At 70.2% G+C, this 57,671-nt stretch carries 46 protein-coding genes (2 of these 46 running past the window's edge); 31 read left to right on the top strand and 15 right to left on the bottom strand.

The genetic code is table 11. The features are described 5' to 3' along the window. From OG729_RS10815 to OG729_RS10775, 9 genes are all read left to right on the top strand, one after another. Positions 1–586, top strand: the 3' portion of a protein-coding gene (locus OG729_RS10815) for an EamA family transporter (protein WP_405811102.1). The gene continues 296 nt to the left of window position 1, outside the view; only the last 586 of its 882 coding nucleotides appear in the window; its start codon lies off the left edge, out of view; it ends in the stop codon at positions 584–586. Positions 587–800: 214 nt separating this feature from the next. After that, positions 801–2,246: an aldehyde dehydrogenase family protein gene (locus OG729_RS10810; protein WP_405805756.1), complete on the top strand. Its 1,446-nt coding sequence runs from the start codon at positions 801–803 to the stop codon at positions 2,244–2,246. A gap of 213 nt (positions 2,247–2,459) precedes the next feature. After that, positions 2,460–4,406, top strand: coding sequence for an acyl-CoA dehydrogenase family protein (locus tag OG729_RS10805; protein ID WP_405805755.1), 1,947 nt, complete (start codon positions 2,460–2,462; stop codon positions 4,404–4,406). Positions 4,407–4,544: 138 nt separating this feature from the next. Further along, positions 4,545–5,795, top strand: a complete 1,251-nt coding sequence (dxr, locus tag OG729_RS10800; RefSeq protein WP_405805754.1) for a 1-deoxy-D-xylulose-5-phosphate reductoisomerase — start codon at positions 4,545–4,547, stop codon at positions 5,793–5,795. Further along, a complete protein-coding gene (locus tag OG729_RS10795) occupies positions 5,792–7,093 on the top strand; it encodes a site-2 protease family protein (RefSeq protein ID WP_360875381.1) in 1,302 nt (433 codons plus the stop codon). Before dxr ends, OG729_RS10795 begins: the two co-directional genes overlap by 4 nt. 163 nt (positions 7,094–7,256) lie before the next feature. Continuing rightward, positions 7,257–8,435, top strand: coding sequence for a flavodoxin-dependent (E)-4-hydroxy-3-methylbut-2-enyl-diphosphate synthase (ispG, locus tag OG729_RS10790; RefSeq protein ID WP_405805752.1), 1,179 nt, complete (start codon positions 7,257–7,259; stop codon positions 8,433–8,435). Between the two features lie 122 nt (positions 8,436–8,557). Further along, complete coding sequence (locus tag OG729_RS10785) at positions 8,558–9,403, top strand: GNAT family N-acetyltransferase (protein WP_405805751.1); 846 nt, start codon at positions 8,558–8,560, stop codon at positions 9,401–9,403. Positions 9,404–9,432: 29 nt separating this feature from the next. Then, positions 9,433–9,999 carry a GNAT family N-acetyltransferase gene (locus OG729_RS10780; protein ID WP_405805749.1) on the top strand — a complete coding sequence of 189 codons (567 nt, stop codon included), beginning with the start codon at positions 9,433–9,435 and terminating at the stop codon, positions 9,997–9,999. Between the two features lie 174 nt (positions 10,000–10,173). Then, entirely contained in the window at positions 10,174–11,871 is a 1,698-nt protein-coding gene (locus tag OG729_RS10775; protein WP_405805748.1) for a proline--tRNA ligase, read from the top strand. A 252-nt stretch (positions 11,872–12,123) separates the two neighbouring features. Here OG729_RS10775 and OG729_RS10770 read toward each other — a convergent pair whose 3' ends face one another. Genes OG729_RS10770 through OG729_RS10760 form a run of 3 tightly spaced genes read right to left on the bottom strand, consistent with a single transcriptional unit; the run spans position 12,124 to position 13,948 of the window. Beyond that, a complete protein-coding gene (locus OG729_RS10770) occupies positions 12,124–12,999 on the bottom strand; it encodes an aminoglycoside phosphotransferase family protein (protein WP_360875391.1) in 876 nt (291 codons plus the stop codon). Positions 13,000–13,016: 17 nt separating this feature from the next. Further along, a complete protein-coding gene (locus OG729_RS10765; RefSeq protein WP_405805747.1) occupies positions 13,017–13,451 on the bottom strand; it encodes a ferritin-like domain-containing protein in 435 nt (144 codons plus the stop codon). Continuing rightward, positions 13,448–13,948, bottom strand: a complete 501-nt coding sequence (locus OG729_RS10760; RefSeq protein WP_360875395.1) for a hypothetical protein — start codon at positions 13,946–13,948, stop codon at positions 13,448–13,450. Before OG729_RS10760 ends, OG729_RS10765 begins: the two co-directional genes overlap by 4 nt. Positions 13,949–14,103: 155 nt before the next feature. Here OG729_RS10760 and rimP point away from each other — a divergent pair, with 155 nt between their 5' ends. The 9 genes from rimP (at position 14,104) to OG729_RS10715 (ending at position 25,856) form a co-directional block, all read left to right on the top strand. After that, the gene (gene rimP, locus OG729_RS10755; protein ID WP_405805745.1) at positions 14,104–14,601 is read left to right on the top strand and encodes a ribosome maturation factor RimP; all 498 of its coding nucleotides are present in this window, start codon (positions 14,104–14,106) and stop codon (positions 14,599–14,601) included. 2 nt (positions 14,602–14,603) lie between these two features. Beyond that, positions 14,604–15,623 carry a transcription termination factor NusA gene (gene nusA / locus OG729_RS10750; protein WP_405805744.1) on the top strand — a complete coding sequence of 340 codons (1,020 nt, stop codon included), beginning with the start codon at positions 14,604–14,606 and terminating at the stop codon, positions 15,621–15,623. 138 nt (positions 15,624–15,761) lie between these two features. Beyond that, entirely contained in the window at positions 15,762–16,040 is a 279-nt protein-coding gene (locus OG729_RS10745) for a YlxR family protein (RefSeq protein WP_360875401.1), read from the top strand. A 148-nt stretch (positions 16,041–16,188) separates the two neighbouring features. Next, entirely contained in the window at positions 16,189–19,302 is a 3,114-nt protein-coding gene (gene infB, locus OG729_RS10740) for a translation initiation factor IF-2 (protein WP_360875404.1), read from the top strand. A gap of 169 nt (positions 19,303–19,471) precedes the next feature. Beyond that, a complete protein-coding gene (locus OG729_RS10735) occupies positions 19,472–19,765 on the top strand; it encodes a DUF503 domain-containing protein (RefSeq protein ID WP_360875406.1) in 294 nt (97 codons plus the stop codon). Positions 19,766–19,797: 32 nt separating this feature from the next. Next, positions 19,798–20,241, top strand: a complete 444-nt coding sequence (gene rbfA, locus OG729_RS10730; protein ID WP_360875409.1) for a 30S ribosome-binding factor RbfA — start codon at positions 19,798–19,800, stop codon at positions 20,239–20,241. Further along, complete coding sequence (truB, locus tag OG729_RS10725) at positions 20,238–21,137, top strand: tRNA pseudouridine(55) synthase TruB (protein ID WP_405805741.1); 900 nt, start codon at positions 20,238–20,240, stop codon at positions 21,135–21,137. Before rbfA ends, truB begins: the two co-directional genes overlap by 4 nt. Before the next feature lie 205 nt (positions 21,138–21,342). After that, positions 21,343–24,870 carry a trypsin-like peptidase domain-containing protein gene (locus tag OG729_RS10720; RefSeq protein ID WP_405805740.1) on the top strand — a complete coding sequence of 1,176 codons (3,528 nt, stop codon included), beginning with the start codon at positions 21,343–21,345 and terminating at the stop codon, positions 24,868–24,870. A 41-nt stretch (positions 24,871–24,911) separates the two neighbouring features. Further along, positions 24,912–25,856, top strand: coding sequence for a bifunctional riboflavin kinase/FAD synthetase (locus OG729_RS10715; RefSeq protein ID WP_360875415.1), 945 nt, complete (start codon positions 24,912–24,914; stop codon positions 25,854–25,856). 289 nt (positions 25,857–26,145) lie between these two features. On the opposite strand, the gene OG729_RS10710 is transcribed toward OG729_RS10715, so the two are convergent. The 8 genes from OG729_RS10710 to eccE form a co-directional block, all read right to left on the bottom strand. Further along, positions 26,146–27,105 carry an ABC transporter ATP-binding protein gene (locus OG729_RS10710; RefSeq protein ID WP_360875417.1) on the bottom strand — a complete coding sequence of 320 codons (960 nt, stop codon included), beginning with the start codon at positions 27,103–27,105 and terminating at the stop codon, positions 26,146–26,148. A 100-nt stretch (positions 27,106–27,205) separates the two neighbouring features. Continuing rightward, on the bottom strand, positions 27,206–28,183 hold the full coding sequence (locus OG729_RS10705) for an ABC transporter ATP-binding protein (protein ID WP_360875419.1): 978 nt from the start codon (positions 28,181–28,183) through the stop codon (positions 27,206–27,208). Next, positions 28,180–29,067 carry an ABC transporter permease gene (locus OG729_RS10700; protein ID WP_360875421.1) on the bottom strand — a complete coding sequence of 296 codons (888 nt, stop codon included), beginning with the start codon at positions 29,065–29,067 and terminating at the stop codon, positions 28,180–28,182. The genes OG729_RS10705 and OG729_RS10700 overlap by 4 nt, the downstream gene beginning before the upstream one ends. After that, a complete protein-coding gene (locus OG729_RS10695; RefSeq protein WP_405805739.1) occupies positions 29,064–30,113 on the bottom strand; it encodes an ABC transporter permease in 1,050 nt (349 codons plus the stop codon). Before OG729_RS10695 ends, OG729_RS10700 begins: the two co-directional genes overlap by 4 nt. Before the next feature lie 3 nt (positions 30,114–30,116). Continuing rightward, entirely contained in the window at positions 30,117–31,928 is a 1,812-nt protein-coding gene (locus OG729_RS10690) for an ABC transporter substrate-binding protein (RefSeq protein WP_405805738.1), read from the bottom strand. A 181-nt stretch (positions 31,929–32,109) separates the two neighbouring features. After that, positions 32,110–35,175: an SCO5717 family growth-regulating ATPase gene (locus tag OG729_RS10685; RefSeq protein ID WP_405805737.1), complete on the bottom strand. Its 3,066-nt coding sequence runs from the start codon at positions 35,173–35,175 to the stop codon at positions 32,110–32,112. 290 nt (positions 35,176–35,465) lie between these two features. After that, entirely contained in the window at positions 35,466–36,185 is a 720-nt protein-coding gene (locus OG729_RS10680) for a hypothetical protein (protein WP_360875430.1), read from the bottom strand. After that, the gene (gene eccE / locus OG729_RS10675; RefSeq protein ID WP_405805734.1) at positions 36,185–37,480 is read right to left on the bottom strand and encodes a type VII secretion protein EccE; all 1,296 of its coding nucleotides are present in this window, start codon (positions 37,478–37,480) and stop codon (positions 36,185–36,187) included. Before eccE ends, OG729_RS10680 begins: the two co-directional genes overlap by 1 nt. Positions 37,481–37,702: 222 nt before the next feature. Between eccE and eccB the strand changes: the two genes are divergently transcribed. The 4 genes from eccB to OG729_RS10655 all read left to right on the top strand — a co-directional run bounded on the left by eccB (position 37,703) and on the right by OG729_RS10655 (position 41,330). Continuing rightward, a complete protein-coding gene (gene eccB, locus OG729_RS10670) occupies positions 37,703–39,244 on the top strand; it encodes a type VII secretion protein EccB (RefSeq protein WP_405805733.1) in 1,542 nt (513 codons plus the stop codon). A 15-nt stretch (positions 39,245–39,259) separates the two neighbouring features. Further along, positions 39,260–40,507 (top strand): type VII secretion-associated serine protease mycosin, encoded by a 1,248-nt coding sequence (gene mycP, locus OG729_RS10665; RefSeq protein WP_405805731.1) that lies wholly within the window; start codon positions 39,260–39,262, stop codon positions 40,505–40,507. A gap of 104 nt (positions 40,508–40,611) precedes the next feature. Then, positions 40,612–40,995 carry a WXG100 family type VII secretion target gene (locus OG729_RS10660; RefSeq protein WP_360875438.1) on the top strand — a complete coding sequence of 128 codons (384 nt, stop codon included), beginning with the start codon at positions 40,612–40,614 and terminating at the stop codon, positions 40,993–40,995. Positions 40,996–41,036: 41 nt separating this feature from the next. Further along, positions 41,037–41,330, top strand: a complete 294-nt coding sequence (locus OG729_RS10655; protein ID WP_360875440.1) for a WXG100 family type VII secretion target — start codon at positions 41,037–41,039, stop codon at positions 41,328–41,330. A gap of 69 nt (positions 41,331–41,399) precedes the next feature. Here the strand turns inward: OG729_RS10655 and OG729_RS10650 are convergent, their stop codons facing one another. Beyond that, the gene (locus OG729_RS10650; RefSeq protein WP_405805730.1) at positions 41,400–41,645 is read right to left on the bottom strand and encodes a DUF397 domain-containing protein; all 246 of its coding nucleotides are present in this window, start codon (positions 41,643–41,645) and stop codon (positions 41,400–41,402) included. A gap of 67 nt (positions 41,646–41,712) precedes the next feature. Further along, positions 41,713–45,669, bottom strand: coding sequence for a type VII secretion protein EccCa (eccCa, locus tag OG729_RS10645; RefSeq protein ID WP_405805729.1), 3,957 nt, complete (start codon positions 45,667–45,669; stop codon positions 41,713–41,715). Between the two features lie 185 nt (positions 45,670–45,854). On the opposite strand from eccCa, the gene eccD reads away from it, so the two are divergent. From eccD to OG729_RS10615, 6 genes are all read left to right on the top strand, one after another. After that, positions 45,855–47,324 carry a type VII secretion integral membrane protein EccD gene (gene eccD / locus OG729_RS10640; RefSeq protein ID WP_405805728.1) on the top strand — a complete coding sequence of 490 codons (1,470 nt, stop codon included), beginning with the start codon at positions 45,855–45,857 and terminating at the stop codon, positions 47,322–47,324. A 213-nt stretch (positions 47,325–47,537) separates the two neighbouring features. Further along, positions 47,538–47,828 carry a 30S ribosomal protein S15 gene (gene rpsO / locus OG729_RS10635; RefSeq protein WP_215096097.1) on the top strand — a complete coding sequence of 97 codons (291 nt, stop codon included), beginning with the start codon at positions 47,538–47,540 and terminating at the stop codon, positions 47,826–47,828. Between the two features lie 281 nt (positions 47,829–48,109). Then, a complete protein-coding gene (locus tag OG729_RS10630) occupies positions 48,110–50,326 on the top strand; it encodes a polyribonucleotide nucleotidyltransferase (protein ID WP_360885079.1) in 2,217 nt (738 codons plus the stop codon). Continuing rightward, positions 50,323–51,702, top strand: coding sequence for a pitrilysin family protein (locus tag OG729_RS10625; protein WP_360885076.1), 1,380 nt, complete (start codon positions 50,323–50,325; stop codon positions 51,700–51,702). The genes OG729_RS10630 and OG729_RS10625 overlap by 4 nt, the downstream gene beginning before the upstream one ends. A gap of 19 nt (positions 51,703–51,721) precedes the next feature. Then, positions 51,722–52,474, top strand: coding sequence for a 4-hydroxy-tetrahydrodipicolinate reductase (gene dapB, locus OG729_RS10620; RefSeq protein WP_360885073.1), 753 nt, complete (start codon positions 51,722–51,724; stop codon positions 52,472–52,474). Positions 52,475–52,479: 5 nt separating this feature from the next. Then, positions 52,480–52,959 carry a hypothetical protein gene (locus OG729_RS10615; RefSeq protein ID WP_360885070.1) on the top strand — a complete coding sequence of 160 codons (480 nt, stop codon included), beginning with the start codon at positions 52,480–52,482 and terminating at the stop codon, positions 52,957–52,959. 77 nt (positions 52,960–53,036) lie between these two features. Here OG729_RS10615 and OG729_RS10610 read toward each other — a convergent pair whose 3' ends face one another. Continuing rightward, positions 53,037–53,585 (bottom strand): hypothetical protein, encoded by a 549-nt coding sequence (locus tag OG729_RS10610; RefSeq protein ID WP_405805726.1) that lies wholly within the window; start codon positions 53,583–53,585, stop codon positions 53,037–53,039. A gap of 94 nt (positions 53,586–53,679) precedes the next feature. After that, positions 53,680–53,946 carry a hypothetical protein gene (locus OG729_RS10605; RefSeq protein WP_405805724.1) on the bottom strand — a complete coding sequence of 89 codons (267 nt, stop codon included), beginning with the start codon at positions 53,944–53,946 and terminating at the stop codon, positions 53,680–53,682. Between the two features lie 172 nt (positions 53,947–54,118). On the opposite strand from OG729_RS10605, the gene thyX reads away from it, so the two are divergent. The 3 genes from thyX to OG729_RS10590 form a co-directional block, all read left to right on the top strand. Beyond that, complete coding sequence (gene thyX / locus OG729_RS10600; RefSeq protein ID WP_405805723.1) at positions 54,119–54,859, top strand: FAD-dependent thymidylate synthase; 741 nt, start codon at positions 54,119–54,121, stop codon at positions 54,857–54,859. A gap of 228 nt (positions 54,860–55,087) precedes the next feature. Continuing rightward, complete coding sequence (gene dapA / locus OG729_RS10595; RefSeq protein ID WP_405805721.1) at positions 55,088–55,987, top strand: 4-hydroxy-tetrahydrodipicolinate synthase; 900 nt, start codon at positions 55,088–55,090, stop codon at positions 55,985–55,987. A 132-nt stretch (positions 55,988–56,119) separates the two neighbouring features. After that, a protein-coding gene (locus OG729_RS10590; protein ID WP_405805719.1) for a ribonuclease J crosses the window boundary here: on the top strand, positions 56,120–57,671 show its 5' portion. It continues 134 nt past the right edge of the window; the window shows 1,552 of its 1,686 coding nt (coding positions 1–1,552); it begins with the start codon at positions 56,120–56,122; its stop codon lies beyond the right edge, outside the window.

The following is a 57,671-nucleotide window of genomic DNA, read 5'->3' as shown; positions in this document are numbered from 1 at the left end:
GCTGATCGCCGTCGTGCCCACCTGGGTGGTGCTCCTGCGCCGGAGCTTCGGCGAACGGCCCGGCCTCGGCGCGTACTGCGGCGTCCTGCTCGGGCTCGCGGGCCTCGCCGTGCTGACCCTGCCCGGTCTCAGCGGCGACGTACGCCTGTGGGGCGTCCTCACGGTGATCGGCGCGACTCTCATGTGGTCGGTCGGCTCCTTCTCCTCGTCGCGCATCCCGATGCCCGCGAATCCGTTCGCGGCGAGCGCGTACGAGATGGTCGCCGGCGGCATCGGCTGTCTGCTGGTGGGCCTCGGCCGGGGCGAGCAGCACGGCTTCGCCGTCGGCGAGGTCTCGGCCCGCTCCTGGACCGCGCTCGGCTATCTCGTCGTCTTCGGCTCGCTCGTCGCGTTCACGGCGTACGCCTGGCTGCTGCACTCCGCGCCGCTGTCCCTGGTCGCCACCTACGCGTATGTGAACCCGGTCGTCGCGGTCCTGCTCGGCGCGCTGATCCTGGACGAGCAGCTGAGCTGGCCGATCGCCGTCGGAGGCGCGGTGGTGGTGACGGGGGTCTGCCTGATCGTGTCGACGGAACGCCGCCGCTAGGGCCTGTCTTCCGGATCTTGCCGGGCTCGCGTGCCCTGGCACGCGCACTGATCCGGCCTGATCCAAAAGACAAGCCCTGGGCGTCATATCGGCAGCGCACGCCAAAGCGTAGGAGAGCGTCCGCCGACCACTCCACACCGGATAAACGCGCAGACGCCGTCCCGGTCCTACCGTGGGGCAGAGACAACCCCATCTACTTCGGAAGGGCCGGGACATGACTTCCACCCACGCCTTCTGGCTCGCCGGCCGCCAGGCCACCGGCGAGACCGCCTTCGACGTCACCTCCCCCTGGGACGGACGTCTTGTCGGTCAGGTCTCCGTCCCGACCGATGCCCAGGTCGAGGAGGCCGTCGCCGCCGCGCACGCGGTGCGCGACGAGTTCGCGGCCACCCCGGCACACGTACGCGCCGCCGCCCTCGACCATGTGTCGAAGCGGCTCGCCGAGCGCACCGAGGAGATCGCACAGCTGATCTCCGCCGAGAACGGCAAGCCCGTCAAGTGGGCCCGCGGCGAGGTCGGCCGTGCCGTCTCCGTCTTCCGCTTCGCGGCCGAGGAGGCTCGCCGCTTCAACGGCGGCGAGGCCCAGCGCCTGGACACCGACGCCGGCGGCCAGGGCCGCCTCGCGCTCACCCGCCGCTTCCCCAAGGGCGCCGTCCTCGGTATCGCGCCGTTCAACTTCCCGCTGAACCTCTGCGCCCACAAGATCGCCCCGGCGATCGCCGTCGGCGCGCCGATCATCCTCAAGCCCGCCCCGGCGACGCCGCTGTCCGGGCTGATCCTCGGTGAGCTGCTCGCCGAGACCGACCTGCCGGCCGGCTCGTGGTCCGTGCTCCCGGTGCCGAACGACAAGATGCCCGCCCTCGTCCAGGACGAGCGCCTGCCGGTCATCTCCTTCACCGGCTCCGACAAGGTCGGTTACGCGATCATGGACTCGGTGCCGCGCAAGCACTGCACCCTGGAGCTGGGCGGCAACGGCGCGGCCGTCGTCCTCGCCGACTTCGCCTCCGAGACGGACCTGGACTGGGCGGCGACCCGTATCGCCACCTTCTCCAACTACCAGGGCGGCCAGTCCTGCATCTCCGTGCAGCGGGTGATCGCCGACGCCACCGTGTACGACCGGCTGCTGCCGAAGGTCGTCGCGGCCGTCGAGGCCCAGGTCACCGGCGACCCGTCCGACTCCGCAACCGACGTAGGCCCGCTGGTCAGCGAGGACGCCGCCAAGCGCGTGGAGTCCTGGGTCGACGAGGCGGTGCAGGCGGGCGCGAAGCTGCTCGCCGGCGGCAAGCGCGAGGGTGCGTCCTACGCGCCGACCGTCCTCGCGGACGTCCCCGCGGACACGACGATCGCCTGTGAGGAGGTCTTCGGGCCGGTCCTCACGGTCACCAGGGTCGACGGCGAGAGTGAGGCCTTCGCCGCGGTCAACGACTCCAAGTACGGCCTGCAGGCGGGCGTGTTCACGCACAACGTGCAGACCGCCTTCCGCGCCCACCGCGCCCTCGAGGTCGGCGGCGTGATCATCGGCGACGTCCCGTCGTACCGCGCGGACCAGATGCCGTACGGCGGAGCCAAGCAGTCCGGCGTGGGCCGCGAGGGCGTGCGCTACGCGATGGACGACTACACGTACGAGCGGGTGCTGGTCCTGACGGGCGTCGCTCTCTGAGCTCTCCGAGTACGTGACGGACCGGCGGCCGGAGCCCACTGTGCGGGGGCTCCGGCCGTTGCCGTACCTCCGGCGCAGTTCCCTCGACTGCGGTACGCAGACTGGTGGAGAGGGCGGGAATCGGGTACTACGGACGAGTAGCACCGGTCGGTAAGGCGAAGTGCGCCCCGGCCGACGCCCCCGGAAATCCCGACTCGCGGCGAGGTGAGCCTCATGTCCGCACCACTCGACACGACACAGACTCCGAAGGTCAGTGAGCGCGAAGCACGACAGGTCGCCGAGGCCGCGCGAGAACAGGACTGGCGCAAGCCCAGCTTCGCCAAGGAGCTGTTCCTGGGCCGCTTCCGGCTGGACCTGATCCATCCGCATCCGATGCCCGCGGACGAGGACACACGGCGGGGCGAGGCGTTCCTCGCGAAGCTGCGCGACTTCTGCGAGACGAAGATCGACGGAGCGCTGATAGAGCGCGAGGCGCGGATCCCCGACGAGGTGATCAACGGTCTCAGGGAGATCGGCGCGCTCGGCATGAAGATCGACACGAAGTACGGGGGCCTCGGCCTCACCCAGGTGTACTACAACAAGGCGCTGGCCCTGGTCGGCTCGGCGAACCCGGCGATCGGCGCGCTGCTCTCGGCCCATCAGTCGATCGGCGTACCGCAGCCGCTGAAGCTCTTCGGCACCCAGGAGCAGAAGGACACGTTCCTGCCGCGGCTGGCCAGGACGGACATCTCGGCCTTCCTGCTCACCGAGCCGGACGTGGGCTCCGACCCGGCCCGCCTCGCCACCACGGCCGTGCCCGACGGCGACTCGTACGTCCTCGACGGCGTCAAGCTCTGGACGACGAACGGTGTCGTCGCCGACCTGCTCGTGGTGATGGCCCGCGTGCCGAAGTCGGAAGGCCACAGGGGCGGCATCACGGCGTTCGTCGTCGAGGCGGCGGGCGAGGGCATCACCGTCGAGAACCGCAACGCCTTCATGGGCCTGCGCGGCCTGGAGAACGGCGTCACCCGCTTCCACCAGGTGCGCGTCCCCGCCGCGAACCGCATCGGCCCCGAGGGCGCCGGCCTCAAGATCGCGCTGACCACCCTCAACACCGGCCGTCTCTCGCTGCCCGCGATGTGCGTCGGCGCCGGCAAGTGGTGCCTGAAGATCGCCCGCGAGTGGTCGGCCGTCCGGGAGCAGTGGGGCAAGCCGGTCGCGAAGCACGAGGCCGTCGGCGCCAAGATCTCCTTCATCGCCGCGACCACCTTCGCCCTCGAAGCGGTCGTCGACCTCTCCTCGCAGATGGCCGACGAGGACCGCAACGACATCCGCATCGAAGCGGCGCTCGCCAAGCTCTACGGCTCGGAGATGTCCTGGCTGATGGCCGACGAGCTGGTCCAGATCCGCGGCGGCCGCGGCTTCGAGACGGCGGACTCGCTGGCGGCACGCGGCGAACGGGCCGTGCCGGCCGAGCAGATGCTGCGAGATCTGCGCATCAACCGCATCTTCGAGGGCTCGACCGAGATCATGCACCTGCTGATCGCCCGTGAGGCGGTCGATGCGCACCTCAAGGTGGCGGGCGATCTGATCGACCCGGACAAGTCCCTGGGCGACAAGGCGAAGGCAGGCGCACAGGCCACCGCCTTCTACGCCCGCTGGCTGCCCAAGCTGGTCGCGGGCCCCGGCCAACTCCCGCGTACGTATCGCGAGTTCCACCCGGCAGGCCATGCGGACCTCTCCGGCCATCTGCGCTACGTCGAACGCTCGGCCCGTAAACTGGCGCGCTCCACCTTCTACGCGATGTCGCGCTGGCAGGGCCGGATGGAGACCAAGCAGGGCTTCCTGGGCCGGATCGTCGACATCGGCGCGGAGCTCTTCGCGATGAGCGCTGCCTGCGTCCGCGCGGAACTCCTGCGCAGCACCGATGGCCACGGCCGCGAGGCATACCAACTGGCAGATGTGTTCTGCCGCCAGTCCCGCATCCGCGTCGAAGAGCTCTTCAACCGGCTGTGGTCCAACACCGACGACCTCGACCGCAAGGTGGTGGACGGCGTGCTGTCCGGCACGTACACCTGGCTCGAAGAGGGCATCATCGACCCGAGCGGCGAGGGCCCCTGGATCGCAGACGCAACACCGGGCGCGTCCGACCGCGCCAACGTCCACCGCCCGATCCGCTAGTACCTTCTCGACCGCGCCGGCCTCCCTGCTCCCACTCGGCCCATGAACGCCCAGTGGGAGAGGTTCCGCGCGGGGCGGAAGACCGGCGCGCAGGGACGCACTGTCCGGTCGGACAGGTGGAGCGGCCACAATGGGGGGATGAGCGACAGCCCATCCCCCCTCGCCGACCCGCACCTCGTCTTCGACGCGACCGAAGGCCGCCGGGACGTCGTCGTCCTCGGCTCCACCGGGTCCATCGGCACGCAGGCCATCGACCTGGTCCTGCGCAACCCCGAGCGCTTCCGCGTCACCGCACTCTCCGCCGCCGGCGGACGGGTCGGACTCCTCGCCGAGCAGGCGCGGCAGTTGCGCGTCGACACGGTCGCCGTGGCCCGCGAGGACGTCGTGCCCGCGCTGCGCGAGGCGCTGGCGGAGCAGTACGGCACCGAGCCCCTGCCCGAGATCCTGACAGGACCCGACGCCGCCACCCAGCTCGCCGCCTCCCCCTGTCACACCGTGCTCAACGGCATCACAGGCTCCATCGGCCTCGCCCCCACCCTCGCCGCGCTCGAAGCCGGCCGCACGCTCGCCCTCGCCAACAAGGAGTCGCTCATCGTCGGCGGGCCGCTGGTCAAGGCCCTTGCCAAGCCCGGCCAGATCATCCCCGTCGACTCCGAGCACGCGGCCCTCTTCCAGGCGCTGGCCGCCGGAACGCGGGCCGACGTACGCAAGCTCGTCGTCACCGCCTCCGGCGGCCCCTTCCGCGGGCGTACGAAGGCCGAGCTCGCCGATGTCACCCCCGAGGCCGCCCTGGCGCACCCCACCTGGGCGATGGGCCCGGTGATCACGGTGAACAGCGCCACACTTGTCAACAAGGGTCTTGAGGTCATCGAGGCGCATCTCCTCTACGACATCCCCTTCGAACGCATTGAGGTCGTCGTCCACCCTCAGTCGTATGTCCACTCCATGGTGGAGTTCTCCGACGGCTCGACCCTCGCGCAGGCCACCCCGCCCGATATGCGCGGCCCGATCGCCCTCGGCATCGGCTGGCCCCAGCGGGTGCCGGACGCCGCGCCTGCCTTCGACTGGACCGAGGCATCGACGTGGGAGTTCTTCCCGCTCGACACCGAGGCCTTTCCCTCGGTGGGACTCGCCCGGCACGTGGGCGAGCTCGGCGGTACGGCCCCGGCGGTGTTCAATGCCGCGAACGAGGAGTGCGTGGACGCATTTCTCGCGGGACGGCTGCCGTTCAACGGAATCATGGATACGGTCACCGAAGTCGTCGCCGAGCACGGTGCGCCCGCCAAGGGAACCTCGCTCACGGTGGCGGACGTCCTGGAAGCGGAGACCTGGGCCCGGGCGCGGGCTCGGGAACTGGCAGTGAAGGCAACAGCGGAGGCTCGCGCATGACGATTCTGTTGACGGTCCTCGGCATTCTGCTGTTTGCGGTAGGACTGCTGATCTCGATCGCCTGGCACGAGCTCGGTCATCTGTCCACGGCCAAGCTCTTCGGCATCCGCGTGCCCCAGTACATGGTCGGCTTCGGTCCGACCATCTGGTCCCGCAACAAGGGCGAGACGGAGTACGGCATCAAGGCCGTCCCCATGGGCGGCTACATCCGCATGATCGGGATGTTCCCGCCGGGGGAGGACGGGCGGATCGAGGCACGCTCGACATCGCCCTGGCGCGGGATGATAGAGGACGCCCGCACGGCCGCGTTCGAGGAGCTCAAGCCGGGCGACGAGAACCGTCTCTTCTACACGCGCAAGCCCTGGAAGCGCGTGATCGTCATGTTCGCCGGGCCGTTCATGAATCTGGTCCTCGCCGTCGCGATCTTCCTCGGTGTGGCGATGACCTTCGGCTTCTCGACCCAGACCACGGAGGTCGCCGGCGTTCAGAAGTGCGTCATCTCGCAGAGCGAGAACCGTGACACCTGTGCCAAGGGCGACCCCGTCTCGCCCGCCCAGGCCGCGGGCCTGCAGAAGGGCGACAAGATCGTCGCCTTCAACGGGCAGCCCGTCGCCGACTGGACCACGCTCTCCAACCACATCCGCGAGACGATCGGCCCGGCCACCATCACGGTCGAGCGCGACGGCAAGCAGCAGGTCCTGCAGGCCACCCTCGCCAAGAACATGGTCGCCAAGAAGAACGCCGACGGCGAGGTCGTCCCCGACAAGTACGTTCCGGCCGGCTATCTCGGCTTCGCCGCGAAGTCCGAGATCCTGCCGCTCTCCTTCACCGACTCCGTCGACCGCATGGGCGACATGATCGAGAACGGCGTCGAGTCGATCGTCGCGCTGCCGTCCAAGATCCCCGACCTGTGGAACGCGGCCTTCAGCGACGGCGAGCGCAAGGACGACTCCCCGGTGGGCGTCGTCGGCGCCGCCCGGATCAGCGGCGAGGTGATGAACCTCGACGCCCCCGCGCAGAACCTCATCGCCATGTTCATGATGCTGCTCGCGGGCTTCAACCTCTCGCTGTTCCTCTTCAACATGCTGCCGCTGCTGCCGCTGGACGGCGGGCACATCGCGGGCGCGCTGTGGGAGTCCCTGCGCCGCACCGTTGCCAAGGTGTTCCGTCGCCCCGACCCGGGTCCGTTCGACGTGGCCAAGCTGATGCCGGTCGCGTACGTCGTGGCGGGGATCTTCATCTGCTTCACCCTGCTCGTGCTGGTCGCCGACATCGTCAATCCGGTCAAAATCAGCTAAGGGCATCCCTTTTGTGGCGGTCGGATACTCTTTGTATCCGGCCGCTCACCTTTGGGTGGACTTTCCGGCGCGATGTGCTGGGCCGAACCTCTGTGCCGTAATCTCGGTGGCTGGAGCCCGCCGATCTCGGGACCACGATCCACACCTTGGGGTTGCACAGCAGATGACTGCAATTTCTCTCGGAATGCCGTCCGTTCCGACCCAGCTCGCCGACCGGAGGGTCAGCCGCAAGATCCAGGTAGGTTCCGTGGCCGTCGGCGGGGACGCGCCGGTGTCGGTGCAGTCGATGACGACGACGCGTACCTCGGACATCGGGGCGACGCTGCAGCAGATCGCCGAGCTGACCGCTTCGGGCTGCCAGATCGTACGAGTGGCCTGTCCGACCCAGGACGACGCGGACGCGCTGGCCACGATCGCGAGGAAGTCGCAGATCCCGGTGATCGCGGACATTCACTTCCAGCCGAAATACGTCTTCGCGGCGATCGACGCGGGCTGCGCGGCGGTGCGCGTGAACCCGGGCAACATCAAGCAGTTCGACGACAAGGTGAAAGAGATCGCCCGCGCCGCTGGCGAGACGGGCACCCCGATCCGGATCGGGGTGAACGCCGGTTCGCTGGACGCCCGGCTGCTGCAGAAGTACGGCAAGGCGACGCCGGAGGCGCTGGTCGAGTCCGCGCTGTGGGAGGCGTCCCTCTTCGAGGAGCACGGTTTCCGCGACATCAAGATCTCGGTCAAGCACAACGACCCGGTCGTGATGGTCAACGCCTACCGCCAGCTCGCCGCCCAGTGCGACTACCCCCTCCACCTCGGCGTCACCGAGGCGGGACCCGCCTTCCAGGGCACGATCAAGTCGGCCGTCGCCTTCGGCGCCCTGCTCAGCGAGGGCATCGGCGACACCATCCGCGTCTCGCTGTCCGCCCCGCCGGCGGAGGAGGTCAAGGTCGGCATCCAGATCCTGGAGTCGCTGAACCTGCGCCAGCGCCGTCTGGAGATCGTCTCCTGCCCCTCCTGCGGCCGCGCCCAGGTCGATGTGTACAAGCTCGCCGACCAGGTCAGCGCCGGTCTCGAAGGCATGGAGGTGCCGCTGCGCGTCGCCGTCATGGGCTGTGTCGTCAACGGCCCCGGCGAGGCCCGCGAGGCCGACCTCGGCGTGGCCTCCGGAAACGGCAAGGGCCAGATCTTCGTCAAGGGTGAGGTCATCAAGACCGTGCCCGAGTCGAAGATCGTCGAGACCCTCATCGAAGAGGCGTTGAAAATCGCCGAGCAGATGGAGAAGGACGGCGTCCCTTCCGGCGTGCCCGTGGTCGACGCCGTGGGCGAGCCCGAGGTCTCCGTCGGCTGACGACTGTTGTGCCGGCCCCGCTCGCGCCCCTGCGCGTTGCGGGGCCTTGCGCTGGGCTCGGCAGCGCCTGGACCTGCCGGGTACAGTGCGGAGATCAGCAGACCGTATGGTGAGGCCCCCTCGTGTTGACGCAGACCACCACCCGGGTCCTCGACCCCAGTGACCTCGGCGCAGCGCTCGCCATCCTCGAGAGCGAGCCCGTTGTGAACGCCTTCGTGGCCTCGCGAGTCCAGGTCGCCGGGCTCGACCCGTGGCGCCTCGGCGGTGAGATGTGGGGCTGGTACGCGGACGGGCGGCTCCGTTCGCTCTGCTACTCCGGTGCCAATCTCGTCCCCATCTGCGCCACCCCCGAGGCCGTGCGTGCCTTCGCCGACCGTGCGCGCAGAACCGGCCGCCGCTGCTCCTCCATCGTCGGCCCGGCCGGGCCCACCGCCGAGCTGTGGCGGCTGCTCGAGCCGACCTGGGGCCCCGCCAGGGACGTACGCGCACAACAGCCGCTGATGGTCACCGAGCAGCTTCCCGACGACATCGAGGCCGATCCGCACGTCCGTCGCATCCGTAAGGAGGAGATGGACGTGATCATGCCGGCCTGCGTGGCGATGTTCACCGAGGAGGTCGGTATCTCGCCGATGTCCGGCGACGGCGGACTGCTCTACCAGGCCAGAGTCGCCGAACTCGTCGGAACCGGACGGTCATTCGCCCGCATCGACGACGGGCAGGTCGTCTTCAAGGCCGAGATCGGCGCGGCCACCACGCAGGCCTGTCAGATCCAAGGCGTATGGGTGGCACCGGAGTTCCGCGGCCGCGGGCTCTCCGAGACCGGCATGGCCGCCGTGCTGCGCTATGCCCTGACGGACGTCGCGCCGGTCGTCAGCCTCTACGTCAACGACTACAACACCGCAGCCAGGGCGGCGTACCGGCGGGTGGGCTTCCGCGAGGTCGGGGCCTTCATGAGCGTGCTGTTCTGACTGCGAGTCGTGGGAAGTAGGGTTCGCGCATGGCAGCACTCTCAGGCGGCGGGCCCCGGACTCCCAGCGTTGTGGTCGGACCGATCAATCTCGCCGCGCGGATCGACGAAGCCCTGGCGGTGCAGGCGCTCGCCTTCGGGCTCAGCGACGACGAGGTCGAGGTGCGCCGCCATATCGTCTACCGGCATCTGCTCTACCCCGGGGCCTGGGCACTGGGTGCGCTGACCGAGTCGGGACGCCTCGTCGGATTCGTGTACGGCATGCCGAACGACCGCACGCACTGGTGGTCCACCGTCGTCGAGCCGTATCTGCGCCGCACCGGCACCGACGGCTGGCTCGACGACTCCTTCGTCATCACCGAACTCCATGTCCACCCCGGATTCCAGGGGCAGGGCATCGGCCGCTCGCTGATCACCTCGATCACCGACGGCGCGGAGCAGCCGCGGTCGATCCTCTCGGCGATCGACATCGAGAGCCCGGCGCGCGGCCTGTACCGCGCGCTCGGTTATCAGGACCTCGCGCGGCAGGTGATATTTCCTAGTGCGCCGAGTCCGTATGCGGTGATGGGGGCGCCGCTGCCGCTGGTGCGGCGATGAGTGGGTCCTGCCGGGGGTCCGGGGGTTGTCCCCCGGGGTGTGCAGCCCGAGTGCGCCGAGTCCGCCATGGTGGGAGCGCCGCTGCCACCGGTACGCGGGAACTGATTTCCGCCTGCCCCGGCCGCCCGGATAACCTCCTGAACATCACCCTTTCTTGACGCAGGAGAGTTCCCCATGGCAGCCCAGGTCCAGCGCATGTCCCGTCTGATGGTCAAGACACTGCGCGACGACCCTGCGGACGCCGAGACGCTCAGCCACAAACTGCTCGTCCGCGCCGGCTATGTCCGGCGCAACGCCGCGGGCATCTGGTCCTGGCTGCCGCTCGGCAAGCGGGTCCTGGAGAACGTCACGCGTGTGGTGCGCGAGGAGATGGACGCGATCGGCGCGCAGGAGGTCCTGCTGCCGGCCGTGCTGCCCAAGGAGCCGTACGAGGCGACCGGGCGCTGGGAGGAGTACGGCGCGGAGCTGTTCCGGCTGAAGGACCGCAAGGGCGCCGACTATCTCCTCGGGCCGACGCACGAGGAGATCTTCACCCAGATCGTCAAGGACCAGTGCACGTCCTACAAGGACCTGCCGGTGATCCTCTACCAGATCCAGACGAAGTTCCGCGACGAGGCGCGTCCGCGTTCGGGCATCCTGCGCGGCCGCGAGTTCCAGATGAAGGACTCGTACTCCTTCGACACGAGCGACGAGGGTCTGGCGGAGGCGTACGCGCTGCACCGCGAGGCGTACATCAAGATCTTCGAGCGGCTCGGGCTCGACCACCGCATCGTGTCGGCGGTGTCGGGTGCGATGGGCGGCTCGGCCTCCGAGGAGTTCCTGGCGCCGGCGGCGGCGGGCGAGGACACCTTCGTGTACTGCCCCTCCTGCGACTACGCCGCGAACACGGAGGCCGTGACCTTCGTGGGTGAGCCCGTGGACGGCGCCGCGCACGGCCTTGTCGAGGAGCTGGACACACCCGACACCCCGACGATCGAGGCGCTCGCCCAGCACCTGGGTGTGCCGGCCTCCGCGACCCTGAAGAACCTGCTGGTCAAGGTCGACGGCGAGATTGTCGCGGTCGGCGTGCCGGGCGACCGCGAGGTGGACCTGGGCAAGCTGTCGGACCACCTGGCCCCCGCCGAGGTCGAGCTGGTCACCGCGGAGGACTTCACGGGCCGTCCCGATCTGGTACGTGGCTACGTCGGCCCGCAGGGCCTGGAGAAGGTCCGCTACATCGCGGACCCGCGCGTGGCGCCGGGCACGGCGTGGATCACCGGCGCGAACAAGCCCGACACGCATGCGCGCAATGTCGTCGCGGGCCGTGACTTCGAGGTCGACGAGTACCTCGACGTCGTCGTGGTGGAGGACGGCGACCCGTGCCCGAAGTGCGGTACGGGCCTGAAGCTCGACCGCGCGATCGAGATCGGCCACATCTTCCAGCTGGGCCGCAAGTACGCCGACGCCTTCCAGCTCGACGTACTCGGCCAGAACGGCAAGCCGGTCCGCGTGACGATGGGCTCGTACGGCGTCGGAGTCTCCCGCGCGGTGGCGGCGCTGGCCGAACAGACGGCGGACGAGCAGGGCCTGTGCTGGCCGCGGGAGATCGCCCCGGCGGATGTCCATGTGGTCGCGGCGGGCAAGGCGCTCCAGACGGAACTGGCGCTGGACGTCGCGGACCAGCTCTCCGCGGCGGGCCTGCGGGTGCTGGTGGACGAGCGGGCGGGCGTCTCGCCGGGCGTGAAGTTCACGGACGCGGAACTGATCGGCGTCCCGAAGATCGTGGTGGCGGGCCGCCGGGCGGCGGAGGGCGTGGTGGAACTGAAGGACCGCCGGACTGGGGAGCGGGAGGAGCTCACGGTGGCGGAGGCGGTGTCGAGGCTGCGGGGGTAGCGCCTGCGGCGGGCCTGTTCCGGGGCTCCGCCCCGGACCCGCTCCCTACGCCCTGCGGGCGTGGGGAGACCCCCACGCCTCAAACGCCGGCGGAAATTCAGCCCGTCCGGCGTTTGAGGACACTCCCCCTACGCCCTGCGGGCGTGGGGGGACCCCCAGAAGGGCGTACGGGGGTCTGGGGGCTTGCCCCCAGTTCGGGACGGGGGTACCTCCCACGGCCGCCAGGCCGTAGGGGGAGGGCGGGGTGGGGAACTACAGCCAGCCCGCGAACTCCAGCGTCAGCTCCGCCTCCCGGCGGCGCCCCGCCGCCATCGCTCGCGTGCCCGACTCCACCGCCCGGAACAGCGTCCACCCCCGCAGCCGCTCCCGGTTCACCTCCAGCGAGTCCGCCAGTCTGTTCACCCGGCGCCGTGCCGCCGCCGCGCCCGCGGACGTCGCGATCAGGTCCTCGACCCGGTCACGGACCAGGCGTGCCAGGTCGTAGGCGCGCTCGCCGACCACGGGCTCCGGGCCCACCGCGAGCCATGGGGTGCGGTCGCCCGCGAGGACCTTGCCCTGGCGGAAGTTGCCGTGCAGCAGCAGGAGTTCGGGCGAGAACGACGTGAGCTCGTCGCGCGCGGCGAGCGCCGAGGCGATCAGCGCGGCCGTCCCGGGGTCCGCGAACGCACGCATCGCCTCCGCCTGCCGCGCCGTCCGGTCCGCGACCGTCTCGAAGGCGTGGTCCGTCGGCGGTTCGACCCACAGCCGCCGCACTGTCCCCGCCGCCTCCAGGAGCGCCTTCGCCTCCGGCAGCGACCGCAGTGACACCTCCGGGTGCAGCCGCTCAAGGAGCAGTGCGTCGTCCGCGGCTCCGAGCAGCCGCACCACGCCCCAGCCGTCCCAGTGCTCCAGTGCCGCCCGCTCCAGCGCGGGCGCGGCCGACGGCGGGGCGACCTTCAGCGCCGCCGCCGTGCCGTCCGGCCGCCGTACGAGCAGGACCAGACTGCTCCGCCCGCCCGGCGCCATCACCCGCTCGACGTCCAGCTCCCAGCGGTCCGCCGCCTCCTGGACGGACTTGGACAGCTGCCCGAGCCATTCGTCACTCTCGCCGAGTGCCCCGACAAGCCGCTGCGGCGGTTCGAAAGCCATACGTGCGAAGTTCCCTTTCACTTCCCTGTCGCCCGCTCGGCGAGCCCAGGAAAGGCTACGCCGCTGCCACGCCACCGGACCGCGCGGACGGCCGCCTCGCGCAGCGCGACCGCGGCCTCCCTGCGCAGCGGCCCTTCCGCGGCTCGTACGAGGTCGGAGTAGACGCCCGCTACCCGGTCCTCGAGCACCGCGGCGAGCCGCACGGCGGCCGCCGCGTCCGGGACGGCGAACGGCAGAGCGTACGCCGCAGCCGCAGCGGCCGGCGTACCGCCCAGGTCGCGCGCGGTGCGCTCCAGCGCGTCCCGCCGGGCCCGGTGGGCGGCATACGCGGCCGTGGCCTCGCCCTCGCGGTCGTCGCCGACCCGGGCGCCGACGACCCCGTACCCGTACACCGCCGCATGCTCCGCGGCCAGCGCGGCCTGTACGGCCTCCAGCGCGTCCGGCGTGCTCATCGCGAGCCCCCCTTCGTCAGCAGGTACGCATGCGCCGCACCGGCCGCCGCGATGGAGGCGAGCAGCCGGGCCAGCTCCGGCTCGGCGTCGACGAGCGCGGCCATGTGCGCGTCGGACGTACGGCGTTCCGCGACGGCCAGTGCCTTGACCGCGGCCGGGGCAGCGGCCGGAACCGTCCCGGGAGCGGCCACCCGCGTCGTACCACCGAGCGCGGCCACATGCTCGGACACCGCCTCCCGCAGGGCCGCCAACTGCCCGGCCAGCGACGGGTGTTGGGCGATGACGGCGTCGTACTGGTCACGCAGCGAACCGCTCGCCGCGGCGAGCCGCCTGCGCAGCGCCGACTCCGCACGCGCCGCATCCCGCGCCGTGTCCGGCGCCGAGCCGGGCGTGCGCCGGCGCTCGCGCTCCTCGCCCGAGCAGCCCGTCAGCGCTCCCGCCGCAACCGCGCCCGTCACCATCAGCGCACGCCTGCGTGTCGTTCCCGTGCGCCCCACGACTGTCTCCCTCGGGCCTGCGCTGATCATCGCCGCAGGCGAGCGTACCTGCGGGTCCTGGCCGGGTGGACGGCAACACCCCTCGCGACCGGATACCCTTTGATCTGACACGCGACGATCCCCACAACAGCACACGCGGCCGAGGAGTCACCCGGATGAGCACCACCCAGAGCGAGAGGCTGCGCGGGCTGCTGGAGCCGCTCGTCAGCGCCGCGGACCTGGATCTGGAAGAGATCGAGGTGTCCCGGGCGGGCAGGCGCCGCATGCTGAGGATCACGGTGGACTCCGACCAGGGCGTCGAGCTCGACACATGTGCCGAGCTGAGCCGCGCCATCTCCGAGAAGCTCGACGAGACGGACGCGATGGGCGAGGGCGAGTACGTCCTCGAAGTCAGCTCGCCCGGCGCCGACCGCCCGCTGACCGAGCACCGCCACTACGTGCGTGCCGTCGGCCGGCTGGTGAAGCTGCAGTTGCACGAGGGCGGCGAGCTGGTGGCCCGCATCCTCACCGTGGACGACGAGGGACTCGACCTCGAGGTGCCCGGCGTCAAGGGACGCAAGCCCACAGCCCGCCGGGTCACCTTCACCGAGATCGCCAAGGCTCGCGTGGAGATCGAGTTCAGCCGCAAGGACAAGAAGGAAGAGGAGGCGTAGCCGTGGACATCGACGTAAAGCTCCTGAAGGGCTTGGCACAAGAGAAGGAGATCCCCTTCGACCTGCTGGTCGAGGCGATCGAGTCGGCCCTCCTCATCGCGTACCACCGCACCGAGGGCAGCCGCCGCCACGCCCGTGTCGTGCTCAGCCGGGACACCGGCCATGTGACCGTGTGGGCCAAGGAGGACGCAGCCGATCTCGAGGAGGGGCAGGAGCCGAAGGAATTCGACGACACCCCCTCCGACTTCGGCCGGATCGCCGCCACCACCGCCCGCCAGGTCATCCAGCAGCGGCTGCGTGACGCCGAGAACGATGTCACCTTCGGCGAGTACGCCCGCCGTGAGGGCGATGTCGTCGCAGGCATGGTCCAGCAGGGCAAGGACCCCAAGAACGTCCTGGTCAAGCTGGACGACAAGCTCGAGGCGATCCTGCCGGTGCAGGAGCAGGTGCCGGGCGAGGAGTACACGCACGGCCAGCGCCTTCGTACGTATGTCGTACGCGTGGCCAAGGGCGTGCGCGGGCCGTCCGTCACCCTGTCCCGCACCCACCCCAATCTGGTGAAAAAGCTCTTTGCGCTCGAGGTCCCGGAGATCGCGGACGGCAGCGTCGAGATCGCGGCGATCGCCCGCGAGGCCGGTCACCGCACCAAGATCGCCGTCCGCTCGACCCGCTCGGGCCTCAACGCCAAGGGCGCCTGCATCGGCCCGATGGGCGGCCGTGTGCGCAATGTCATGGCCGAGCTGCACGGCGAGAAGATCGACATCGTGGACTGGTCGGACGACCCGGCCGAGATGGTGGCCAACGCCCTCTCGCCGGCCCGCGTCAGCAAGGTGGAGGTCGTCGACCTCGGCGCCCGCTCCGCCCGGGTGACGGTCCCCGACTACCAGCTGTCGCTGGCGATCGGCAAGGAGGGGCAGAACGCCCGGCTGGCCGCCCGCCTCACCGGCTGGCGCATCGATATCCGCCCCGACACGGAGCAGAGCGCCGAGCAGGGCTCCGAGCAGGGGTCGGACGAGGTCTGAGGAATGTGACCGGACGGGAACCCGTTGTAGTGACGGCGGACCCGTACCGGGAGCGCACAGGCCTCACCTAGATCGAGACAACAGCCGTTCGATTTTTGCCCCAAAGGGGTGAGGTCGGTGCGGGGAGGTAGACTGAACGTGTCTGGCCGGACGCAGACCCGCGTATGCCCTGAGCGAACCTGTGTGGGATGCCGGGAGCGAGCGGCCAAGAGCGATCTGCTGCGGATCGTGGTGAGCGGGGAAGTATGCGTCCCCGATGATCGCGGTACGCTGCCCGGCCGGGGTGCGTATGTGCACCCCGCCTTGGTCTGTCTCGATATGGCAGTCCGCCGCCGGGCGTTCCTCAGGGCCTTCAGGGTCAAGGGGCCGCTCGATACCGCGGATGTACGCCGGTATGTCGAACAGGCAGCACTGTAAGAAGAAGTACGGCACGGGACCCCGTGCGGTCAGGTACCTCGCGAGTTGGAAGTAGGTCGAGATTGCGATGAGCACTCGATGAGTACGCGATGAGTACGCCCATGAAGTAGCGACGGTCCGGCGGTAACCCGGACCTAAAAGGAGCGAAGTGGCTAAGGTCCGGGTATACGAACTCGCCAAGGAGTTCGGCGTGGAGAGCAAGGTCGTCATGGCCAAGCTCCAAGAACTCGGTGAATTCGTCCGTTCGGCGTCCTCGACGATCGAGGCGCCGGTTGTACGTAAGTTGACTGACGCTTTGCAGGGACCCGGCTCCGCCGGCAAGTCCGCTGCCAAGCCCGGCGCGCCTCGCAAGGCCGCGCCCGCCAAGCCTGCCGCGCCCTCACCGGCGTCGTCGGCCCGTCCCGCTGCCCCCAAGCCCGGCGCCCCGGCCCCCAAGCCGGCCGCAGCCGAGGCTCCGGCGAGCAGCGCCCCCTCTGTGTCTCCGGCTCCCGGACCGCGTCCGGGTCCCAAGCCTGCGCCGGCCAAGCCCGCGCCCGCGGCTCCGGTGCCCGCTGCCGAGTTCTCGGCGCCCGCCCCGGCACAGCCCGCTGCGCCGCAGGCCCCGCGTCCCGCGGGTGCCACTCCCGGGCCTCGTCCGGCCGGCGGCTCTGCCCGTCCGGCTCCGGCCGGCGGTCAGCGTGACGGCGGCCGTGACGGTGGCCGTGGCGGCGAGCGTCCGGCGCGTCCCGCCGGTCAGGGCGCCCCGCGCCCCGGCGGTCGTCCGGCCGGTCCCCGTCCGGGCAACAACCCCTTCACCTCGGGTGGCTCCACCGGAATGGCGCGCCCGCAGGCGCCCCGTCCGGGCGGCGCTCCCCGTCCCGGTGGCGGCGCTCCCGGCGCCCCTCGTCCGCAGGGTGGTCCCGGCGGCGCGCCCCGTCCGCAGGGTCAGGGCGGCGCACGTCCGTCCCCCGGCGGCATGCCGCGTCCGCAGGCGCCGCGTTCTGCCGGTGGCCCGGGCGGCTCCCCCGCGGGTAACCGCCCGAACCCGGGCATGATGCCGCAGCGTCCGGCTGCCGGTCCCCGTCCTGGTGGCGGCCCCGGTGGCGGCGGCGGTCGCGGTCCCGGTGGCGGCGGCGGTCGTCCCGGCGGCGCCGGTGCCGGTCGTCCCGGCGGTGGCGGCGGCGGCTTCGCCGGTCGTCCCGGCGGTGGCGGCGGCGGTGGCGGTCGTCCCGGTGGCGGCGGCGGTTTCGCCGGTCGTCCCGGTGGCGGTGGCCCCGGTGGTGGCGGCGGCTTCGGTGGCGGCGGTGGCCGTCCCGGCTTCGGCGGACGTCCGGGTGGCCCCGGTGGCCGTGGTGGCACGCAGGGCGCCTTCGGTCGTCCCGGCGGCCCGGCGCGTCGTGGCCGTAAGTCGAAGCGGCAGAGGCGCCAGGAGTACGAGGCCATGCAGGCCCCGTCGGTCGGCGGTGTGATGCTGCCTCGCGGCAGCGGCGAGACTGTTCGCCTGTCGCGCGGTGCGTCCCTCACCGACTTCGCGGAGAAGATCAACGCCAACCCGGCGTCGCTCGTCGCCGTGATGATGAACCTCGGCGAGATGGTCACGGCCACGCAGTCGGTCTCCGACGAGACGCTGCAGCTGCTGGCCGACGAGATGAACTACACGGTTCAGATCGTCAGCCCGGAGGAGGAGGACCGCGAGCTTCTCGAGTCCTTCGACATCGAGTTCGGCGAGGACGAGGGCGGCGAGGAAATGCTCGTCTCCCGTCCGCCGGTCGTGACCGTCATGGGTCACGTCGACCACGGTAAGACCCGACTGCTCGACGCCATCCGCAAGACGAACGTCATCGCGGGCGAGGCCGGCGGCATTACGCAGCACATCGGTGCGTACCAGGTCGGCACCGAGGTCAACGGTGAAGACCGCAAGATCACCTTCATCGACACCCCGGGTCACGAGGCGTTCACCGCCATGCGTGCCCGTGGTGCCAAGTCCACCGACATCGCGATCCTCGTGGTGGCGGCGAACGACGGTGTGATGCCCCAGACGATCGAAGCGCTGAACCACGCCAAGGCGGCAGGCGTGCCGATCGTGGTCGCGGTCAACAAGATCGACGTCGAGGGCGCGGACCCGACCAAGGTGCGCGGTCAGCTGACCGAGTTCGGTCTGGTGGCCGAGGAGTACGGCGGCGACACCATGTTCGTCGACATCTCCGCCAAGCAGGGTCTGCACATCGACAGCCTGCTGGAGGCCGTGGTCCTGACCGCGGACGCTTCGCTCGACCTCCGGGCGAACGCCGAGATGGACGCGCAGGGTATTGCGATCGAGGCCCACCTCGACCGCGGTCGCGGTGCCGTCGCCACCGTGCTCGTCCAGCGCGGAACGCTGCGGGTCGGCGACACGATGGTCGCCGGTGACGCGTACGGCCGTGTCCGGGCGATGCTCGACGACAACGGCAACAACGTCGAGGAAGCGGGTCCGTCGACCCCCGTCCTGGTCCTGGGTCTCACCAACGTCCCCGGCGCCGGCGACAACTTCCTGGTCGTCGACGAGGACCGTACGGCCCGTCAGATCGCCGAGAAGCGCGCCGCGCGTGAGCGCAATGCCGCCTTCGCCAAGCGCACTCGCCGGGTGTCCCTCGAGGACCTCGACAAGGTGCTCAAGGCCGGTCTTGTGCAGGATCTCAACATCATCATCAAGGGCGACGCGTCCGGTTCGGTGGAGGCTCTCGAGTCCTCGCTGCTCCAGCTCGACGTCGGCGAAGAGGTCGAGATCCGCGTTCTCCACCGTGGTGTGGGTGCGGTCACCGAGTCCGACATCGACCTGGCGATGGGCTCCGACGCCATCGTCATCGGCTTCAACGTCCGTGCGGCCGGCCGTGCCGCGCAGATGGCGGAGCGCGAGGGCGTCGACGTCCGGTACTACTCGGTGATCTACCAGGCCATCGAGGAGATCGAGGCGGCCCTCAAGGGCATGCTCAAGCCGGAGTACGAAGAGGTCGAGCTCGGCACGGCGGAGATCCGCGAGGTCTTCCGCTCGTCCAAGCTGGGCAACATCGCGGGTGTTCTCATCCGCTCCGGCGAGGTCAAGCGCAACACCAAGGCCCGGCTCATCCGCGACGGCAAGGTCATCGCGGAGAGCCTCAACATCGAGGGTCTGCGTCGCTTCAAGGACGACGTCACCGAGATTCGCGAAGGCTTCGAGGGCGGTATCAACCTCGGAAACTTCAACGACATCAAGGTCGACGACGTCATTGCGACGTACGAGATGCGCGAGAAGCCGCGCGGCTGATCAGGCCGGGTTTTCCGGGGGACACCCCCGGAGCCACCTGTCAGGTCGGGGCCGGTCGACGGACATATATCCGTCGATCGGCCCCGGCCGTTGCGTGTACGGTTCTTGTGTCCCTGCCAAGTGGTCGGCGGGGCCACTGACCCCGAACCGGCGGGACATCCGGACATACATGTATGTGGGGACACTGTCCTTCGATCTGCTCCTCGGCGACGTCCGGTCGCTGAAGGAGAAACGCTCCATCGTCCGGCCGATAGTCGCCGAGCTCCAGCGCAAATACGCGGTGAGCGTGGCGGAAGTCGGCGACCAGGACCTCCATCGCAGGGCCGAGATCGGCCTGGCGGTGGTCTCCGGGGACACGGGGCACCTGACAGACGTACTCAACCGGTGCGAGCGCCTGGTCGCCGCCCGGCCCGAGGTGGAACTGCTCTCCGTGAGACGCAGACTCCACAGCGACGAAGACTGAAGCTTGAGCAAGGCAAAGAAGGAGACGGACCAGTGGCCGACAACGCGCGGGCGAAGAAGCTGGCGGACCTCATCCGGGAGGTGGTCGCCGAGAAGCTGCAGCGCGGCATCAAGGACCCGCGCCTGGGCACGCACGTGACCATCACGGACACTCGCGTCACCGGTGACCTGCGGGAGGCCACGGTCTTCTACACGGTCTACGGCGACGACGAGGACCGGGCGAGCGCGGCGGCCGGGCTGCAGAGCGCCAAGGGCGTACTGCGCTCGGCGGTCGGAGCGGCGGCGGGGACGAAGTTCACGCCGACCCTCACCTTTGTGGCGGACGCACTCCCGGAGAACGCCAAGACGATCGAGGACCTCCTCGACAAGGCGCGTGCCTCCGACGCCAAGGTGCGCGAGGCGTCCTCGGGCGCCGCGTACGCCGGCGAGGCCGACCCGTACCGCAAGCCCGAGGACGAGGACGAAGCCTCGGAATGAGCAGCACGGCAAAAACGCCGGACGGCCTTGTCATCGTCGACAAGCCGTCCGGCTTCACTTCGCACGACGTCGTCGCCAAGATGCGCGGGATCGCCAGGACCCGCCGCGTCGGGCATGCGGGGACGCTCGACCCCATGGCCACCGGTGTGCTCGTGCTCGGCGTCGAGAAGGCCACCAAACTTCTCGGGCACCTCGCGCTGACCGAGAAGGAGTACCTCGGCACCATCCGGCTGGGGCAGAACACGGTCACGGATGACGCCGAGGGCGAGATCACCTCGTCGGCGGACGCCTCCGGGATCTCCCGGGACGCGATCGACGCGGGCGTGGCCACGCTGAGCGGCGACATCATGCAGGTACCGTCCAAGGTCAGCGCCATCAAGATCGACGGCAAGCGGTCGTACGCGCGCGTGCGCGGCGGCGAGGAGTTCGACATCCCGGCCCGCCCGGTCACCGTCTCGCAGTTCACGGTCTACGACGTCCGCGAGGGCGTGGCCGAGGACGGCACGCCCGTCGTCGACCTGGTCGTATCGGTGGTCTGCTCCTCCGGTACGTACATCCGCGCCCTGGCCCGTGACCTCGGCGCCCATCTCGGCGTCGGCGGGCATCTCACGGCACTGCGCCGCACCCGCGTGGGTCCTTACGGCCTGGACGCGGCGAAGACGCTGGAGCAGCTCCAGGAGGAGCTCACCGTGATGCCGATCGCGGAGGCGGCGGCCGCCGCGTTCCCGCGCTGGGACGTGGACGAGAGGCGCGCCAGGCTGCTCATCAACGGCGTACGGCTGGACATGCCGCCGTACGACACCGCGCCCGTGGCGGTCTTCGGGCCCGACGGCCGGTTCCTGGCTCTGGTGGAGGAGCACAAGGGCAAGGCCAAGAGCCTCGCCGTCTTCGGCTGAGCGCTCGCCGGGGATATCGATCCCACCGTGGAACGGGCAGGCACGCCTGCCCGTTCCACGATCCCCCTCCCCACAGGGTCTATCCATCGCGGCCCTCTTATTCACCCCACCGGGCAGGCGCTCGGAGTGAACCACGGGTGCACTTGGGGGCGCTTTCGCCACACGTTCTTCACCTGGCGATCATCGCCGTCCTACCGTCGAGATCATGGGACGCGGGGACCTGGCAACGCTGGTACGTATCTGCGATCTGGCCGGGCGGCCGCGCGGTACCGGGTTCGTCGCCGACGAGCTGGGCACGGTCGTAACCAGTCATGAGGCCGTGGACGGGCTGGTCCGGGTGGTGCTGCACGCCCCCGGCGACCGCACCTGTCTTGCCGAGGCCGATGCCATCACCCCGCTGCCGGAGGCGGGTCTGGCACTGGTGCGCACCGAAGGGCTCGGGGTGCGTCCGCTGCCGATCAGCACGCGTGAGCGGGTCGAGCCGGGGACGTATGTACGGATCCCCGCGCGCGGCTGGCGTGAGGCGCGGGTGCTCGGCGCGGCCCAGGTGACCTACACCGCGACCGACCGCTTCCATCTGGTGGGCGACGCCCTGGAGTTGGCTATCGGGACCGACGGGAGCGATGCGCTGCGCCTCGGCGGCGAGGCCGCCGGGGGACCCGTGCTGGACGCCTCGACCGGAGCGGTGCTCGCGGTCCTCGGCACCGCGCTGCTGTCCGGACACCGGGCGGCCGGCTTCGCGCTGCCGCTGCGGCCGACGGGACTGCCGGCGGACGGGCCGCTCGCCGAACTGCTGCGGCGCAACGCCGCGACCGTTCCCGGGCGCGGACACGATCTCAACCTCGCCGCCGTACTGGAGCTCACCGCGACCTCCGTGGGCTCGGCCGGCCGGCCGGGCGTCCGGCACGATCCCGTTGAACGTCCGGACACAGTAAGGGAGTTCGCAGCCTTCAGCGCACTGGTGATGGCTCTCGTCGGCGAACCCGGCACGGGGCGTACGACCGAACTCGCCGCGCTCGCCGCGCGCCGTGCCCGCGGCGCGGAGCCCGCCCCCACCGTGTGGCTGCGCGGCGCCGATCTGCACGCCGACGACGCCTCGGTCGCCGACGCCGTTGCGCGCGCCCTCGGACGGGCCGGACGCATCCTGGCCGCCTCCGGTTCGCGCTGCGACATGGAACTCGTCACCCCCGAGCGGGTGGCGCGGCTGGCGCGTGAGGCGGGGCGGCCGCTGCTGGTGCTGTTGGACGGGCCCGAGGAGATGCCGCCCGCGCTTGCCCACCGGCTGGCGGACTGGACGGCGGGAACGGTGAGCTGGCTGAGCTCATGCGCGGTGCGGATGGTCGTCGGCTGCCGACCCGAGCACTGGGAGCAGGCCGGAGCCCTCTATCCGCCGGACGTACTGCACCGGCCCGCGCAGCCCGCGCACCGGCTCCCGCCTGCGCTCCGGATCGGTCGACTCGGCGTCGGCGAGGCGGAGCGCGCGCGGGAGCGCTACGGGCTCCCGGCCGGGGCGATCGCCACCGCGGACGAACGGCATCCGCTCGCGCTGCGGCTGCTCGCGGAGGTACGGGAGGCGCTGCCCGGCGAGGTGCCTGGGCAGCCGTGCCGCGAGGACGTCTTCACCGCGCATCTGGATCTGCTCTGCCTGCGGATCGCGGTACGCATCGCCGCGGCATCCCGGTCCCACTCGCGCGGGTCCGCCGTGCGCCGACTGGCGGCGAAGGTGGCGGCCCAGGTCCATGAGGCGGCCCGGCGCTGCCTCGGTCCCGGGCAGGGGGAGCTGGACCGCGAGTCCTTCGAAGAGATCTTCCCGTGGCAGCAGGGATGGGCGTCCGCGGTCCTCACCGAGGGCCTGCTGGTCCCGGCGGGGGCGGGCTACCGCTTCGCACACGAGGAGCTTGCGGACTGGGTCCAGGGCGCGCACCTCGACCTCGATGCGGCGCTCCACCGGCTGGTCCACCGCTGGCGGGCGCGGGGGCCGGTGGAGTTGGGGGAGCGGAAACCCTGCTTGCTGCCGGTCCCGCGGCACCGCATCGGTCCTGTGGTCCAGGCACTGCTGCTGCTGGACCGGGTGCGCGGCCCGGCGGCACTGGCGCCCAGGCTGCAGGAACTGGTGGAGGCGCTCGACGGTCTGGAGGGGGCGCGCGGCGAGAGCGGTCTGGAGGGGGCGGACGGCGAGAGCGGCGCGCGGCTCGACGACGCCCGGTGGTGGGGTGCGCAGCTGCTGGGGCAGACGCTGCTGCGGGTGCCCGACGCGGAAGCGTATCTGCCGGTGCTGTGGCTGCTCGCCGAGCGGATCACCCGGCGTTCCGTACGCTCGGGAGGGCCCCAACACCTCGGCGGACTCGGTGAGTTCGGGCCCTGGTTCTGGGAGCGGCTGCGGGTGACGGAGGCCCAGCGGCTCGATCTCCTGCGGCGGCTTGTACCGGCCGACGGCGTACCCGGGGCCGGTACGCGGCCACGCTATCTGGATGCCGTCGCCGCGCGGCTGGCCGCCCGGCCCGCCGTCGTACAGCCCCTGCTGTGCCGCTGGTTCTCGGATGCGACGCCGCTGCCCGCCGACCCCGCCGCCGAGGTGCGGCCCACCGTCGCCGCCGCCGCGCAGGCACTGCTGTACGCCCGCCGCGACCTCGCCATCGACGACCTCACCGAAGCCCTTGTCGCCACCGTCCACCCCCGCGCCGACGAACTGCTCACCGCGCTCGCCGAGGACGAGCCGTCCGCCCTGTGCCGGGCCGTCGACCGCTGGGCCCACGACCCGCGGCCCGAGCGAAGGGCCGCCGCCGCCTCGTACGCACTGGCCGCCGTCGGCCGGGTCGACAGCGACGCCGACCGCGAGCTGCTCAGATACGCCGCGCTGGCGCTGCTCGCCCACACCGACGACACAACGCAGCACGGGTCCGCTCTCGCCCTGCTCGTCCACGACCCCCACACCCGCCCCCGCCATCTCGCCCAGGCGCTGACGGCCTTCGCAGCCGGTGATCCACGGCTGCCCCCGAGTGCGCTGACCGCCGCGCTCACCACGCACCCCGAGCCGGTGCTCGATGCCTTCCGGGAGCGGCTGTACCAGCCGGGCGACGGCGCGGGGGAGGTCCTGCGCGCTCTCGCCGAGGTCTCCACGCCGGCCCTCGCCCGGCGCGTGGCCGCGCTCGTCGGCGAGTACGTCGAGAACCGGCCCGAGGGCGCGGCTCATGCCGCCGCTTACATCGACCGCCGCCTGGAACAGGGCCCGGCTGCCCGAGCCATTCTGTTCCCGCTGGTCACCCGCCTGCTGCGAGGCCGGCCCGAACATGTGCGTGGCGCCCTTGCGCCCGTCCTCGCGGCGCCGGGGAGCCATGCCTCGCGGCCGCTGCGGGCCGAGCTCCTCGAGGTACTGCTGGAGCAGCACGAGCAGAACGAGACCCGCGACCCCGCCGTCCTGGACGCCCTGCTGCGGGCCGCCGCGCTCGGCTGCGCGATGCGTCCCGAGGCCCGCACCCGTGATCTGGTGCACCGCACCGGCCTCCTTCTCGTCCGTACGCCCGAGGGCGCGACCCGCTTCGACCGGTGCCTTGTCGAGCTCGCCCGCGAGGTGCCGGGGTTCGCCCCGCTCGTTACCGGGTGGCTGGCCCGGGCGCCCCAGGAATGGGCCGCGGTCGTCGGTCCCAGCGCGCGCCGGATGGTCGAGACGGTGGGCAGCCCGATGCCGATGCGAACCGACAGCCGCGGGCATGGCAGTCTTAGACCTGCGTAACCGGCAATCACGTACACAGGTTCGGGCGAGGAGCGGTCACAGTGCAGCGCTGGCGTGGCTTGGAGGACATCCCCCAGGACTGGGGGCGCAGCGTCGTCACCATCGGCTCCTACGACGGGGTCCACCGTGGTCACCAGCTGATCATCGGCCGTGCGGTGGAGCGGGCCCGTGAGCTCGGCATCCCCTCCGTCGTCGTCACCTTCGACCCGCACCCGAGCGAGGTCGTGCGCCCCGGCAGCCACCCGCCGCTGCTCGCACCGCACCACCGGCGCGCCGAGCTGATGGCGGAGCTGGGCGTGGACGCGGTGCTCATCCTTCCGTTCACGACCGAGTTCTCGAAGCTGTCGCCCGCGGACTTCATCGTGAAGGTCCTCGTCGACAAGCTGCACGCGAGCGCGGTCATCGAGGGCCCGAATTTCCGCTTCGGCCACAAGGCCGCGGGGAATGTCGCGTTCCTCTCCGAGCTGGGCGAGACGTACGACTACGAGGTCGAGGTCGTCGACCTGTACGTGAGCGGCGCGGCGGGGGGCGGCGAGCCGTTCTCCTCCACCCTGGCCCGCCGGTTGATCGCCGCCGGCGACGTCGAGGGCGCGAACGAGATCCTGGGCCGCCCGCACCGCGTCGAGGGCGTGGTGGTCCGGGGCGCGCAGCGCGGCCGCGAGCTGGGCTACCCGACGGCGAACGTGGAGACGTTGCCGCACACGGCGATCCCGGCGGACGGGGTGTATGCGGGGTGGCTGACGGCGAACGGGGAGAGGATGCCGGCGGCGATCTCGGTGGGGACGAATCCGCAGTTCGACGGCACGGAGCGGACGGTCGAGGCGTATGCGATCGACCGGGTGGGGCTGGATCTGTACGGCCTGCATGTGGCCGTGGACTTCTTGGCGTATGTGCGAGGGCAGGAGAAGTTCGAGTCGATCGAAGTGCTGCTGGATGCGATTGCGGCGGACGTCAAGAAGTGCCGTGAGCTGACGGGCGCGGCGTAGGTTCCTCTCGGGGCGGGTTCCCTGACGGGGGTGCGGGGTGCGGGTTTCGGGCGCGGACGGGTCCGCAGATGCGGGGCTGGGTCCGCTACGGGGCTCGAATTCTGGACTGCTTTCCTCACCGCGCTTCGCGCGAGTTGCGCCGCTTTACGTCCAGAACACGACCCCTGCGCGTCCCCCTGCACCCGAGGGCATGGCACACCCCGCGCCGTGGAGCGGGGCATCGAGGGCCTCAGCCCCCACCGTTCCCGTCAGGGTTTCGGGAAGGGGCGGGGTGGGGGAACAAACCCCTTCACGCCCAGTGGCACGCCACCCCCGTACCCCCCAGCACCCCCAGCTCCCCCGTCCTGCATCTCTCCGCCACCCCCGCCCTCTCCGCCTCGCCCGACGCCAGCACCTGGCAGCGCGCGTGGAAGCGGCAGCCGCCGGGGATGCGGGACGGGTCCGGGGGTTCGCCCGTCAGGACCACCGGCGGGATGTCGGATTCCGGGAGCACGGACAACAGCGCCCGCGTGTACGGGTGTCGGGGCGACGTCAAGACCTCCTCCACCGTGCCCGCCTCCACGATCCGGCCCAGGTACATCACCGCCACCCGGTCCGCGATGTTCCACGCGAGCCCCAGGTCGTGGGTCACCACCAGCGCGGACAGGCCCAGTTCGTCCCGCAGCCGGAGCAGCAGCGCGAGGATCTCGCCGCGTACGGACGCGTCCAGTGAGGCCACCGGCTCGTCCGCGACGATCAGTTCGGGCTCCAGGACCAGCGCGCCGGCGATGACGACGCGCTGGCGCTGGCCGCCGGACAGTTCGTGCGGATAGCGCAGAAAGAAGCGTTCGGGCGGCCGCAGCCCGGCGCGCGACAGCGCCTCGGCGACCGCCTCGCGCTCGTCCCCGGCGTGCCCGTGGATCCGCAGGCCCTCGGCCACCGCGTCGTACACCGTGTGCCGCGGGTTGAGCGAGCCGCTCGGATCCTGGAGCACCAGCTGCACCCGCTTGCGGTATGTCTTCAGCGCGCGGGAGCTGTACGAGAGCGGTACGCCGCCGAAGGTGACCCGGCCGGACGTCGGCGCCACCAGGCCGAGCAACGAGCGAGCCAGCGTGGTCTTGCCGCAGCCGGACTCACCGACCAGGGCGACGATCTCGCCCGCGCCGATGTCGAGATCGACCCCGTCGACGGCCCGGGCGACCGGCCCGCCGCGCCGCCCGGGGAAGGTGACGTGCAGACCGGTGGCGGAGAGCAGGGGAGTGGTGGTCATGGGCGGCTCCTGAACCGGGCTGTGGGACACGGGAGTTCCGGGAAGGCCCGGGACAGGGCGCACGTCACGACCGAATCCGAGCCGCGTGGCAGGGCGCACCTCACCGCAGCCCCTCCGTCGCCGCGCCCACCCGCACGCACGCCGCCAGGTGCCCCTCACCCGCCGTCACCAGCGCCTGGTCCTCATCCGCGCACGCGGCCAGCGCAACCGGGCAGCGCGGGTGGAACGTACAGCCGCTCGGCAGCGCCGACGGGTCGGGCGGGTCGCCCGGCAGGCCGCGGGGTGCGCGGCGGGACGCGGTGTCGCCGATGCGTGGGAAGGCCTCGGACAGCGCGCGCCCGTACGGATGCTCCGCCGCCCCGTACACCGTCTGCGCCGGGCCCTCCTCGACGATCCGGCCCGCGTACATCACCGCGAGACGGTCACAGGTCTCGGCGAGCACCGCCAGATCGTGGCTGATCATCAGCAGGCTGATGTCCTGCACGGCGACCAGCTGTTCGATCAGCCGGAGGATCTGCGCCTGGATCATCACATCCAGCGCGGTCGTCGGCTCGTCCGCGACGATCAGCCGCGGGTCGCACGCCAGCGCCATCGCGATCATCACGCGCTGCCGCTGCCCGCCGGACAGCTCGTGCGGATAGGCGTCCGCGCGGGCGACCGGCAGCCCCACCTGTTCCAGCAGCTCGCGGGCGCGCTGCCGGGCGGCCGCCGGGGTGGTCTTCTGGTGCAGCAGGATCGGCTCGGCGATCTGGTCGCCGATCCGGTGCACCGCGTTGAGGGAGTGCATCGCGCCCTGGAAGACGATCGATGCCCCCGCCCACCGCACGGCCCGCAGCCGCCCCCACTTCATGGTGAGGACATCCTCCCCGTCAATGAGAATCTCGCCGCTCAAGTGCGCTGTGGCGGGCAGCAGCCGGAGCAGCGCCAGGGCCAGCGTCGACTTGCCGCAGCCCGACTCGCCCGCGATGCCCAGCTTCTGCCCGGCGGCCACCCTCAGGTCGACGCCGCGTACGGCCGGTACCGCCCGCGCCCCGGAACCGTATGTGACCCGCAGGTTCTTGACTTCGAGCAAGCTCAACGCGCCACCCCCAGCTTCGGGTTGAGGACAGCCTCGATCGCCCGCCCGCACAGCGTGAACGCGAGCGCCACCACCGCGATGGCGATGCCGGGCGGCGCCAGATACCACCAGTGGCCCGACGACACCGCGCCCGCCTCCCGCGCGTCCTGGAGCATGCCGCCCCACGAGACGACCGTCGGATCGCCGAGGCCGAGGAACGCGAGCGTCGCCTCCGTCAGGATCGCCGTGGAGATGCCGAGCGTGGTCTGCGCGAGGACCAGCGGCATCACATTGGGCAGCACATGGCGGGTCATGATGTGGCGGTGACCGCCGCCGAGTGCCCTGGCGCGCTCGATGTACGGACGTGACTCGACCGCGATCGTCTGCGCCCGCACCAGTCGCGCGGTGGTCGGCCAGCTGGTGACGCCGATCGCCAGGATCACCGTCCACACGCTCCGGGACATCACGGTCGCCAGGACGATCGCCAGCACCAGTGTCGGCATCACCAGGAACCAGTCCGTGATCCGCATGAGGACGGTGGAGAACCAGCCGCCGTAGTGCCCGGCGACGATGCCGACCAGGGTGCCGATGGCCACCGACAGGGCGGCCGCGAGCAGCCCGACGGTGAGCGAGATCCGCGCGCCCCACACCAGCAGTCCGAGCAGCGAGCGCCCGAACTGGTCGGTGCCGAGCGGGAATTCATCGCTCGGCGACTCGAGCGCGGTACCCGGCGCGTTTGTCACGCTCTGCACGTCGCTGCCGACGAGCAGCGGCGCGGCCAGCGCGATCAGGGCGATGAGCGCGAGCGCGCCGAGACCGAGGAAGCCGGCGCGGTGCGTACGGTACGAGCGCCAGAAGCGGGCCACGGAGTCGCGCCGGCGGGTCCACACGAGTGCGCTTGTCATCGGCCCACCCGGGGATCGAGCAGCGGATAGAGCAGGTCGGCGAGGAGGTTCATCATGATCATCGCGCCCGCGAAGACCACGAAAAGACCCTGTACGAGCGGCAGATCGGGCACGCTCAGGGCCTGGTAGAACAGCCCGCCGAGGCCTGGCCAGGAGAACACCGTCTCGACCAGGATCGAACCGGCCGCCACATGGCCGAGGTTGATGAAGACCATGGTGACGGTGGGCAGCAGCGCATTGGGTACGGCATGCCGGCGGCGTACCGCGTCGTCACGCAGCCCCTTGGCCCGTGCCGTCGTCAGATAGTCGCTGCCCATCTCGTCGAGCAGCGAGGAGCGCATCACCAGCAGCGTCTGCGCGTATCCGACCGCGACCAGAGTGAGGACCGGCAGCACCAGGTGATGGGCGACATCGGCGACATACGCGAAGCCGGTCTCGTCGCCCGACTCCATGCCGCCGGTGGGGAAGAGGCCGGGGATCGGCCCGATGCCCACCGAGAAGGTGATGATCAGCAGCAGACCGAGCCAGAAGGACGGCACCGACCAGAGGGTCAGCGCCACACCCGTGCTGAGCCTGTCGCCGAGGCTGCCGTGCCGCCACGCCGAGCGGGTGCCGAGCCAGAGACCGATCGCCGAGTAGATCACCACGGCGACGCCGGTCAGCAGCAGCGTCGCGGGCAGCTTCTCGGCGATCAGTTTTCCGACGGGTGCGTGGAACTGGTACGACGTACCGAGATCGCCGGTCAGCGCCTTGCCGCAGTAGTCCGTGAACTGCTGCCACAGGGGCAGATCGAGGCCGAACTGGCGGCGCAGCACTGCGAGTTGTTGGGCAGACACCTGGCGGCCGTGTGTCATTGTCCGCACCGGATCGCCGGGGATGATCCGGAACAGAAAGAAGCTGGTGACGAGCACGGCGAGCAGCGAGACCGCCGCCCCGCCCAGCTTGCCCGCCACATAGAGGAGATAGGCGCGTGCATTGCCGCTCTTGGCGCGGGCCTCGGGGGCCCGCGCCACAGCGGTGGTGCTCGCCGTGCTGGTGGCGGTCATCGACTACTCACGGTCTTCCGCGGTGGAACGGCGGCGCAGCGCGAAGATGACCCCGAGTCCGGCGGCGACCACGATCGCCGCGCCGGCACCGATGATGAGGCCCGTGGACCAGCCGCTGCCGGAGCCGCCCCCGGCGGCGGGTTCCGCGGACCACCAGCTCCAGTAGCCGTCCTGGCCGTAGATGTTGCCCGCGGCCTCCGGCATCGTCTTGATGGCCTTGATCTGGTCGGTGCGGTACGCCTCGACCGCGTTCGGATACGCCATGACATTCATGTACCCGGTGTCGTACAGCCGCGACTCCATCTGCTTGACGAGGTCCACCCGCTTGGCCGCGTCGTATTCGACGATCTGCTTCGCGTACAGCGCGTCGAGCTGTCTGTCGCAGATGAAGTTGTCCGTCTGACCGGTGTCCTTCGGGGTGGCAGGCAGCGCCGGGCAGGTGTGGATAGACAGGACGTAGTCCGGGTCCGGGTTGACGGAGTAGCCGTCGAACGCGAGGTCGTACTCGCCCGCCGCCCACGGGTCGGAGACATTGTCCAGACAGTCGACCTTCAGCCCGATGCCGAGCGCGCCCCACCACTCCTGCAGATACTTGCCGATCGCCTTGTCGTTCGGCTCGGTGGCATGGCAGAGGATGCGGAAGCCGAGCGGCTTGCCGTCCTTGCCGAGGCGCTTGCCGGAGCCGTTCTTCCGGTAGCCGGCGCCGTCGAGGAGCGCGGCCGCTCTGGCCGGGTCGTAGGCGATCCGCTGGCTGTCGGACGGCTTCCAGAAGTAGCCCTCGAAGCGTGGCGGGATATAGCCCTCACCCGCCACGGCATGGCCCTGGTAGACCTTGTCGACGATCGCCTTCCGGTCGACGGAGTGGAAGAGCGCCTTGCGTACGACGGGGTCGAGCAGCGCGGGATTGCCGTTGCCGAACCTCTTGCCGTCCTTCGACTGAGCGCCTGGGTTGGCGGCGAGCGCCAGGAAGCGCCGCCCCGGAGCGTCATTGACCTTGATGTTCGGGGCGGACTTGAGCGAGGCGGCCTGCGCCGGGGTGAGGCCCTGGACGAAGGAGACCTCGCCCTTCTGCAGCGCCGCGACGGCCGCGTCGCCGTCCTTGTAGTACTTGAACACCAGCTCGTCGAACTTCGGCGCGCCGCGCCAGAAGTCCTTGTTCGGCTTGAGCCTGACGTACTGGTCGACCTTGAAGCCGGTGATGACGAAGGGGCCGTTGCCGACGATGGGGAACTTCTTGTCGTTGTTGAACTTCGAGAAGTCGCCGACCTTCTCCCAGATGTGTTTGGGCACAATCGGCACATCGAGCGCCGTCATGGTGGCCTGAGGCTTCTTCAGCTCGATGACCAGGGTCTGCGGGTCGGCGGCCGAGACCTTCTTGAAGTTGGATGTGAAGCTGCCGTTGGCGGTCGCGGCGTTCTCGTCCGTCATCATCTTGTTGAAGGTCCAGGCGGCGTCCTCTGCGGTGGCCTGCCGGCCGTCGGACCACTTGGAGTTCTTCCGGATGGTGTACGTCCAGGTCAGCTTGTCCGGCGACGAGTTCCATCCGGTGGCAAGTCCCGGGACGGTGTGGGCGTCCTTGACGTCGTAGTTCGTCAGGTACTCGTAGGCCAGCCGGTGGATGCTGGTGGAGACCAGCTTCGAGGCCAGGAACGGGCTGAGGGAGTCCACGCTCTGTGAGACGGCGACGGTGAGGACCTTCTTGCCGCCGTCGTCGGCGGCCTGAGCCGAGGGGCCTGCCCCACCGGCCACGACTAATGCGCCCGTGGCGCCGGTGGCCAGAAGACGTCGGATGCGTGTTGGAACCTTTGTGACCATGGGACGACCTCGCGTCATCACTCGCTCGGAGACTGGTTCGCCGGCTGGTGAGGCGAAGGTCTATCAGCGGTGGTCGAGCTCCGTCAACGGGCCGTCAAACCCCTTCTGGGCTGGGGGAATGCGATGAGGGCCCGCACCGTGGAGACGGTGCGGGCCCTCATTGGTTCAGTCCTGTGCCGCCCTACTGCTGAGGGGCTGGCGGCGCCTGCGGAGGCTGCTGCTGGGGCCATCCGGCGGGCGGCACGGGCCCCTGCAGATCGGGCTGTCCCGGACCACCCGGCTGGCCCTGCTGACCGGGGAGCGCGGGGGGAGCGGGTTGACCCGGTTGGCCGTACTGTCCGGGCGGCGGTCCGGCCGGAGTGGCCGGGGACTGGGCCTGGGAGGGCAGCGACTGCTGCCAGCCCTGCGGCGGGTAGGGCTGCTGGCCTCCGTACGGCGGCTGCGGCTGACCCTGCGGCTGGCCGGGGTAGGGCTGCTGCGGGTGCTGGGGTGCGTACGGCTGACCGGGCATGGGCTGTCCCGGCACCTGCGGCTGACCCGGTACCTGCTGCTGTCCCGGCATCGGCGGGGCCAGGTGGGGCGGCGGATTGCCGTCCGCGGTCCACAGCCCCTGCTGCTGCTGGGCGCGTACGAAGTCCTCGGCGATCAGCGCGGAGAGGTTGAAGTACGCCTCACGGGTCTTCGGTCGCATCATGTCGAGGTCCACCTCGGCGCCGGCCGCCAGGTGCTCGTCGAACGGCACCACGATCACACCGCGGCAGCGCGTCTGGAAGTGCTGCACGATGTCGTCGACCTTGATCATCTTGCCGGTCTCGCGGACTCCGGAGATGACCGTGATGGAGCGCTGCACCAGCTCCGCGTACCCGTGCGCGGACAGCCAGTCGAGCGTCGTCGACGCGCTGGACGCGCCGTCCACGGACGGCGTCGAGATGATGATCAACTGGTCGGCCAGGTCGAGCACTCCGCGCATCGCACTGTAGAGCAGACCGGTGCCGGAGTCGGTGAGGATGATCGGGTACTGCTTGCCCAGTACGTCGATCGCGCGCCGGTAGTCCTCGTCGTTGAACGTCGTGGAGACCGCCGGGTCCACGTCGTTGGCGATGATCTCCAGACCGGAGGGCGCCTGCGAGGTGAACCGGCGGATGTCCATGTACGAGTTGAGGTACGGGATCGCCTGAACGAGGTCGCGGATGGTGGCCCCGGTCTCGCGGCGCACCCGGCGGCCGAGCGTGCCGGCGTCCGGGTTGGCGTCGATCGCCAGGATCTTGTCCTGCCGCTCGGTGGCCAGGGTCGAGCCGAGCGCGGTGGTCGTCGTGGTCTTGCCGACGCCGCCCTTGAGGCTGATGACCGCGATCCGGTAGCAGGACAGGACCGGCGTACGGATGAGGTCGAGCTTGCGCTGCCGCTCGGCCTCCTCCTTCTTGCCGCCGAGCTTGAAGCGGGCGGCGGAGGAGGGGTTGCGGCTGCTCTTGGCCTTCTGCTTGTTGTTGCGCAGGAGACGGTCCGAGGAGAGCTCGACGGCCGCGGTGTACCCGAGCGGGGCGCCCGGCACGGAACGCTCGCGCTGGTCGTGCGTGACCGGCGTGGGCCAGGCGGCACCGGCCCGCGGGTCGGCGGGGCCGGCCGGGGGCTGGGGCCGGCCCTGCGGGTGAGCATGCGGCTGGGCCTGGGGGTGGGCCTGCTGGGCGGGCAGTTGGGGCGTGGCGGGCGCGGGCAGATTGGGCGTCTGCGGGGCCTGCGGCGGCAGCGGTACGGGCGCGTTCGCGCCGGGCTGCGGGAACCCGTAGCCGCTCTGCACGGGCTGCTGGGGCTGCGGCGCGGGTGGCTGCTGTACGGGCTGTCCGGGCTGCGGGAACCCGTAGCCGCCCTGGACGGGCTGCTGGGGCTGCGGCGCAGGGGGCTGCTGTACGGGCTGTCCGGGCTGCGGGAACCCGTAACCACCCTGCACGGGCTGCTGGGGCTGCGGCGCGGGCGGCTGCTGCACGGGCTGTCCGGGCTGCGGGAACCCGTAACCACCCTGTGGGGCCTGGGCGTTGGGATCGGGTGCCGTCGGCGGCAGCGGCGCGGCGGGTGTCGGCTGACCCGGCTGCGGGAACCCATAACCACCCTGCACCGGCTGCTGAGGCTGCGGCGGGGCGGACTGTTCCGCCGTCTGCGGGGACACGGGCCACTGCGGCGCGGACGCCGGGGCGGCCGGCTGGAAGGCCGGCGGCAGTGGCGGCAGCCCGGCACTCTGCGCGGCAGGCGCGGGAGACCAGGGCTGAGCCGACACGGGCGCGGGCGCAGCATCCTGGGGCGCCTCCGCCACGGCCGGAACGGCGTCCTGCGGGGCAGCGTCCTGTGGCGGAGTGTCCTGGGGCACGGAGTCGGCCGGCTCCTCGGCCGTTGCCTCTGCCGGGCTCTGCGGGGCGTCCTCCTCACGAGCTCCGGCGTCATCGCCGTCGCGGGCTTCGGAGTCGCGCGCCTCGGGGGCGTCCTGCGCCGCGGAGTCGTGGACCTCGATGTCCCCGGAACCATCCGTGTCGGAGGTCTCCTCGGCGGCGTCAGCGGTCTCCGCGGGGCCCTCGGCCGCGGCCTCGGGCGCATCGTCCGCCCCGGCCTCGGCGGAATCGGCCGCGGCGCTCTGCGGGGCGGTCTCCGACTCCGGGGCCGAAGCGGCACCGGACTCCTCGGTCTCCTTCGCCGCCGCGCGCTCCTCCATCTCGCGCTTCAGCGCGGCCGGGGAGAACCGCATGGTCGCGCCGCTCTCCACATCGCCGCCCCCGAAGGGCTGCGAAGCGGCCTCGGCAACCGGGGCCAAAGCGGGCGCGGGTGCCGCAACGGGCGCTGCCGGAGGCGCCTGAACCGGAGCAGGCGCGGGAGCCGGGATCGGAGCGGGTGCAGGCGCAGGCGCCGGACCCGGAGCGGGTGCAGGCGTCTGAACCGGACCCGGACCCGGCGCCGGTGCAGGCGCGGGTGCCGGAACCTGCGCCGGAGGCGGCGTCGGCGTCGGCGTCGGCGCCCAGTTCGGCTCGAACCCGCTCCCCGCAGGCAGCCCGGGCACAGCCACCGGCGCCCCGTTCGGCGGTGGCGGAGGAGGCGTCTGACCCGCGCCCCCACCCGAGGTGTCGCCCGACGCGTTCTGCGTGTACCAGGCGGGCGGGGTGTAGTCGATGGTGAACTCACCCGTCAGCTCGGCGGGATCCGCGTCGGACTCGTCGGCGGGAATGTTCCATCCCCCGCGGATCTCGTTCCGATCGCCGTTCACTTTGCCTCCTGGTGTGGTCGAGCACCCTTGTGCCGTTGTGGGTGTGGGGGGCGACCTCAGTCGTCCGATCGGCCCGGCTCTCCCCCTGGGGACGCTGCCAACATGCCCGCAGGTTTCCGCTGACGCGCCCTGTACCACCCTAATCGCCAACAACGCCGGTCCGGCAGGGCAGACCGCCCCTCGACCGCTGTCCTGTGCGTCACGCACTGCCCCCAAGTGACCTGAGTGCGGCGTAGCGTAAGGGAGCCGGTGGGTCAAAATGGTACAACTACCTACGGACTTACGGCCGGTCAGTCCATCCGGCGGGCGCTGCCCAACAATCCGGTCTCGGCGTCCGTGGCCTGAGTCATGACGAACTGCCGGTCCCGCGCGGTACACCAGAGTGTGACGCCGTCCGCGAGCGTGGACAGCGCCTCCGTCTCGGGCCGCGGGAGATGCATGATGCGCCCGATCTGCGCGGCCTCGTCGGGCGAGACGCGCTGAACGCCGACCAGACCCGACTTCTCCATCAGCCGCGGCGCCACCGGGCTCAGATACGGCAGCAGCGTCACCACGGACTGCCACGGACCCGAGACCACCCGGCCGCGCGGCGGCCGCATTCCGCAGTCACGGATGACGACCACCGGGCTGCCGGCCGACGCACCCTGCGGCGGCACCCGGCCCACATCGTGCAGCGAGATGACCTGCGTTCCGCCGCCCGCCGCCTGCGCGAGCGTCGTCCAGGCGGGCGCCCGGCCCGTCTCCACGGTGACCCGGGCTCCGGTCGCAGCCGCGCGCAGCGCGAGCACCTGCGCCGTCCACAGACCGCCGATGAGCGTCACGTCGTACGGAGTGGGCCGGTTGATGCCGAGCACGGCGGGCTTGCCCTCCGCGTCGACCCCGATGACCATGCCGTCGTCGCCGACCGGCAGCGCGAGCGCGGCCAGTTGGTCCAGCGACAGCGCGTGCCGGTCGCGGCGCGGTCCGATCAGTCCGAAGCCGAGACGCGGCTTGGCGGCAGACGAAGACATCAGCGGGCTCCCCCGAGCGGCAGTGTGGCGAGCATCCCGGGCAGCTGCTCGCGATCGAGCCGTACCAGACCGGTCTTGACTCCGCGGGCGGCGCGCTCCAGTTCATGACGGGCCGCGACCAGTTCCTCGTCGCTGCGCCCGGTGATGCGGACATGGCCGGTCACGGACACGCCCTGCCGGTCGCCGTGGCCCAGCGTGAGACTGAAGGTGGTGGCCAGCGCGGGAATCGAGGTGAGCAGCGCGACGAGCTGCGGCATCGGGGCGCCGCCGCCGCCGAGTTGGGGCCAGCGGCCCACCCAGTACGTGGTGTGGCGGCGGTCGTCGACGCGCCAGGTGCGCGAGGTCTCCTGGGTGCGCCGCGCGGGCGCCTCGGCCCGGCCGGCCTGGGCGATGGCCATGGGGCTGGCGCAGGAGGAGGTGGCGATGGCCGCCGTCAGCTCCTGCTCGGTGAGCACGGTCGCCCGGAACCCGGCGCCGGTGAGCCGGCTCGCCAACTGGTCGGCCGTGCGCACCAGACACTTCTGCGCGCCTTCGAGACCGCCGCCGCGAGCCGCCACCGCCTCGGGGCAGAGCTCCGGGTCGAGCTTGAGCGCGATCCAGGTGATCCGCATCGCCGGCGAGCCCGTCTGGGCCTGCAGTGGCGCGTAGTTGCGCGCGGCCACCGACTGCTGCGGCAGATGCGGGGCGGGGGCGGGCTGGGTGTGCTGGACGATCTGCGCCGACTCCAGCCGGATGCCGTCGACGTCGAGCACGTCCCGCACGAGAGCCATCGGCAGCGGTCTCGCCGTGCGCTCGGGCCGCAGGGCCGTCGCGTCCGACTCGACCTGCAGCAGCGCCGTAAGGAAGGTCCCGTCGCCGATCATGCCGACCGGGCGGCGGTCGCGGTCGCTGTAGGTGTACGTCCGCAGGGCGGGGTCGCACTCGACGGCGGGCGCGAGGCCCGGTTCCGTGTCGCGCGGCAGGACGAGGGACGCGGCCCTGCGCCGGCGCGCGCGCAGCGCGAAGACCGTGGCGAGCCACTCGGGCAGGGAACGCCGGTGTCTGCGCAGCAGCGCGAGCAGTACCAGCACCGCGGCCACCACAACTGCCGGGACCAGCATGAGGGGATCGATCACCCAGGCGACAAGGAGCAGCGCGGCGGCGATCTCGATCAGTACGAACTGTTGCAGTCGGAACGCACCGAAGTGCCCGGGTCGTGCTGTGAGCCGGGGTGCGGCCGGCCCCTGGGACGGCGCTGCGGGCCGCGCGGAGGCCTGCCCGTGGGCCGCCGGCCGTACCCGCGTCGCGGAAGCCATTATTCCGACACCCCCCGGTTCATTAGGCCCCAATTCATCCCGATCACCCCTGTCCGGCCCTGCGTAGCAAGGCCTTTGGCGGCTGGATCACCCTACCCGCCCCACGAGCACCATCGATCAACAGGCATAGTAGGGGGCCGGTCCGGCAAGCAGGGCCCGGGGACCGTGCTCACCACAAGGCCCCCGCGGGGAGACAGTGCCTTTCTTTATCAATGGGGACTCATGGCATCACGGCGGGATGAGCTCAACGCATACACCTTTGCGAAGAAGCGCACGGTGGCGGCATTCCTGCAACCCTCGGCGACCGGTACGGAGGAAGGGGCGCCGCGTCCGATGCGCGCACTCCTGCCCGGCCTGATCGTCGGGGCGCTGATCCTGGCGGGCTTCGGCGCCTTCGGCATGTTCAAGCCCAAGGCCCCCAAGGACTGGGCGGCACCCGGCACCAAGGTGATCATCGGCAAGGACTCCACCACCCGCTATGTGGTGCTGTCCACCGGCAAGGGGAAGAACAAGAAGATCCTGCTGCACCCCGTGCTGAACCTCGCCTCCGCCCGACTGCTGCTCGATCCCCAGCAGTTCAAGGTGATTCAGGTCAGTGACGACATCCTGGACGCGGGCAAGCCCCCGCGCGGGCCGATCCTCGGTATCCCGTACGCACCCGACCGGCTGCCCAGCGACAAGGAGGCCGGCAAGTCCAAGCGCTGGGCGGTCTGTGAGCAGCCCGGCGGCGGCAAGGGCAGCACCGTGCAGAAGGCGACCTTCGTCCTCGGCGAGCGCGATCTGAGCCGCACCGAGGGCAAGAAGCGCCTCAGCGCCGGCCAAGTGCTGTACGTCAAGGGCCAGGACGGGCTGCGCTATCTGGTCGACGCGGGCGGCACCAAGTACCTGGTGCGCGGCACCCAGACCGACGCTCCGTTGCTCACTCGCGCGCTCGTCGGCAGCAAGGAGCCGCAGTCGGTCACCGACGACTGGCTGGCGACTTTGCACACCGGCAGTCCGGTCGACTTCCCCGTCATCCCCGGCGTGGTGGGCGCGACTGCCGGAATCGGCGGCGGGCTGACGCCGGAGCAGGACCAGGTCGGCATGGTCCTGCAGGCTCAGACCGGCTCCGGGCCGCAGCACTACGTCGTTCTGCAGGGCAAGGTCCAGCCGGTCTCCGAATTCACCGCCTGGCTGCTCATCAACTCCCCGCAGACCGACCGGCTCAACATGCGCGGCGAGGCGGTCAGCGTCGACGCTGCCTCCTTCGCCCCCGAGAACACCTTCTTCGGCGCCGAGTACCGCTGGCCCGCGCAGCAGGCCGAACAGGTCAACGACGCGAGCGGCGACCGCGACACCGTGTGCAGCGTGCTGCGCAAGGTCGACGACAAGGGACGTACGACGCTGTCGACCTGGGCGGGATCGGAGTACCCCGCGGAGATCACCGCGGGCGGCACCAGCACCTATGTCACCCCCGGCACCGGCCTGTTGTTCACCCAGGTCCAGGGCAAGCAGAGCAAGCCCGACGGGTCGCTCTTCCTGGTGACCGACACCGGACTGCGGTACGCGGTGCAGGCGAACGGCGACAGCGACAAGGGCCGCTCCGACATCGGCACGGGCGACCAGGAGAAGCAGCAGGACGGCCGCCCGGAGCCCAGCCAGGCGCAGATCCGGCTCGGCTACGGGAAAGTCACTCCCACCCTCGTCCCGATCACCTGGTCGGAGTTCCTGTCCAAGGGCCCGCGTCTGGACACCAACAGCGCGCGCCAGCCGCAGGGTTCGTAAAGGGGAGTGCGACCGATGCCGCAACTGCGCAGGAAGGCCGCCCTGCTGACCGCCGCCACGGCGTTGACGGGCCTGGCCGCCGCACCCCCGGCCGCATACGCCGACGAGGCGCCGAACGAACTCGGCATCAACGGCAGCGGCGAGTGCACCTTTCCGATGAAGCAGCAGATCGAGGGGATCCCCTGGCCGCTCCAGCGGGTCCTGCTGGACGAGCTCTGGCAGGACACCAAGGGCAAGGGTGTCCGGGTCGCTGTCATCGACACCGGTGTGGACAACGACAACGTCCAGCTCAAGTCGGCCGTCGACGCCTCCGCGGGCCGGGACCTCCTCAAGCCCGACAAGGAGAGTTCGAGCGACGACAAGCGCGGCAAGACCGACGGTACGGTCGACGAGGTCGGCCATGGCACCAAGGTCGCGGGCATCATCGCGGCCCGCCCCCGCAAGGGCACCGGCTTCGTCGGCCTGGCACCCGAGGCCACGATCATCCCGATCCGCCAGAACGACGAGAAGAACAGCGGCAACGACAGGACGATGGCCACGGCGATCGACCACGCCATCGCCAAGGGCGCCGGTGTCATCAACATCTCCCAGGACACGACGAAGCCGCTCTCGCTCGGCTCGGAGCTCAACAAGGCGGTGCAGCGGGCCATCAAAGCAAAGATCGTCGTGGTCGCATCGGCCGGCAACGACGGCATGGACGGCAAGCTGAAGAACACCTATCCCGCGGCCTTCCCGGGTGTTCTCGCCGTCGCCTCCTCCGACCGCAACAACGAGCGGGCGGTCTTCTCCCAGGCGGGCACCTTCGTGGGAGTCGCGGCCCCGGGCGTGGACGTCGTGTCCACCGTTCCCGGAAACGGCCAGTGCGTGGACAACGGCACCAGCTTCTCGGCCCCGTATGTGGCCGGTGTCGCGGCGCTGCTGAAGGCCAAGTACCCCAAGTGGAGCGTGCCGCAGATCATCGCGCAGATCGAGCAGACCGCCGAGCGCAGCATCAACGGCCATGACAACTTCGTCGGCTGGGGCGTGGTCGACCCGGTGCGCGCGCTAAGCGGCGACGGCCGACCGATCGACGCACCGCGTGCGGACCCGGGCCCGCCGAAAGCGCCCGCGCCGGAGCCCGCTCATCTCGCGATGACGGAGACCGTGCAAGAACGCAACGAGCGTTATGCAACCTACGCGTTGGGCATCGGCGTCGTACTGGTGGCTGTGGTTGCCGGCGCGGCAACGGTCATCAGGGACACCCGGCGCAAAAGGGCCCAGTGAGCCAAGTCTCCATAGGAGACTTTGCAGTTGGAACTGTCGTACCAAGTGGATAGAGTGACAGTCGGACTCGGTGAGGACTGGTCCGGCACGGGGGCGGCATCCAAATGGCTTCCGTCTACGTCACCGTCGAAGGAAGAAGGGGCACGATGTCGGGTAGCGGCAAAGACCTGAATGTAACTAGTGGCGAAATCACTGGTCTGTCCAAGCAGATCGACAAGTTCCAGAGCGAGCTGAGCAGCCGGATCACGTCGCTCAACAGCGTGGTGGACCAGATCCAGGCCGGCTGGAAGGGTGCGGCGAGCCAGGAGTACGACCGGGTTCAGAAGGACCTGAACCTGCGTCTGCGGAACGTGCAGCGCGACCTGGAGAACCTCCAGAACCTCGTGAAGATGAGCGCCGACGGCTTCGACGCGCAGGAGACCGAGCGCATCCAGACCTTCCGCAAGGCAGAGGCCTCGCAGGGCAGCAGCGCCATCCTCAGCATCTGACCCGTCCGGATCATCCGCAGAACCGCCACTAGGAGTAGAGAATGACGACTGCTGTCAATTACGACACAGTGACCACCGCGGCCGGTGACGTGCGCGGCACCTCGACGTATCTGAACGAGCAGCTCCGGGACCTGCTGTCGCACGTCAAGAACGTCGCGGGCAACTGGGACGGTGAAGCCAAGACGGCCTACATCGAGATCCAGAGCAACCTCGCCCGGGACATGGACGGCCTGAACGCGGACCTGGCGCACATCGCGCGTCTGCTCGACGAGTCCGTCATCGGCTACCAGGACACGGACAAGGGCAATGCCGCCCGTTTCCGCATGATGCACTGACGAGCGTCCCGCACCGCACAAAGGGGGGTTGCCCGCACCAGCGGGCAACCCCCCTTGTGTTGGCGGCAGTTACTTGAGATCGAATTCGCCGTCGCGCGCGCCGAGGACGAACGCACGCCACTCGGCCTCCGTGTACCGCAGCACCGTCTCCGGGTCCAGCGACGAGCGCATCGCCACCGCGCCGCCCGGCAGATGCGCGATCTCGACCCGCTCCTCGTCCTCGCTCGTGCCGGGCGCGCCGAGCCACTCCACACCGGAGATGTCGAGGGCGTACAGCTCTTCCTTCTGGCGTTCCTTCTCGCTTGCGTCAGCCATCGGCGCGGTTCCTCCCACAGGTGTGCCGAACGAAGTGCTCAACCACCCTACTGGGCGGCTGATACGCCTACTGGTGATCCGGCATCCAGCCCAGCTGGATCAGCGGCGTGCCCCGCTTGCGCGAGACGAACGTGCCACGCCCCGGAGGCATCGGACGCGCCCGGACGTTGCCCAGGATGTCGCCCTCGCCAGGGTCGCCCGAGAGGATGACGCCCTGCGCTCCCAGTTCCTTGATGCGCTGCATGAAGGCTTCGTACATGGCTCGTGAAGCGCCGGCCTGGCTGCGCGCGATGATGAATCGGATGCCGACATCGCGGGCGAACGGCAGATTCTCCACCAGCACCGAGAGCGGATTGCCGGAGTTGGTGGCGACCAGCTCGTAGTCGTCGATGAGGACGAAGAGCTGCGGCCCCGTCCACCAACTGCGGTCACGCAGCTGCTGCGGAGTGATGTCCGGCTTCGGCGCCCGCTTGCCCATGACCGTGGCGATCGCGTCCATGTGCATTTCCATCGCGGACGTCATCGGCGCGTACTCCAGCAGATGCGAGGAGGGTACGGCCTCCAGCATCGTGCGCCGGTAGTCGCCGACCACGATCCGCGCCTGCTCCGGGGTGTAGCGCTCGGTGATCTGCTTGGCGATCAGCCGCATCAGCGCCGTCTTGCCGGACTCGCTCTCGCCGAAGATCAGGAAGAACGGGTCCGTCTCGAAGTCGACGAACACCGGCTCCAGGTTCGTCTCGTCGATGCCGATCGCAATACCGTGCTGCGGGTACTCGAAGCCCTTCGGCAGCTGCTCGGCCGGCAGCCGGCGCGGCAGCAGCCGGACGGCCGGCGCGGGCGCGCCCGCCCAGTTGCTCTTGACCGACTGCACAAAGGCGGCGGTGCCCTCCGACAGATCGCCGGAGCTGCTGATCGAGTCGATACGCGGCAGAGCCGTCATGAAGTGCAGCTTCTCCGGGACCTGGCCGCGGCCGGGTACACCGGGCGGGACGTTCGCCGCGACCTTGCGGTCGAACTCGGAGTCCATGACGTCACCGAGCCGCAGCTCCAGGCGCCCCAGCATCTGGTCCTTGAGCGCCGCACGCACCTCCATGTAGCGGGCGGCGGTGATGACCACATGGATGCCGTAGCCGAGACCGCGCGCCGTGAGATCGGCGACGATCGGCTCCATCATCTCGTAGTCGTTCTTGAAGCCGCCCCAGCCGTCGATGACCAGGAAGACGTCTCCCCAGGCCTCGCCCGGCAGTTCGCCCGCGGCGCGCTTGCGCCGGTAGGTGGCGATGGAATCGATGTTGTTGGCCCGGAAGAACTCCTCGCGCCGGTTGAGTACGCCCATCACCTCGGCGACCGTACGGCGCACCCGCTCCGGGTCGAGACGCGAGGCGACACCGCCCACATGCGGCAGGTCGGACAGCGACGACAGACCGCCACCGCCGAAGTCGAGTGCGTAGAACTGCACTTCGCTCGGGGTGTGGGTGAGCGCGAACGACGAGATCAACGTCCGCATCATCGTCGACTTGCCGGACTGCGGACCGCCGACGATCATCATGTGGCCCGCGGCGCCGGAGAAGTCCCGGTACAGCACCTCGCGGCGCTGCTCGAAGGGCTTGTCGATCAGGCCGAGCGGGACGGTGAGACCGCCCGGGCGCGTGTACTCGGTCGCGGTCAGACCGCGCTCCACCGTCGGCGCGATGCCCGGCAGCAGCTGGTCCAGCGTGGGCGCCTGGTCCAGCGGCGGCAGCCACACCTGGTGCGCGGGCACGCCCTGACCCTCCAGCCGGCGCACGATCACATCCAGCACCGTGTCCGCCAGCGCCTCGTCCTCGGAGGAGCCCGAAGCCGCCGTCGCGGCCGGGTCCGGCGCCGCGTAGACCACCGGAACGGGAGTCGCGGTGAAGACGGCGGGCCGCCGCTCGATGGGCAGCTGGCCCACCGACAGATCCGGGCCGCCGGTGCGATAGGTGCCGGAGACATACGCCGCCTTGAAGCGGGTCATCTCTTCCGTGCCGAACTTCAGATAGCCGGAGCCCGGCACCGACGGCAGGTGGTACGCGTCCGGCACACCGATCGCCGTACGCGACTCGGCCGCCGAGAAGGTCCGCAGACCGATCCGGTACGAGAGATACGTGTCCAGACCGCGCAGCTTGCCCTCCTCCAGGCGCTGCGAGGCGAGCAGCAGATGCACACCCAGCGAACGGCCGATGCGGCCGATCTGGATGAACATGTCGATGAAGTCCGGCTTGGCGGTGAGGAGTTCGGAGAACTCGTCGAGTACGAGGACCAGCGAGGCCAGCGGCTCCAGCGGGGCACCGGCCGCACGGGCCTTCTCGTAGTCGTGGATGTTCGCGTAGTTGCCCGACTTGTGCAGCAGCTCCTGCCGCCGCTGCAGTTCACCCCGGATCGCGTCTCCCATGCGGTCGACCAGCGTGAGGTCGTCCGAGAGGTTGGTGATCACGGCGGCGACGTGCGGCATCTGCGACATTCCGGCGAACGTCGCACCACCCTTGAAGTCCGCGAGTACGAAGTTGAGGGTCTCCGAGGAGTGCGTGACCGCAAGGCCGAGCACCAGCGTGCGCAGCAGCTCCGACTTTCCGGAACCGGTCGCGCCGACGCACAGACCGTGCGGGCCCATGCCCTCCTGCGCGGCCTCCTTGAGGTCGAGCATGACCGGCTGACCGTCCTCGCCGACGCCGATCGGCACCCGCAGCCGCTCGGCCACCGAACGCGGCCGCCAGGTGCGTGCCACGTCGATCCCGGCCGCGTCGCCCAGGTTCAGCAGATCGGTGAAGTCCAGGTTGGCGAGCAGCGGTTCGTCGTCGTCACCACCGCCCATGCGCAGCGGCGCCAGCTGACGCGCCAGCGCCTCGGCGGCCGGCAGCGAGATCCCGTCGGGCACACCCTCGTACGCCACCCGGTGTCCGGACTCCAGACGCAGCCGCCCGGGACGCACCACGATGGACAGACCGCCGCGCGGCTCGTCGAGTTCGCCCGAGACGACCTCGACGATGGTGACGCCCTGCAGGCCCTCGGCGGCCGCGAACAGCGAGTCCGGCGGCACCATTCCGCCGTCCAGTACGACGACGATGTGCGGCTGGTCCATCACCGGCTGGTTCTCCCGGCTGAACCGGGGCCGCCCTTCGAGACGGCTGAACAGCAACTGCTCCAGCTCACCGAGGTCGTCGCCGAACAGCCGCTTCGTACCCGCCCCGTCCACCTGACCGGGCACCTGCGTGTGGGGCAGCCACTTCGTCCAGTCCCAGCGCGCGACCGCGCCCGGCGCCGCGACCACCGCGACCATCAGGTCCTCGGGGGAGTGCAGCGTCACCAGCTGGGAGACCAGCGCGCGCGCCGCTGACTGGGCCGACTCCGACTCGCCGGAGACCGTCACGTGGTAGAAGGCGCGCATCGAGACCGCCATCGGCAGCCCGTCCAACGAGCCGTGCACCGCGAGGAATTGCTGCATCGCACCGGCCGCCAGTGGCTCCAGCTCGTCCACCGGTGCGGTGTCCGGCGCTATCAGCGGCGTGGACAGCTGCTGCGCGCCGAGTCCGACGCGCACCTGCGCGAAGTCGTTGTCGCCCACGCGCCGTTCCCACACCCGCGAGCCTTCGGCCACCACCGACCAGAGCTGCTCGGGAGAGGGGTGCAGATACAGCTGCGCGTCACGCTGCTTGCGCGCCGTCTTGCGCACCGTACGCCGCGTCTGGGAAAGGTATTTGAGGTAGTCGCGGCGCACATCTGCCATTTGCCCCTGCGTACCCTTGCGATATCTCGCGACCTGGGCGACGACCATCGCGCCGGTCGAGACCAGCATCAGAACACCCATGATGCGCATGAACGGCGGCGCCTGCGGCGAGAAGAAGAACACCACCGAAGAGCCCATACCGAGGACCGGCAGGATCTGCATCAGCATGCCCTCCTGCTGACCCCGCGGCAGCTCCGGAGGAGCCTCCAGAGTCAGTTCCTCCGTGGGTACTTCAGGCGGCAGCGACCTCGGCGGGCGTTTCACGACGATCTGGCTCACCGGAGCATCAATCCCTCGATACGTACGGAAGACGGACGGCAGATTCCGCAACCGACGCCCCCGTGACTGCCTTTGCTGCGGACTTCCCTCCGCGCGACGGTGATCCTACTTGCAGACCCATCGCGTGTGTCCCGGTAGGGTGGCGCGCGCACCGTGCGCAACCGCGAATCAGGGGGTCCAGACACGTGAGTACGACCGCAGCGACCGGCTTCTGCCGCGTCACAGTCGTGGCGCAGGGCAGCCGTATCGATGTCGCCCTCCCCGAGGACATCGCCGTCGCCGACGTCTACCCGGAAATCCTGCGCCTCACCGGCCAGACCCAGGCTCCCGGATCTCCGACCGGCTACCACCTGGTGCGCCGCGACGGCACCGTACTCGACGGCGCCCGCTCGCTCGCCGCCCAGCAGGTGCTCGACGGCGAAGTGCTCAGCCTGCGCCCGTTCGCGGAGTCGCTGCCGCCCGCCGTCTTCGACGACGTCTCCGACGCCGTCGCCTCCGCCGTCACCCGCGACCGGCATCTGTGGAGCGACGACCTGCTGCGCGGCGCAGGCCTGGTCGGCGGAGTCCTGCTGCTGGTCCTGATGGGCTTCGTGCTCTGGTTCGCCGACCCGCTCCGGCACGACATGCACAGCCTGCCCGGCATCATCGCGGGCGCGGCCGGACTGCTGCTCACCGCCTTCGCGGGCGTCCGGGCCCGGGTGTACTCGGACCGGGCCACCGCCGTCGCCCTCGGTCTCGGTGCCCTGCCGCTGCTGCTGATCGCGGGCTCGGGGATCATCGGGCCCGACTCCGGCCACGGTCCAGGCAAGCTGCAGTTCCTGCTCGGCTGCGTGACCGTGCTGGTGGCCTCCGTCGCCCTGGTCGCGCTCACCCCGAGCGGTGACGCACCCTTCGTGGCGGCCACCTTCCTGGGCGCCACCGGCACCATCGCCACCTTCGTGGCCATCACCACCGAGGCCACGGCCACCGAGACCGCCTCCGTCGTCGCCCCGGTCGCCATCGGTCTGGTCGCGTTCCTGCCCGGCCTCTCGGCCCGCTTCGCCCGGCTGCCCATCGGCTACGCATCGCCGCGCAGCGCCGCCGACGAGTTCGAGGCGGCCGACCCGAACGAGACCGTGGACGCCCAGCCCGTCGACGGCGAGCGGATCGCCGCCCAGGCCCGCCGCGGCCACGAGATGCTGCTCGGCCTGGTCGGCGGCTGCGCCGCGGTCGTCGTCGCGTGCGCCGCCGTACTCGGCTTCTCCAGCAGCATCTGGGGCCAGTTCCTCGCCCTGGCCGCCGGCCTCGCGATGCTGCTGCGCGCCCGCCTCTTCCGCTACACCTCGCAGGTCGCCTGCACCCTGGTCGCCGGCCTCGCCGCGATCGCGCTGCTGGTTCTCGGCCTCTCCCTGAACCCGCCCGTCGACCTGGTCAAGGATCTGCTGATGTACGGGGACCGGGGCGGCCTGGACATCCGTACAATCTGGCTCACCGCGGCCGTGGCCGCCGGTGCCGCCCTGATCACGGCGATCGGCCTGGTCATCCCGAAGAAGGGCCTCTCGCCCTTCTGGGGCCGGCTGCTCGACCTCACCGAGGGCGCGGTACTGCTCTCGCTGGTCCCGCTCTGCCTGGCCGTGCTCGACGTTTTCAACGCGGCCCGCTCCCTGACCAGCTAGGCCCTGTCCGGCAAGATCGGCCGGACAGGGCCCAGAGCGCCCGTCAAGAGCGGTGCCGGGGGCTGGTACGCTGTGTGACGGCCGTTTGTATACGCGTTCCCGGATCATCTGGGATCCGCGCTCATCGGACCTTCGCCTCCGAGTCACGGAAGCTCCCCTGAGATCAAGACCAGGGGCACTCGTGGGCGCATCGAACATCAAGAGGAGTACCGAGTGTCTCTCGACGCCGCTACGAAGAAGCAGATCATGTCCGAGTTCGGCACCAAGGAGGGCGACACCGGCTCCCCCGAGGTCCAGGTCGCGATGCTCTCCCGCCGCATCTCGGACCTGACCGAGCACCTCAAGACGCACAAGCACGACCACCACTCCCGCCGTGGTCTGCTGATCCTGGTGGGCCAGCGCCGCCGTCTGCTGCAGTACCTGGCCAAGAAGGACATCCAGCGCTTCCGTGCCCTGGTCGACCGCCTCGGCATCCGCCGTGGTGCGGCCGGCGGTGCCAAGTAAGACGCCGTGAAGGGAGCGGTTCCCACTCTTAGGGGGCCGCTCCCTTTGCTGTACGTGCGCGACGTACCGGACGGCACTTAGTCTGGACGCACAACGCAATACCGGAACAACGCAATACCGAACGAGCGAGAAGCCGCCTCCCCGCCGCCGGTCCTCGGTAGTGGCCCCCGGAGAATCACACCCCGGGTGCTTCGATCGAAGACCGGCCCGCAGAACGAGAGCTTCTCGGCCACCGTCCTCCGCCACACGGGCGAGGGGACGAAGACGAGGAGAAAACGCTAGTGGAGAACGAGACCCACTACGCCGAGGCCGTCATTGACAACGGTTCCTTCGGCACCCGCACCATCCGCTTCGAGACGGGCCGCCTGGCCAAGCAGGCCGCCGGTTCCGCCGTGGCGTACCTGGACGACGACACCATGGTGCTGTCGGCCACCACCGCTTCCAAGAAGCCCAAGGACCAGCTCGACTTCTTCCCCCTGACGGTGGACGTCGAGGAGCGGATGTACGCAGCCGGCAAGATCCCCGGCTCCTTCTTCCGTCGTGAGGGCCGGCCCTCCGAGGACGCGATCCTCACCTGCCGCCTGATCGACCGCCCGCTGCGCCCCTCCTTCAAGAAGGGCCTGCGCAACGAGATCCAGATCGTCGAGACGATCATGGCGCTCAACCCCGACCACCTGTACGACGTGGTCGCGATCAACGCCGCCTCCTGCTCCACGCAGCTGGCCGGCCTGCCCTTCTCCGGCCCGATCGGCGGCACCCGTGTCGCCCTGATCAAGGGCCAGTGGGTCGCCTTCCCGACGCACACCGAGCTCGAGGACGCCGTCTTCGACATGGTGGTCGCCGGTCGGGTCCTCGAGGACGGCGACGTCGCGATCATGATGGTCGAGGCCGAGGCCACCGAGAAGACCATCGAGCTCGTCAAGGGCGGCGCCGAGGCGCCGACCGAGGAGCTCGTCGCTGCCGGTCTCGAGGCCGCGAAGCCCTTCATCAAGGCGCTGTGCAAGGCCCAGTCGGACCTCGCCGCCAAGGCCGCCAAGCCGACCGGCGAGTTCCCGGTCTTCCTCGACTACCAGGACGACGTCCTGGAGGCGCTGACCGCGGCCGTCAAGGGCGAGCTCGCGCAGGCGCTCACCATCGCCGGCAAGCAGGAGCGCGAGACCGAGCTGGACCGCATCAAGGAGGTCGCCGCCGAGAAGCTGCTCCCGCAGTTCGAGGGCCGCGAGAAGGAGATCTCCGGTGCCTACCGCGCGCTGACCAAGAAGCTGGTCCGCGAGCGCGTCATCAAGGACAAGGTCCGCATCGACGGCCGTGGCGTCACGGACATCCGTACGCTCGCCGCCGAGGTCGAGGCCATCCCGCGGGTGCACGGCTCGGCGCTGTTCGAGCGTGGCGAGACCCAGATCCTGGGCGTCACCACCCTGAACATGCTCCGTATGGAGCAGCAGCTGGACACCCTTTCCCCGGTGACCCGCAAGCGCTACATGCACAACTACAACTTCCCGCCGTACTCCGTCGGCGAGACCGGCCGCGTCGGTTCGCCGAAGCGCCGCGAGATCGGCCACGGCGCGCTCGCCGAGCGCGCCATCGTGCCGGTGCTGCCGACGCGCGAGGAGTTTCCGTACGCCATCCGCCAGGTCTCCGAGGCGCTGGGCTCCAACGGCTCCACGTCCATGGGCTCGGTCTGCGCCTCCACCATGTCGCTGCTGAACGCCGGTGTGCCGCTCAAGGCCCCCGTCGCCGGTATCGCCATGGGTCTGATCTCCGAGGAGATCGACGGCCAGACGCACTACGTCGCCCTCACCGACATCCTCGGTGCGGAAGACGCCTTCGGTGACATGGACTTCAAGGTCGCCGGTACGAAGACCTTCGTCACCGCGCTCCAGCTCGACACCAAGCTCGACGGCATCCCCGCCTCGGTCCTGGCCGCCGCGCTGAAGCAGGCCCGCGACGCCCGCCTCCACATCCTCGATGTGATGAACGAGGCCATCGACGTCCCGGACGAGATGTCCCCGAACGCCCCGCGGATCATCACCGTCAAGATCCCGGTGGACAAGATCGGTGAGGTCATCGGCCCCAAGGGCAAGATGATCAACCAGATCCAGGAGGACACCGGCGCCGACATCACGATCGAGGACGACGGCACCATCTACATCGGTGCCGCCCAGGGCTCGCAGGCCGAGGCCGCCCGCGCCACGATCAACGGCATCGCCAACCCGACCATGCCGGAGGTCGGCGAGCGCTACCTGGGCACGGTCGTCAAGACGACCACCTTCGGTGCCTTCGTGTCCCTGCTCCCGGGCAAGGACGGCCTGCTCCACATCTCGCAGATCCGCAAGCTCGCCGGTGGCAAGCGCGTGGAGAACGTCGAGGACGTGGTCGCGGTCGGCTCCAAGGTCCAGGTCGAGATCGCCGAGATCGACTCCCGCGGCAAGCTCTCCCTGATCCCCGTGATCGAGGGCGAAGAGGCCGACGACAAGAAGGACGACACCGACAAGTGACGTCGCGTAGTTCCAGGACGACGGCCCGCACCTCTTCGGAGGCGCGGGCCGTCGCCCGTACCCAAACGCTTCTCAAGGGCGAGCACGGCATCGGCACGGTCCGGCGCACCGTCCTTCCCGGCGGCCTGCGTGTCGTCACCGAGACCCTGCCCTCCGTACGCTCTGCCACCTTCGGGATCTGGGCGAACGTCGGCTCCCGCGACGAGACGCCGTCCCTCGGCGGCGCCACGCACTATCTCGAGCACCTCCTGTTCAAGGGCACGCACAAGCGCTCCGCCCTCGACATCTCCTCGGCGATCGACGCGGTCGGCGGCGAGATGAACGCCTTCACGGCGAAGGAGTACACCTGCTACTACGCGCGGGTGCTCGACACCGACTTGCCGCTCGCCATCGACGTGGTCTGCGACATGCTCACCGGCTCGCTGATCCTGCAGGAGGACGTCGACGCCGAGCGCGGCGTCATCCTCGAAGAGATCGCGATGACCGAGGACGACCCGGGCGACTGTGTGCACGACCTGTTCGCGCACACCATGTTCGGCGACACCCCTCTCGGCCGCCCGGTCCTCGGCACCGTCGACACCGTCAACGCGCTCACCGCAGACCGCGTCCGCCGCTTCTACAAGAAGCACTACGACCCGACCCATCTGGTCGTAGCCGCCGCGGGCAACATCGACCACGCCACGGTCGTACGCCAGGTCCGTACGGCTTTCGAGAAGGCCGGCGCGCTCTCCCGTACGGACGCGGCCCCGACCCCGCCCCGCGACGGACACCGCTCCCTGCGCACCGCCGGCCGTGTCGAGCTGCTGAACCGCAAGACCGAGCAGGCCCATGTCGTGCTCGGCATGCCGGGCCTGGCCCGCACGGACGACCGGCGCTGGGCCCTGGGAGTACTCAACACCGCACTCGGCGGTGGCATGAGCTCCCGGCTCTTCCAGGAGGTCCGGGAGAAGCGCGGCCTGGCCTACAGCGTGTACTCGTACACCTCGGGCTTCGCCGACACCGGCCTCTTCGGCGTCTACGCGGGCTGCCGCCCCAGCCAGGTCCATGACGTACTGAAGATCTGCCGCGACGAGCTCGACCGCGTCGCAACCGACGGCCTCTCCGACGAGGAGATCGGCCGCGCGGTCGGCCAGCTCTCCGGCTCCACCGTGCTGGGTCTCGAGGACACGGGCGCGCTGATGAACCGCATCGGCAAGAGTGAACTGTGCTGGGGAGCGCAGATGTCGGTCGACGACATGCTCGCGCAGATCGCGGCCGTCACCCCCGACGAAGTACGCGCGGTGGCGGGCGAGGTGCTGGGGCAGCGGCCCTCGCTGTCGGTGATCGGTCCGCTCAAGGACAAGCAGGCGGACCGCCTCCACGAAGCGGTCTCCTAGAGGTTAAGGAAGTAAGGCAATGAGCAAGCTGCGCGTGGCCGTTCTCGGTGCCAAGGGCCGTATCGGCTCGGAAGCGGTACGAGCCGTCGAGGCCGCCGACGACATGGAACTGGTCGCGGCGCTCGGCCGGGACGACAAGCTGGAAGCCCTGGTGGAGAACGGCGCCCAGGTCGTGGTCGAACTGACCACCCCGGCCTCGGTGATGGGCAATCTCGACTTCTGCGTACGCCACGGCATTCATGCGGTCGTCGGCACCACCGGCTGGACCGACGAGCGCCTCGCGCAGCTGAACACCCTGCTCGCAGGATCGCCGGAGACCGGCGTGCTCATCGCGCCGAACTTCTCCATCGGCGCGGTCCTCACCATGAAGTTCGCGCAGCAGGCGGCGCGTTACTTCGAGTCCGTCGAGGTGGTGGAGCTGCATCACCCGAACAAGGCCGACGCGCCCTCCGGCACCGCCACCCGCACCGCCCAACTGATCGCGGCGGCCCGCGCGGAGGCGGGCTGCGCCCCGCAGCCCGATGCGACGGTCACCGAGCTGGCGGGCGCCCGCGGGGCGAACGTCGACGGCGTCCCGGTCCACGCGGTCCGGTTGCGCGGCCTCCTCGCCCACCAGGAGGTCCTGCTCGGCGGTGAGGGCGAGACGCTCACCATCCGGCACGACTCCCTGCACCACAGCAGCTTCATGCCGGGCATTCTGCTCGGTGCCCGTCGTGTGGTGTCCACCCCAGGCCTCACCTTCGGCCTGGAACACTTCCTCGACCTGGGCTGACGGCCATGGGTGGAAAGATCACGTACTTCTTCCTCGCCACCGTGCTGGTCGTCGTCTTCGGTGTGGTGGCCCTGGAAGGCGTACTGCTCCTGCTGACCGGTGAGCCGGCCGCCATGGGGATGGGCGCGGTGGCCTTCCTGCTGCCGTGCGTCGGCGCCTGGTTCCTCCTGCACAACACGCGCTTCGCACGCAATGCCCACCGGCTGGCCCGCGAGCTGGAGGCCGAAGGCGGCCTGCCGGTCGACGAGTCGACGCGCACGCCCGGCGGGCGCATCGACCGCGACGCAGCCGACGAGATCTTCGCCAGGCGCCGCGCCGAGACGGAGGACTCACCGGACGACTGGCGCTGCTGGTTCCGACTGGCGGTCGCCTACCACGACGCGCGTGACACCCCGCGCGCCCGCAAGGCGATGCAAAAGGCGATCGCACTCCACGACCGCCCGGCTACGGCGAGCCCGTCCCTATCGAGCCCTTCCGGCGATTGAGGAGCGGGGCTCGGGGGCGGAGCCCCCGAAACGGGGTACGGGGCGGAGCCCCGAGAGAGCCGCAGGCACGGCCACCGTCAGGCGCCCCGGTACTCCGACCCCCACGCCTCCACCGTGTCCGCCGCCCGATCAAACGCCTCGACCCGCGACAGAAAGTCCGCGTTGTGGTCGGTCAGCAGGTGCAGCGGCTCCCCGCCCTGTCGTACGACGACGAGCGCCTGCCCCTGCACGGTCCGCGGCAGCCCCAGCCAGCGCACCGGTTGCTGCACGGTCCGTACCGCTGAAGCACGGTTCCATCTCACCGTGGTGGTCGAGAAGAAGGCCACCCGGCGCAGCCCGTGCCTGCTGACCCAGACGCCCACCCGCAGCAGCCGCAGTGCGGCGACGATGACCATGAGCCCCAGTCCCAGGCAGGCGCCCGCGCCCGGCAACGCACCGGCGAAGGCGATGATCATCGCCGCGATGAGCACGAACGACGCGAGCAGCAGCAAAAGCGCCGCCGCGCCGACCCGCCAGGGGCCCGGACGGTACGGACGCCGCCAGTGGTCGTGATCGTCGAAAGGAAGCGCGACATCGTCAGCGCTCGTGTCAAACGCACGCTCGGCCGTCAGAAAGGGCAGGGGCACGACTGATCCTCACTCACCAGCACACTCGGTTGGGCTGTGCCCGGTGAGGCTACCGAGGGGGCCACTGCCCGACCACCCCAGGGGGCCGTAAGGGTCACCGGCCGTCGGACGCCTGCGACTGCTGCGAATGCCCCGGGGACTGGCTCGGCTCCAGGGCGGGAAGGCCGAAGAGCAGGGAGCCGACCAGCCCGCAGACGATGGTCAGCCCGATCAGCGTGTGGCCCGCGAGCTGGGAGCCGCTCGGACGTCGGCGGGGCGGCGGAGTGACGTTACTGCGGAAGCGGTCGGCCTCGGCGACGGATGAGAACGGGACGGCCTCTCGTGTGGGGGTACCTCCCGGCGGTAGCTGGGGGCGGAACATCAGGCACTCTCCTTGGAATCGCGTGGCTGGACGCTGTCTACTGGTAGAGACGCAGAAAGCAGACCTTTGGTGCCCGTGTTCCCAGAAATACCCAAAGGGGCCGGAGGCACCGCGAAGGCGCTCCGTCGTTAAAGTGGGCGCCGCCTCTGTGTTCAACCGGAAGGACCCCCTGGTGCCCGACACCCCCGCCGAGACCGGCACGCCGAGTTACCGCAGTGATGTCACCGTCGAACTGGTGAAGCACACCGCAAGCGACTCGGACGTGCTGTGGGCCGCCCGCGTCTCCACGGCGGGCGAGCAGTCTCTGGAGGAGCTCCAGAAGGACCCGGAGCGCTCCAAGGGACTGATCAACTACCTGATGCGGGACCGCCACGGCAGCCCCTTCGAGCACAACTCGATGACCTTCTTCATCAGCGCCCCGATCTTCGTCTTCCGTGAGTTCATGCGGCACCGGGTCGGCTGGTCGTACAACGAGGAGTCCGGCCGCTACCGGGAGCTGCAGCCGGTCTTCTACGTCCCGGGCCAGAGCCGCAAGCTCGTGCAGGAGGGCCGCCCCGGCAAGTACGTCTTCATCGACGGCTCCCCGGAGCAGCACAAGGTCGTCTCCGACGCCATGATCGACTCGTACCGCCGCTCGTACGAGACGTACCAGGAGATGCTGGCCGAGGGCATCGCCCGCGAGGTCGCCCGCGCCGTCCTGCCCGTCGGTCTGTTCTCCTCCATGTACGCGACGTGCAACGCCCGCTCTCTCATGCACTTCCTCGGCCTGCGCACCCAGCACGAGCTGGCCAAGGTTCCCTCCTTCCCGCAGCGGGAGATCGAGATGGTCGGCGAGAAGATGGAGCAGCAGTGGGCGAAGCTCATGCCGCTCACCTACGCCGCCTTCAATGCGAACGGCCGAATCGCTCCGTAGCGCGCTTCCCCAGGGAACGTCCCCGGGAAGCCCCGCAGGGCACTGTTGTACCGGTCGGCCCGGGGAAGTGTCCGCATTGCGGTGTTTCATGAAGTTCATCTAGGCTGATCAAACGGACCCGGCACTGCTTGAACCCCCGAGCAGGCAGTGCCGGGCTCCGCATGCAACGTCGTACGTCACGTCCCCCGAGGGGACACTGCGTGCTGAGCAGCGAGTAGCGTGTTACCCATGGCTCCGATCTCCACTCCGCAGACCCCCTTCGGGCGGGTCCTCACCGCCATGGTCACGCCCTTCACGGCGGACGGCGCACTCGACCTCGCCGGCGCCCAGCGCCTGGCGGCCCATCTGGTGGACGCAGGCAACGACGGCCTGATCATCAATGGCACCACCGGTGAGTCGCCGACCACCAGCGACGCGGAGAAAGACCAGCTCGTACGGGCCGTGCTGGAAGCGGTCGGAGACCGGGCCCATGTCGTCGCCGGCATCGGCACCAACGACACGCGCCACAGCATCGAGCTCGCCCGCACGGCGGAACGCGCCGGCGCGCACGGCTTGCTCGCCGTCACCCCGTATTACAACAAGCCCCCGCAGGAGGGCTTGTTCCGTCACTTCTCGGCCATCGCCGACGCGACGGAACTGCCCGTCATGCTCTACGACATTCCCGGCCGCAGCGGCGTCCCGATCGACACCGAGACGCTCGTGCGCCTCGCCGACCATCCACGGATCGTCGCCAACAAGGACGCCAAGGGCGACCTCGGCCGCGCCAGCTGGGCCATCGCCCGCAGCGGTCTCGCCTGGTACTCCGGCGACGACATGCTCAACCTCCCGCTGCTCTCGGTCGGCGCCGTCGGCTTCGTATCCGTCGTCGGACATGTCGTCACCCCCGAGCTCCGCGCCCTTCTCGACGCCCACCTCACCGGTGACGTCCACAAGGCCGTCGAGATCCACCAGCAGCTGCTCCCGGTCTTCACGGGCATGTTCCGCACCCAGGGCGTCATCACCACCAAGGCGGCACTGGCCCTCCAGGGCCTCCCGGCCGGCCCGCTCCGGCTCCCCCTGGTCGAGCTCTCCCCGGAGGAAACCGCCCAGCTCAAGATCGACCTCGCGGCCGGTGGGGTACAGCTCTAGACACGGACTTCACAACTGAATACGAGAAGAAAACCGGCTCACGCAGCCGGTCAACAGACAACAGCAAGTGCACGAATGTCATGTACGCCACGTGCCTCAGCGGTACGTGGCGTACATGGTGAGGAGAGTCTTTTGAGTCATCCGCATCCTGAACTCGGCGCCCCGCCGAAGCTTCCCAAGGGCGGCCTGCGCGTCACACCTCTCGGCGGTCTCGGTGAGATCGGCCGGAACATGACGGTCTTCGAGCACGACGGCCGGCTGCTCATCGTCGACTGCGGCGTCCTCTTCCCCGAGGAGGAGCAGCCCGGCATCGACCTGATCCTGCCGGACTTCAGCACCATCCGGGACCGCCTCGACGACGTCGACGGCATCGTGCTCACGCACGGCCACGAGGACCACATCGGCGGCGTCCCGTATCTGCTCCGACTGAAGCCGGACATCCCGCTGATCGGCTCCAAGCTGACCCTCGCCCTGATCGAGGCAAAGCTCCAGGAGCACCGCATCCGCCCGTACACCCTCGAAGTCACCGAGGGCCACCGGGAGCGGATCGGCCCCTTCGACTGCGAATTCGTCGCGGTCAACCACTCCATCCCGGACGCGCTGGCCGTCGCCATCCGCACCCCCGCTGGCATGGCGGTCCACACCGGCGACTTCAAGATGGACCAGCTCCCGCTGGACGGCCGCCTCACGGACCTGCACGCCTTTGCGCGGCTGAGCGAGGAGGGCATCGACCTCCTCCTCTCGGACTCGACGAACGCCGAGGTCCCCGGCTTCGTGCCGCCCGAGCGCGACATCTCGAACGTCCTGCGCACGGTCTTCGCGAACGCCCAGAAGCGCATCATCGTGGCCAGCTTCGCGAGCCACGTCCACCGCATCCAGCAGATCCTCGACGCGGCGCACGAGTACGGCCGCCGCGTGGCCTTCGTCGGCCGCTCGATGGTCCGCAACATGGGCATCGCCCGCGACCTCGGCTATCTGCGGGTCCCGGCGGGTCTGGTCGTCGACGTGAAGACGCTCGACGACTTCCCGGACCACGAGGTTGTGCTGGTCTGCACGGGCTCCCAGGGCGAGCCGATGGCCGCTCTCTCCCGCATGGCCAACCGCGACCACCAGATCCGGATCGTCCAGGGCGACACGGTGATCCTGGCGTCGTCCCTGATCCCGGGCAACGAGAACGCGGTCTACCGCGTGATCAACGGCCTCACCCGCTGGGGCGCGAACGTCGTCCACAAGGGCAACGCCAAGGTCCATGTCTCGGGCCACGCCTCGGCCGGCGAGCTGCTGTACTTCTACAACATCTGCAAGCCGAAGAACCTGATGCCGGTCCACGGCGAATGGCGCCACCTGCGCGCCAACGCCGAACTCGGCGCGCTGACGGGTGTCCCGAAGGACCGCATCGTCATCGCCGAGGACGGAGTCGTCGTCGACCTCGTCGACGGCAAGGCCAAGATCGTCGGCAAGGTCCAGGCGGGCTATGTGTACGTCGACGGCCTCTCGGTCGGCGATGTCACCGAGAGCTCCCTCAAGGACCGCCGCATCCTGGGCGACGAGGGCATCATCTCGGTCTTCGTGGTGGTGGACTCCACGACGGGCAAGATCGTCGGCGGCCCGAACATCCACGCCCGCGGCTCCGGCATCGAGGACGCCGCATTCGACGCGGTGATGCCGAAGATCGGCGAAGCCA

The sequence above is a fragment of the Streptomyces sp. NBC_00210 genome (assembly GCF_045160975.1).
In the GTDB taxonomy this organism is placed as follows: Bacteria; Actinomycetota; Actinomycetes; order Streptomycetales; family Streptomycetaceae; genus Streptomyces.
The sequence above is the reverse complement of the archived record's forward strand: the minus strand, read 5'-3'. Positions and strand labels throughout refer to the sequence as shown.

Coding starts and splice junctions, on each gene's coding strand:
- mycP (WP_405805731.1), top strand. CDS start 39,260: ATGCCGCAACTGCGCAGGAAGGCCGCCCTGCTGACCGCCGCCACGGCG.
- OG729_RS10650 (WP_405805730.1), bottom strand. CDS start 41,645: ATGGCTGACGCAAGCGAGAAGGAACGCCAGAAGGAAGAGCTGTACGCC.
- OG729_RS10805 (WP_405805755.1), top strand. CDS start 2,460: ATGTCCGCACCACTCGACACGACACAGACTCCGAAGGTCAGTGAGCGC.
- OG729_RS10605 (WP_405805724.1), bottom strand. CDS start 53,946: ATGTTCCGCCCCCAGCTACCGCCGGGAGGTACCCCCACACGAGAGGCC.
- eccE (WP_405805734.1), bottom strand. CDS start 37,480: ATGGCTTCCGCGACGCGGGTACGGCCGGCGGCCCACGGGCAGGCCTCC.
- OG729_RS10680 (WP_360875430.1), bottom strand. CDS start 36,185: ATGTCTTCGTCTGCCGCCAAGCCGCGTCTCGGCTTCGGACTGATCGGA.
- OG729_RS10695 (WP_405805739.1), bottom strand. CDS start 30,113: ATGACCGCCACCAGCACGGCGAGCACCACCGCTGTGGCGCGGGCCCCC.
- dxr (WP_405805754.1), top strand. CDS start 4,545: ATGAGCGACAGCCCATCCCCCCTCGCCGACCCGCACCTCGTCTTCGAC.
- OG729_RS10660 (WP_360875438.1), top strand. CDS start 40,612: ATGGCTTCCGTCTACGTCACCGTCGAAGGAAGAAGGGGCACGATGTCG.
- OG729_RS10765 (WP_405805747.1), bottom strand. CDS start 13,451: ATGAGCACGCCGGACGCGCTGGAGGCCGTACAGGCCGCGCTGGCCGCG.
- dapB (WP_360885073.1), top strand. CDS start 51,722: ATGAGCAAGCTGCGCGTGGCCGTTCTCGGTGCCAAGGGCCGTATCGGC.
- truB (WP_405805741.1), top strand. CDS start 20,238: ATGAGCAGCACGGCAAAAACGCCGGACGGCCTTGTCATCGTCGACAAG.
- OG729_RS10735 (WP_360875406.1), top strand. CDS start 19,472: ATGTATGTGGGGACACTGTCCTTCGATCTGCTCCTCGGCGACGTCCGG.
- OG729_RS10615 (WP_360885070.1), top strand. CDS start 52,480: ATGGGTGGAAAGATCACGTACTTCTTCCTCGCCACCGTGCTGGTCGTC.
- OG729_RS10700 (WP_360875421.1), bottom strand. CDS start 29,067: ATGACAAGCGCACTCGTGTGGACCCGCCGGCGCGACTCCGTGGCCCGC.
- eccB (WP_405805733.1), top strand. CDS start 37,703: ATGGCATCACGGCGGGATGAGCTCAACGCATACACCTTTGCGAAGAAG.
- OG729_RS10690 (WP_405805738.1), bottom strand. CDS start 31,928: ATGGTCACAAAGGTTCCAACACGCATCCGACGTCTTCTGGCCACCGGC.
- OG729_RS10770 (WP_360875391.1), bottom strand. CDS start 12,999: ATGGCTTTCGAACCGCCGCAGCGGCTTGTCGGGGCACTCGGCGAGAGT.
- ispG (WP_405805752.1), top strand. CDS start 7,257: ATGACTGCAATTTCTCTCGGAATGCCGTCCGTTCCGACCCAGCTCGCC.
- OG729_RS10795 (WP_360875381.1), top strand. CDS start 5,792: ATGACGATTCTGTTGACGGTCCTCGGCATTCTGCTGTTTGCGGTAGGA.
- OG729_RS10780 (WP_405805749.1), top strand. CDS start 9,433: ATGGCAGCACTCTCAGGCGGCGGGCCCCGGACTCCCAGCGTTGTGGTC.
- OG729_RS10720 (WP_405805740.1), top strand. CDS start 21,343: ATGGGACGCGGGGACCTGGCAACGCTGGTACGTATCTGCGATCTGGCC.
- rimP (WP_405805745.1), top strand. CDS start 14,104: ATGAGCACCACCCAGAGCGAGAGGCTGCGCGGGCTGCTGGAGCCGCTC.
- OG729_RS10810 (WP_405805756.1), top strand. CDS start 801: ATGACTTCCACCCACGCCTTCTGGCTCGCCGGCCGCCAGGCCACCGGC.
- OG729_RS10655 (WP_360875440.1), top strand. CDS start 41,037: ATGACGACTGCTGTCAATTACGACACAGTGACCACCGCGGCCGGTGAC.
- dapA (WP_405805721.1), top strand. CDS start 55,088: ATGGCTCCGATCTCCACTCCGCAGACCCCCTTCGGGCGGGTCCTCACC.
- OG729_RS10710 (WP_360875417.1), bottom strand. CDS start 27,105: ATGACCACCACTCCCCTGCTCTCCGCCACCGGTCTGCACGTCACCTTC.
- OG729_RS10775 (WP_405805748.1), top strand. CDS start 10,174: ATGGCAGCCCAGGTCCAGCGCATGTCCCGTCTGATGGTCAAGACACTG.